This window comes from Oscillibacter sp. 1-3 (genome assembly GCF_000403435.2).
GTDB lineage: Bacteria > Bacillota > Clostridia > Oscillospirales > Oscillospiraceae > Oscillibacter.
Genome location: NZ_KE159707.1, coordinates 229,847 through 276,094, shown reverse-complemented (window position 1 = coordinate 276,094; position 46,248 = coordinate 229,847). Strand labels below are relative to the sequence as shown.

At 54.8% G+C, this 46,248-nt stretch carries 46 protein-coding genes (1 of these 46 running past the window's edge); 32 read left to right on the top strand and 14 right to left on the bottom strand.

The features are described 5' to 3' along the window. The 14 genes from C816_RS21720 to istB all read left to right on the top strand — a co-directional run. Positions 1 to 1,513, top strand: a 1,513-nt coding sequence (locus C816_RS21720) for a ParB/RepB/Spo0J family partition protein (protein WP_016321834.1), incomplete at its 5' end; no start/stop codon positions are given. A 6-nt stretch (positions 1,514 to 1,519) separates the two neighbouring features. Then, the gene (locus C816_RS07710) at positions 1,520 to 1,804 is read left to right on the top strand and encodes a hypothetical protein (RefSeq protein WP_016321833.1); all 285 of its coding nucleotides are present in this window, start codon (positions 1,520 to 1,522) and stop codon (positions 1,802 to 1,804) included. A gap of 57 nt (positions 1,805 to 1,861) precedes the next feature. Further along, positions 1,862 to 2,800: an ArdC-like ssDNA-binding domain-containing protein gene (locus tag C816_RS07705; RefSeq protein ID WP_016321832.1), complete on the top strand. Its 939-nt coding sequence runs from the start codon at positions 1,862 to 1,864 to the stop codon at positions 2,798 to 2,800. Positions 2,801 to 2,973: 173 nt separating this feature from the next. Next, positions 2,974 to 3,870, top strand: coding sequence for an LPD25 domain-containing protein (locus C816_RS07700; protein WP_016321831.1), 897 nt, complete (start codon positions 2,974 to 2,976; stop codon positions 3,868 to 3,870). A 10-nt stretch (positions 3,871 to 3,880) separates the two neighbouring features. Then, positions 3,881 to 4,480 (top strand): hypothetical protein, encoded by a 600-nt coding sequence (locus C816_RS07695; protein WP_016321830.1) that lies wholly within the window; start codon positions 3,881 to 3,883, stop codon positions 4,478 to 4,480. 16 nt (positions 4,481 to 4,496) lie between these two features. Continuing rightward, positions 4,497 to 4,889, top strand: a complete 393-nt coding sequence (locus C816_RS07690; protein ID WP_016321829.1) for an LPD28 domain-containing protein — start codon at positions 4,497 to 4,499, stop codon at positions 4,887 to 4,889. Positions 4,890 to 4,901: 12 nt separating this feature from the next. After that, the gene (locus C816_RS07685; protein ID WP_016321828.1) at positions 4,902 to 5,762 is read left to right on the top strand and encodes a hypothetical protein; all 861 of its coding nucleotides are present in this window, start codon (positions 4,902 to 4,904) and stop codon (positions 5,760 to 5,762) included. A 12-nt stretch (positions 5,763 to 5,774) separates the two neighbouring features. Continuing rightward, complete coding sequence (locus C816_RS07680; RefSeq protein ID WP_016321827.1) at positions 5,775 to 6,590, top strand: hypothetical protein; 816 nt, start codon at positions 5,775 to 5,777, stop codon at positions 6,588 to 6,590. 136 nt (positions 6,591 to 6,726) lie between these two features. Continuing rightward, complete coding sequence (locus C816_RS07675; protein WP_242832157.1) at positions 6,727 to 7,671, top strand: hypothetical protein; 945 nt, start codon at positions 6,727 to 6,729, stop codon at positions 7,669 to 7,671. Between the two features lie 63 nt (positions 7,672 to 7,734). Next, on the top strand, positions 7,735 to 8,133 hold the full coding sequence (locus C816_RS07670; RefSeq protein ID WP_016321825.1) for a DUF7007 domain-containing protein: 399 nt from the start codon (positions 7,735 to 7,737) through the stop codon (positions 8,131 to 8,133). Beyond that, the gene (locus tag C816_RS07665; protein ID WP_016321824.1) at positions 8,130 to 8,435 is read left to right on the top strand and encodes a MobC family plasmid mobilization relaxosome protein; all 306 of its coding nucleotides are present in this window, start codon (positions 8,130 to 8,132) and stop codon (positions 8,433 to 8,435) included. Before C816_RS07670 ends, C816_RS07665 begins: the two co-directional genes overlap by 4 nt. Continuing rightward, complete coding sequence (locus C816_RS07660) at positions 8,436 to 9,779, top strand: relaxase/mobilization nuclease domain-containing protein (protein WP_016321823.1); 1,344 nt, start codon at positions 8,436 to 8,438, stop codon at positions 9,777 to 9,779. Between the two features lie 127 nt (positions 9,780 to 9,906). Beyond that, positions 9,907 to 11,112, top strand: a complete 1,206-nt coding sequence (istA, locus tag C816_RS23570) for an IS21 family transposase (RefSeq protein ID WP_016320838.1) — start codon at positions 9,907 to 9,909, stop codon at positions 11,110 to 11,112. Beyond that, positions 11,105 to 11,902: an IS21-like element helper ATPase IstB gene (gene istB / locus C816_RS07650; protein WP_016320839.1), complete on the top strand. Its 798-nt coding sequence runs from the start codon at positions 11,105 to 11,107 to the stop codon at positions 11,900 to 11,902. Before istA ends, istB begins: the two co-directional genes overlap by 8 nt. Before the next feature lie 493 nt (positions 11,903 to 12,395). On the opposite strand, the gene C816_RS07645 is transcribed toward istB, so the two are convergent. Continuing rightward, entirely contained in the window at positions 12,396 to 13,634 is a 1,239-nt protein-coding gene (locus C816_RS07645; RefSeq protein WP_016321822.1) for a hypothetical protein, read from the bottom strand. Between the two features lie 318 nt (positions 13,635 to 13,952). On the opposite strand from C816_RS07645, the gene C816_RS07640 reads away from it, so the two are divergent. From C816_RS07640 to C816_RS07610, 7 genes are all read left to right on the top strand, one after another. Further along, entirely contained in the window at positions 13,953 to 14,285 is a 333-nt protein-coding gene (locus C816_RS07640) for a helix-turn-helix domain-containing protein (RefSeq protein WP_016321821.1), read from the top strand. Next, positions 14,263 to 14,793, top strand: coding sequence for an RNA polymerase sigma factor (locus tag C816_RS07635; protein ID WP_242832156.1), 531 nt, complete (start codon positions 14,263 to 14,265; stop codon positions 14,791 to 14,793). Before C816_RS07640 ends, C816_RS07635 begins: the two co-directional genes overlap by 23 nt. Positions 14,794 to 14,859: 66 nt before the next feature. Next, a complete protein-coding gene (locus tag C816_RS07630) occupies positions 14,860 to 15,786 on the top strand; it encodes a DUF4367 domain-containing protein (protein WP_016321819.1) in 927 nt (308 codons plus the stop codon). 6 nt (positions 15,787 to 15,792) lie between these two features. Then, a complete protein-coding gene (locus tag C816_RS07625; protein WP_016321818.1) occupies positions 15,793 to 16,212 on the top strand; it encodes a hypothetical protein in 420 nt (139 codons plus the stop codon). Positions 16,213 to 16,295: 83 nt separating this feature from the next. Beyond that, positions 16,296 to 17,324, top strand: coding sequence for a hypothetical protein (locus C816_RS07620; protein ID WP_016321817.1), 1,029 nt, complete (start codon positions 16,296 to 16,298; stop codon positions 17,322 to 17,324). Between the two features lie 61 nt (positions 17,325 to 17,385). Further along, a complete protein-coding gene (locus C816_RS07615; RefSeq protein ID WP_016321816.1) occupies positions 17,386 to 19,050 on the top strand; it encodes a hypothetical protein in 1,665 nt (554 codons plus the stop codon). Between the two features lie 151 nt (positions 19,051 to 19,201). Next, the gene (locus C816_RS07610) at positions 19,202 to 19,468 is read left to right on the top strand and encodes a hypothetical protein (RefSeq protein WP_016321815.1); all 267 of its coding nucleotides are present in this window, start codon (positions 19,202 to 19,204) and stop codon (positions 19,466 to 19,468) included. Positions 19,469 to 20,316: 848 nt separating this feature from the next. On the opposite strand, the gene C816_RS07605 is transcribed toward C816_RS07610, so the two are convergent. Next, positions 20,317 to 21,165 carry a helix-turn-helix domain-containing protein gene (locus C816_RS07605; protein ID WP_016321814.1) on the bottom strand — a complete coding sequence of 283 codons (849 nt, stop codon included), beginning with the start codon at positions 21,163 to 21,165 and terminating at the stop codon, positions 20,317 to 20,319. A gap of 662 nt (positions 21,166 to 21,827) precedes the next feature. On the opposite strand from C816_RS07605, the gene C816_RS07600 reads away from it, so the two are divergent. The 7 genes from C816_RS07600 to C816_RS07570 all read left to right on the top strand — a co-directional run bounded on the left by C816_RS07600 (position 21,828) and on the right by C816_RS07570 (position 32,323). Beyond that, positions 21,828 to 22,052, top strand: a complete 225-nt coding sequence (locus C816_RS07600) for a hypothetical protein (RefSeq protein ID WP_040655116.1) — start codon at positions 21,828 to 21,830, stop codon at positions 22,050 to 22,052. Positions 22,053 to 22,054: 2 nt separating this feature from the next. Next, the gene (locus C816_RS07595) at positions 22,055 to 22,663 is read left to right on the top strand and encodes a recombinase family protein (RefSeq protein WP_040655114.1); all 609 of its coding nucleotides are present in this window, start codon (positions 22,055 to 22,057) and stop codon (positions 22,661 to 22,663) included. 283 nt (positions 22,664 to 22,946) lie between these two features. Next, positions 22,947 to 27,845: a leucine-rich repeat protein gene (locus C816_RS21715; protein ID WP_207636906.1), complete on the top strand. Its 4,899-nt coding sequence runs from the start codon at positions 22,947 to 22,949 to the stop codon at positions 27,843 to 27,845. Positions 27,846 to 28,146: 301 nt separating this feature from the next. Next, positions 28,147 to 28,440, top strand: a complete 294-nt coding sequence (locus tag C816_RS24225) for a DUF3847 domain-containing protein (protein WP_016321810.1) — start codon at positions 28,147 to 28,149, stop codon at positions 28,438 to 28,440. Beyond that, the gene (mobQ, locus tag C816_RS07580; RefSeq protein ID WP_016321809.1) at positions 28,441 to 29,913 is read left to right on the top strand and encodes a MobQ family relaxase; all 1,473 of its coding nucleotides are present in this window, start codon (positions 28,441 to 28,443) and stop codon (positions 29,911 to 29,913) included. Between the two features lie 482 nt (positions 29,914 to 30,395). Further along, positions 30,396 to 30,608: a hypothetical protein gene (locus C816_RS07575; protein WP_016321808.1), complete on the top strand. Its 213-nt coding sequence runs from the start codon at positions 30,396 to 30,398 to the stop codon at positions 30,606 to 30,608. Positions 30,609 to 30,685: 77 nt separating this feature from the next. Then, positions 30,686 to 32,323 carry a recombinase family protein gene (locus C816_RS07570; RefSeq protein WP_040655112.1) on the top strand — a complete coding sequence of 546 codons (1,638 nt, stop codon included), beginning with the start codon at positions 30,686 to 30,688 and terminating at the stop codon, positions 32,321 to 32,323. Between the two features lie 110 nt (positions 32,324 to 32,433). On the opposite strand, the gene C816_RS25435 is transcribed toward C816_RS07570, so the two are convergent. From C816_RS25435 to C816_RS07525, 10 genes are all read right to left on the bottom strand, one after another. Then, positions 32,434 to 33,423 carry an SH3 domain-containing protein gene (locus tag C816_RS25435; protein ID WP_016321806.1) on the bottom strand — a complete coding sequence of 330 codons (990 nt, stop codon included), beginning with the start codon at positions 33,421 to 33,423 and terminating at the stop codon, positions 32,434 to 32,436. 345 nt (positions 33,424 to 33,768) lie between these two features. Beyond that, a complete protein-coding gene (locus tag C816_RS07560) occupies positions 33,769 to 34,392 on the bottom strand; it encodes a chromate transporter (RefSeq protein ID WP_016321805.1) in 624 nt (207 codons plus the stop codon). Then, positions 34,389 to 34,931, bottom strand: a complete 543-nt coding sequence (locus tag C816_RS07555) for a chromate transporter (RefSeq protein WP_016321804.1) — start codon at positions 34,929 to 34,931, stop codon at positions 34,389 to 34,391. Before C816_RS07555 ends, C816_RS07560 begins: the two co-directional genes overlap by 4 nt. Positions 34,932 to 34,947: 16 nt before the next feature. Further along, positions 34,948 to 35,952: a biotin--[acetyl-CoA-carboxylase] ligase gene (locus C816_RS07550; protein ID WP_016321803.1), complete on the bottom strand. Its 1,005-nt coding sequence runs from the start codon at positions 35,950 to 35,952 to the stop codon at positions 34,948 to 34,950. Then, positions 35,949 to 36,242: a hypothetical protein gene (locus C816_RS23560; RefSeq protein ID WP_155978949.1), complete on the bottom strand. Its 294-nt coding sequence runs from the start codon at positions 36,240 to 36,242 to the stop codon at positions 35,949 to 35,951. The genes C816_RS07550 and C816_RS23560 overlap by 4 nt, the downstream gene beginning before the upstream one ends. A 558-nt stretch (positions 36,243 to 36,800) precedes the next feature. Further along, positions 36,801 to 38,171 (bottom strand): uracil-xanthine permease family protein, encoded by a 1,371-nt coding sequence (locus C816_RS07545; protein ID WP_016321801.1) that lies wholly within the window; start codon positions 38,169 to 38,171, stop codon positions 36,801 to 36,803. Positions 38,172 to 38,433: 262 nt separating this feature from the next. Next, positions 38,434 to 38,865, bottom strand: a complete 432-nt coding sequence (locus C816_RS07540) for a 2-thiouracil desulfurase family protein (RefSeq protein WP_016321799.1) — start codon at positions 38,863 to 38,865, stop codon at positions 38,434 to 38,436. A 9-nt stretch (positions 38,866 to 38,874) separates the two neighbouring features. Then, the gene (locus C816_RS07535; protein ID WP_016321798.1) at positions 38,875 to 39,243 is read right to left on the bottom strand and encodes a DUF3783 domain-containing protein; all 369 of its coding nucleotides are present in this window, start codon (positions 39,241 to 39,243) and stop codon (positions 38,875 to 38,877) included. A gap of 13 nt (positions 39,244 to 39,256) precedes the next feature. Further along, positions 39,257 to 39,727: an NUDIX hydrolase gene (locus C816_RS07530; RefSeq protein ID WP_016321797.1), complete on the bottom strand. Its 471-nt coding sequence runs from the start codon at positions 39,725 to 39,727 to the stop codon at positions 39,257 to 39,259. 67 nt (positions 39,728 to 39,794) lie between these two features. After that, a complete protein-coding gene (locus C816_RS07525; RefSeq protein WP_016321796.1) occupies positions 39,795 to 40,559 on the bottom strand; it encodes a hypothetical protein in 765 nt (254 codons plus the stop codon). A gap of 113 nt (positions 40,560 to 40,672) precedes the next feature. Between C816_RS07525 and C816_RS07520 the strand changes: the two genes are divergently transcribed. The 4 genes from C816_RS07520 to C816_RS07505 all read left to right on the top strand — a co-directional run bounded on the left by C816_RS07520 (position 40,673) and on the right by C816_RS07505 (position 44,206). Beyond that, positions 40,673 to 41,539 carry a DegV family protein gene (locus C816_RS07520; RefSeq protein WP_016321795.1) on the top strand — a complete coding sequence of 289 codons (867 nt, stop codon included), beginning with the start codon at positions 40,673 to 40,675 and terminating at the stop codon, positions 41,537 to 41,539. Positions 41,540 to 41,854: 315 nt separating this feature from the next. After that, positions 41,855 to 42,523 carry an L-serine ammonia-lyase, iron-sulfur-dependent subunit beta gene (gene sdaAB, locus C816_RS07515; protein WP_016321794.1) on the top strand — a complete coding sequence of 223 codons (669 nt, stop codon included), beginning with the start codon at positions 41,855 to 41,857 and terminating at the stop codon, positions 42,521 to 42,523. Position 42,524: 1 nt separating this feature from the next. Beyond that, a complete protein-coding gene (sdaAA, locus tag C816_RS07510) occupies positions 42,525 to 43,397 on the top strand; it encodes an L-serine ammonia-lyase, iron-sulfur-dependent, subunit alpha (RefSeq protein WP_016321793.1) in 873 nt (290 codons plus the stop codon). Between the two features lie 185 nt (positions 43,398 to 43,582). Continuing rightward, the gene (locus C816_RS07505; protein WP_016321792.1) at positions 43,583 to 44,206 is read left to right on the top strand and encodes an SMI1/KNR4 family protein; all 624 of its coding nucleotides are present in this window, start codon (positions 43,583 to 43,585) and stop codon (positions 44,204 to 44,206) included. Between the two features lie 420 nt (positions 44,207 to 44,626). Here the strand turns inward: C816_RS07505 and C816_RS07500 are convergent, their stop codons facing one another. Together C816_RS07500 and dapF are read right to left on the bottom strand one after the other, a co-directional pair. Continuing rightward, positions 44,627 to 45,880, bottom strand: a complete 1,254-nt coding sequence (locus C816_RS07500) for a dicarboxylate/amino acid:cation symporter (RefSeq protein ID WP_016321791.1) — start codon at positions 45,878 to 45,880, stop codon at positions 44,627 to 44,629. Between the two features lie 132 nt (positions 45,881 to 46,012). After that, positions 46,013 to 46,248 carry the 3' portion of a diaminopimelate epimerase gene (dapF, locus tag C816_RS07495; RefSeq protein ID WP_016321790.1) on the bottom strand. It continues 604 nt past the right edge of the window, so the window shows 236 of its 840 coding nt (coding positions 605-840); its start codon lies beyond the right edge, outside the window; it ends in the stop codon at positions 46,013 to 46,015.

Sequence of the window (46,248 nt, the reverse complement as noted above, 5' to 3'; positions counted from 1 at the left end):
TGCCGCCGCTCCCGGTAAGGCTGACGAGAAGAAGCCGCCGGAGCAGATCAAGGCGGCAGGTGTTGCCGCTCCCGGTAAGGCTGACGAGAAGAAGCCACCGGAGCAGACCAAGGCGGCAGATGCCGCCGCTCCCGGTAAGGCTGATGAAAAGTCTGCGGAGCCGACGAAAGACCCGAACCTGCGCTATGTCAAGATCTCGGATATTCAACCGCTTCCCGGCACTTATGTCAAGGATGCCCCCAGGGCAGATTACAGTGACCTGATTGACAGCATTAAAAAATCCGGCTTGGAAAAGCCGGTTATTCTCCGGCAGGCGGAGAAAGGCGGCTACCAGCTTGTAGATGGTTTCCACCGTTGTGAGGCTTTGAAACAGGCGGGAGTGTCGGAAATCCGGGCGGATGTGTATGACATGACGATTTTTGACGCCAGCCGCTACCGCAAGGAGCACAGAGCAAATCCTGACCTATCCATTCCTGGAACGCTGGTGCCGCTTTACCCGGATACTCCCAGCGTGGAGGGACGAGGCAGCGAAGCTCCGGAGACAGAAGATCCTCCGCTGGAGGATGTGAAAATCCCGTTGACACCCGTGGGACAGCCAGAGACCGTTACCGAATTAAAAATTACGAATATTCGTTCCTTTGAGGGTCATCCATTCAATGTCAAGGATGACGAGGATATGAAAAGTCTGGTGGACAGTGTGCGACAGTTCGGTGTTCTTGAGCCCGTCATGGTGATTCCCCACAAGGACGGCGGCTATGAGATGGTCTCCGGCCACCGGCGCATGAGAGCCTGTCAGCTGGTCGGAATTGAATCCATTCCGGTTATTATCCGGAATCTGGACCGGGACGAGGCCATCATCTCCATGGTGGATTCCAACCTCAAGCGGGAGAAGATCAGCCCCATGGAAAAGGCCCGGGCCTATCAGATGAAAACAGACGCCATGCGGCGGAAGGTCGGACGCCGTTCCAATGCGGAAATCCTCAACGGGGAAGCAAAACCCTTAAATGCCGATCAGGAGCTGGCCAAACAGGTGGGTGAAAGTGTCGCCACTATTCAGCGGTTCAAGACGTTGAATAAGCTGACGCCGGAATTGCAGGAGATGGTAGATCAGGGGAAAATTCCGGTCAATACAGGGGCGGACATTGCCCAAATGAAACCCGCCGAACAAAACATTTTGGCGGATGCCATCAAGCGGGAGGACAAGGTGCCCACCGGCGCAAAGGCAAAGGAGCTGAAAGAGGCAAGCAAGGCTGGGACGCTGACCGAGGATAAAATCAATCAGACAGTGGCTCCCACAAAGCGGGAGTTGGAACCTGAATTGAAGGTGACATTCTCCAATGAGGAACTGCGCTCCTACTTCCCTGACAAGAGCACTACCGTTGGGGAGGTCAAGCGCGTGGTATTTGAATCGCTGACCATGCGGCAGAAGGCCCTGGAACGGCGGGCAAGGGAAGCTGCGGAGAAGGGAAAGGCACCGCCGCCCGCAAAGACCTCTCCCAGCAAAACGAGGTAAGCGCCAATGAAAAAGCAAACGATAGTTGGGGGCTATACCATTATTGAGCGCAAGCAGGCCGGTGAGGTCATGGTAGTGGTCGGACATAATCCCAAGGCATCCTCTCCTTATGTCACCTGGAAAGCGTATGATTTTACTAATTTCACGTCATTCAACCATGGTCACTACTTTTTGACCCGGCAGGAGGCAATGGTTGACTACTTCCAACGTCTGGCGGAGGTGTGGGAACACTATACGCCCGCCCGTCATACCCCTCCCAAACACCGGGAGAATGATCCTCCCGCCAAATGATTTTGTTTCGAGCTGCCCGAAGAGGGCATTTTTCTTTGCACGAAATGAGGTGATTCTATGGGAAAAACATTGTCACCAGATCAGCTGAAGGTATGGACAGACCGACTGGAGGCCGGTGTCTCGGAACTGCACGACAGCCAGCGGTATGCCGATTATCTCTCCGCTATGTCTAAATTCCACCGATACAGCTATGGGAATATCATTCTGATTCTCCAGCAATGCCCTCACGCCCAACAGGTGGCAGGCTACCATAAATGGAAAAACACATTTGGCCGGCAGGTCAAACGTTATGAGACAGGAATCACAATTTTAGCTCCATGCAAATACAAATGTCAGGTTAAAGCGGAGACGGCTGGCGGGGACGAAGAACCTGTTCAGGACACCGCCGTTGTGGAAAAGTGTCGGTTTCGTACAGAGACCGTATTTGATGTGAGCCAGACTGTCGGGAGGGAGCTTCCTTCTTTGGGTATAGCGCAACTGACTGGCAATGTGGAGGGCTATGATTCCCTGATTGGGGCGTTAAAGGAACTTTCCCCTGTTCCGGTGGATACCGGTGTTCTGCGGGCAGGGGCGTATGGCTGTTACAGCCATGTGGAGGAGCGTATTATCATTCAAAAAGATCTGACGCAGGTCCAAACCGTGAAAACGCTGATCCATGAAATTGCTCACGCCAAGCTGCACACGCTTCCGGTACTGAACGGAGTGATAATGGGAAGTCATCAAAAAGGCAAATCAACCCGTGAGATAGAGGCGGAGAGTGTTGCCTATGTGGTATGCCAGTATCTGGGAATCGACACATCGGAGTATTCTCTGGGGTATGTGGCCGGTTGGGGGCGGGACCGGGAGATGAGAGCGTTCAAATCCTCTTTAACCTGTATCCGCAATACTGCGGCAGAACTGATCGGCGGTATTGAAAGCAGATGCCTCAAGCCGGAGATCGAGAGGCCAGCCGAGGAGGAAACCCGACGCCAAACGGATAGAACCGCGGTACGCTGAGATTTCACCGTGGATGAGAGCTTGATCCCCCGGGCCACGCTGCCTTTTATTCAAATTCATGTCCACGAAAGAATGTCCCTCAAATTGAGGTGAAATTCTTTTGCGGTGTAAGAAAACAAGCAATACCTTACCTGTTTTATGAGGATAAAACCGCATAGATTGGAGTGAATAACATGGAAAACCGTTTGAGAGAGATTGCCGGAAATTTGAAACAGGATGTAAAAGACCTTCTGGAGGAGAGCGTAAACATTGTAACGGGGCTTATCAAGCAGGGAGTTTGTACCGCCAATGGAATGACAAAGCGATGGAACGCTTTTACTAACGGACTATCCCAGGCGGCAAAAGCCCTTTTTGAACCCTTTTCCTATGCCCCCATTGTGACCGAGAATCAGCAGCCGCTCGTCACGGTGCGGGAGAGCACCTGCGAAGAGCTTCCCGTTGGAACCCGTATGACGCTGGCTGAGGCGGAGGAGCGAATTGAGGAACTGAATCTTTCCATGATAGATTCCGGCGGTCTGATTCAGGACGTGAAGGTGACGATTGATTACAGGATGGACGGCGAACAGGACCGCTACTGGCTCCCGCTCCAAATTGGATCAGGGCAGGGCTCTATGCTGGAGCAGATGGAATACATTGTGAGATCCTGCCTGCATTCCCCGGACTCCGTAACTCAGGACTTTTATACCGCCTCTCCCGGTTTGGGAAAACTGCTGCATGAGCATTTCGGCCCCCAACTCCATGAAGATTTGGAGAAGCTGGCAGAACGGGTTCTGGGTTACTTCCAGCAGCATTGCACCATCACCCGTCTGGAACAGCAATTCGCCCTCCAGGCACAGGTATTACCAGAGCGGGACCAACAACGCTTTCAGGAATCAGTAAAGACCGCCATTGCCAAATTCCGGAGGGCCACCAACACGGGGCAGGCCATGGAACCCGTGCGGGAACAGGCTCTGCCTGTTCATGGAGACGCTCAGCCCAGGCAGTCGGTGAAGGTGAAACTGCACAGGATCAAAGACGGGCGGCAGAAACAGCCGATGCTCCATAAAGCTCGGAACAATCCTCAAAGATAGGCGGTTCAGCATGGAGAAGCAGATCGAATTGATTCCTTTTTTGGAACGAGTGGTAGACCAGAATACAACGCATTATAAGGATGATCTTCAATATGACATCATCCGCTTTGGTGAGGCTGTCTACAAATTGGAGGCAGAGGAACGGGCCTTTTACTGGATGGCCCGCCCCTGCGGGACACAGACCGTCCGGGAACGGGACGCCTTTCTGGTGGGAAGTGACGGACATACCATCTGGACGCATTACACGTATGAAGCCCCGAAAATCCAAGCGTACCGCATTTTTGTGACAGGCGGCACCGGCGGGGAACCTGTGGGGACGGTTCGCAGGCTGGATTACCCGAAGCAGGTGAGGCGCGTCATGGCAAACGCCATCCCCGCCGTCCGTATGGAGCTGACCTTCCTGTCCGGAGAGGTTAGGGAAATCGCACTGGAGGACTACCCAAAAGAGCGGGAGTGGCTTTTCCGCGAATACGGCATGGCAAAACGGGTCCGCTATTGTCCAAGAGATGAAGATGATCTGCGGTTCATTTTGACCATAGAACAGCGGAAGCAAAAGCGGGGGAGACCCAGGACAGCAATAAAGCTGAACGGGTCTCCCGTCCGTGAATAATGAGGAGGCAATCATCATGTATTCTATTGACACAGTAAAAGAACGTATGGAGACAGTGGAGATTTTCGAGATTCCCGGCCTGTTTAGCGTAAAACGCATTGACCGCGTTGCAATTCCCAAAGGGATGTACGCCTATGATCTGCAAGCCTCAAAGGAGGACTGGGGCCAGCCCTGCCGGATTGGCTATCAAATCACAGAGAGGTACTTTGGTACTGTACTCACCGCCAGCCCGGTTGCGTTGCCGGAGAGCGGATACTGTGAGGCAGGTCCTCACGATTTTATCCAGGGCGAGAAAACGGAGCGGCTAACTGTGGCGGAATTTGAAGCCAAGTATCTCTCTCCCAACCCAGAAGTACAATGTCGCCATAGGCGGTGGAGACGCTGTTTTTCCAGCGTTTCCGTCAGATAGGAGGCTTACATAATGGCCAGTCAGCAGCCGTTCTACATGGTCAGCAGCTATACCGGCAATCTGCGGGAGGGGCAGCACATTGAGGTGCGGAGACAGATCCTTTATCAGGGAGAAAACGCTGATTTTAAGCCGTTTGCCCAATTTCCTGTGAAAGAACTTGAGAAGCGGCTGAAAAAAAGTCTGAAGGCGGAGAAGAAAATTTTCAATGAAATGCAAAGGGCCATCAAAGCCTGGGATGAGCATGGAGCAGAAACACTTTTGCTTCAAAAGGCAATAGCTTATATTAAGACACCGGTGGTCAAGCATACCGGGAACGAGTGGAAAAAGCGGAAGGACGGTGCCTGGGAGATCAGCAATCTGGTCTACCATATGATGTTCAAAATCGAGAAGCATGGTGACGAATGGCATCTGACCTGGGGGCTTCAATACACCGCCCCAGCTCTGCCGAAAGACTATATTCCTGCCCCCTATAATGGCTGGCCCAAGAGACGGCTTGAATACGAAAGCAACAAAAAATATAGGACACTGGATGGGGCACAGAAGTATATCCAGGCAAAATTCGATCAGTACGCCACCCTTTTTTCAGAGCTTTCTCCGCCTGTTCCTGAAGCGGTGAAACGGCTTTTCTGTGTCAGCGGGCAGCTTCTCCCCGGCTATACTCTCGCAGAACCGGAGCGGACAGAGCCGGACCGGAAGTTGGTGGACGAGCTTTTGAACTATCTGGGAGAAGGGGATCTTGATAAATCCTCCCCCGCCCAGGAAGAGCGGGCACCGCCCGTTCCGGAAGAGCAGGCCACACCCTCCCCCAAACCCGCACACCGAACCGCGAAGCCGCAAAACCGCAAAAAAGCAAAGACAAATCCCGTAAGATAAGGGGGTAGTTCCATGTCATTAAACCCTGGGAAGGAACTGAAGCTCATCTACTATGCAGGTCTTTCTTTAGAGAAGGCGGACCTCTCTGACCTGGCTGCGCTGACACGCGAAGAATTAAAAACAAGGGAGCAGGAGAGCGTAACAAAAGAAGAGGAGGTTTATGGCGAAATAGAGAATCTAATCAGTGAATGGGCGCGACAGGCGGGTGAGACCATCCGGCTGAGAAAGACGCTGGAGTATTTAGGGGTTCCGGCTGTCCGGCATACATCAAATCAGTGGGTCAAAGGAGACTATGACTGGTATGAGATGAGCAATATGGTCTACAAAATGACCTGCCGCGTTTCTGAGTCGACAAACTGGCGCTCACCCCAAAGACCCCGCCCAATTTATTGGGAACTCACATGGTCTCTTGTGTTTAATACGCCGCAGAACCCGGATTACTCTGGGCATGGGCGGCAAATCGCTGGACAGCGCCAGAAACGATTTGATGACAAAGCCGCTTTGGAGAAATATCTGCGGGGCCGGATCAAGGCATACGCGCATTTGTTCACAGAGCTTTCCCCGCCAATCCCAAAAGAACATTGCCGGCGTTTTTGTGTCAATGGCCTTTTGCTGCCCGGATATGCCGTAGACAGTCCGGAGGTAATCGCTCCGGACGAGAGCGCCGTAGAGGAGCTGCTGGGCTTTTTGAATGACGGCGATTTGCCCGGGGACAGTCAGGAAACGCAGATTGCTCAGCAGCCAGAAACTTCCCCGGAGGAAATCTGGAGCAGGCACAGGAAACAGCGGCAGGAGACCGTACAGAACAAACAGGCCCCGACACGATAACAGCGGCGCAAATGCGCCGCTGTCCTAGCCAGCATGGAATTTTGACAGCAAAATTCCGCTGGTTAGGGGCACAGCCCCTAATACCCTAGCCGCAAAATATCCCTCAAATTGAGGGATATTCCAGCCGCATAAGAACATGGAGTTTACATTCTCAAAACTCCTCTGTTTTCTTCGTTTTTTGCATTTTTTGCCGCAAAATAGTACCGTTTCCATAGGCGGTGATAAAATGCTTTCATGGGAACCTCTCAATATTTTGAGCTTTGGAGCGGGGACGCCCAGCACAACCCTTGCGCTCATGTCCTGCGAAAATGCCCTGAGAGGCCGTCCGGTCTGGCCTCACGTACCCATCTATCATGCTGTCATTTTCTGCGATTTGCACGGAGAGCCGAACTGGGTCTATCGGCAGGCGGCGTTTGTCGCCTCCGCTTGTACCGCGGCGGGAATCCCCTACTATACGTTGGACGCAAATTTATATAGAGATTGGACAGAGAACTTTGGCCGTGCCCGTGTCTCAAGTATCCCGTTTTGGACGTTATCCGCTGATGGGAAAAAGGGGCGGATGCCACGTCAATGTACTTATGATTACAAAATCAAACGGATTGAACAGTTTGTGCGGTATGAACTACTGTGTTACAGACCAAAAGAGCGCGCTTTGAAAATAGACATTCATGCCCACACGCTGCATATGGGGATTATGTGGGAAGAGAGGCACCGGGCTAAGGAGAGCAAGCAGACCCTTTTCGTCAATCGCTATCCACTGATCGAGATGAAGTGGACCAGATCCGCTTGCTATACATACAACCGGGATGTCTGGGGCCTGGATACAAAGGCGAGCTGTTGCCTGTTTTGCCCATTCCACACAAATTATTTTTATCGCTATATCCGTCAGAACGAACCGGCCTGTTACAATTGCGCTCTCCAGGTGGACAGGATTGCGGAGATATACCAGGCGCGGCCGCCGGTAAAGAGCGAGCTTTTCCTGTCGAAGTCCAGAAAGAGGTTGCGGGACTTAAACGACGCTGATTGCAATGACGTCAAATATTTTTGGTACAAGAGCTTTCTAGTTTGGGACGGGTTTTGATCCCAATATATTCAAGCAAAATATCCCTCAATTTGATGTGTATTTAATTTAAGGAGGTCGTAAATGAGAGAACCCAGTTTTTCGCCATGGGGTGAAATACAGAGCTGCGATACGTTGTATCCTGGAATCTATCTTGTGACAACGCCGGGACACGGCGGAATCATAGTGGAACCCACAGCTGCTTTGTATCTGTCCTCGAATGCCCGCAAATGCGGGTTTCGGGATGGCGGATACCTCTGCTTTGAAGAGGACTGCTGTGAGCAGGTGGTACTCCGGGAGCTGCTGGATCGTGGGATGTGGAAGCTCCCGGAGCGTATTAAAGACAAAGAGGGGTTTGAAAAAGAAATCAACCGCACCATTGAGAAATACCATCCGAACTACTGGAGGGCAAGAGCGGCGGGGAAAACTGTGCCCAGGCCAGTTACATGCTCCAGGCAGAGAAAGGAGGCTCCCACACGATGAGACCCTACAAAACCATCACCCTGCGGCTGAATGCCGCCGAGTATGCCCATCTGAAAGCTCTGTCGGATACCACGGGGCTGAAAATGGAACCGACGCTGCGAAAGTTGGTAATGGGTGTACAGCTTCGGCCACGTCCGCCCGACACCTATGCCGCACTGCTGCGGGAGCTGTCAGCGATTGGAAATAACGTGAATCAGATTGCCCACAATACCAATGCTGCAAAAACGGTGACGCAAGCCGAGATTGACGAGGCGGTGCAGCTGGTCCGGCAAGCGTGGCGGCTGGTGAAGGAGGCCCTTTGAGTGGCATATACCAAAATTATTGTCATCCATAAGCGGCTTGACAAGGCGGTGGGGTACGCGCAGAATCGGGAGAAAACCACCCTCTCCCTCTCCGATGCCCTCCGCTACACCATGAACCAGGACAAGACGGAACAGACCTGTTTTGAGACCGGAATCAACTGTGAGATCACCAGGGCCTATCAGGATATGCGGGAGACCAAGGAACGCTGGGGAAAGCGTGAGCGAATCCGGCAGGGTTATCACATTATCCAGAGCTTTGCCCCCGGCGAGGTTACGCCGGAGGAAGCCCACGCCGTGGGCACGGAGTTTGTCCGACGCCTGCTGGGAGACCGCTATGAAGCCGTCGTAACCACCCACCTGGATAAAGCGCACTTGCACAATCATGTGATTTTCAACTCTGTCTCCTTTGTGAACGGCAGCATGTACCGGGACCAGCTGAAAGATTATTTCGGAGGGGACGGCGTAGGCATCCGCGGAACGTCGGACGCGATCTGCCTCTCCCATGGTCTCTCGGTAATAGAACCAGAGGAAGCAAGCCGTGGAACAATGCAGCGGGCCGAGTGGGAGGCGGGCAGACACGGAAAGCCCACCAGCCGGGATCTGATCCGGCAGGACATAGACTGTGCCCTGCGGGAGGCCTACACCATGGAGACCTTTTGGAAGGAGCTGCGGCGGCGGGGCTATACCGTAAAGCGCGGCCCCAATGTCAAGCACACCGCCATAAGGCCCGCCTGGGGAGAGCGGAATATTCGTTTGGACAGTCTGGGCGCGGGCTATACGGAGACGGAGATCCAATCCCGCCTTGCGGCCATCCGCTCCGGCGAGGTCCCGCTGCTTGAACTGCCCAGGCTTCCCATTCGCTCCCCGTTCCTGACGCCCGGCTGCCGCTACCGTGTCCGGGGCGGGATACCCCGGTACAAGCCGCGGAAGCTCACGGGCTTCCGCGCCCTCTATTTCAAATACTTGTATCTGCTGGGAGCTGTCCCCAAACGCCGTCCGAAAAACCGGGCGGCTTTTTTGCTGCGAGAGGAGATTTTGAAATTCGACCGTTGCCAGCAGGAATTTCTCTACTTGACAAAAAAGCATATTGAGACTGCGGAACAACTTTCTATGCAGTATGACGCCCTGCAAGCGAAGATCGACGCATTGACCGATTATCGCCGCAGCCTTTATGGGCTCCGCCGGACTGGACACAGCGAAGATGCCATCAAAGAGGAGATTGCCAGTATTACGAACCTGTTGCGGCCTCTGCGCCAGGAGATGAACCTGTGTGCTCGGATTGAAAGCAATCTGTCCAAAATGGAGGAGGCAGTCAAAATTGGGCAGGAGTGTCAGCGCCAGTGATAAAATGTAAGAAAACGCCGAGGAAAAAATGTAGTTTAGTGGCGGAGGTGAAGGGAAAAAGATAGACTCCCAATCAGGGCGAGAAAGAGCCCGGAAAGGGAGTCAGAAAATGAAAGGAGCACAGTGGATGGATATCCGAAGCGACAGACAAAAAGGGCTGAGCTATGTGGAGCTGGGACGGAAGTACCACATGGACCCGCGGACGGCAAAGCGGTACGCGGAATCGCCGCAGAAGCCGGAGTACACATTGAGCGAACCCAAGCCAACAAAGATGGACCCGTACAAGCAGATCGTGGACGAGTGGCTGGAAGAGGCGCCGTATTCAGCGTTGCGGATACTGGAGAAGCTGCGGGAGATGGGGTTTGACGGAGGTTACAGTATTGTCAAGGCGTATGTGAGCAGCCGGAAGATGGACTTGAATGAGAAAGCAACGGTGCGGTTTGAGACGATGCCAGGAAAGCAAGGGCAGATGGACTGGGGATTCTTCGAGGATCACCTGGTATACGAGGACGGAAAGTGGAAGAAGCTGTACTGCTTTCTCATGATTCTGGGGTACTCAAGGATGCGGTACATCGAATTTGTCACAGATATGAGCACAAACACGTTGATACGGTGCCATCAGAACGCGTTTCGGTATTTCGGAGGCTACCCGGAGGAGATTCTGTACGATAACATGAAGCAGGTAGTCATCAAGCGGCTTTTGAAGCAGGAGGACTCCACACTAAACCGGCAGTTTGAGGACTTCGCGGGATTCTATGGATTCAAACCCATCCTGTGCCGGCCATATCGTGGTCAGACGAAAGGAAAAGTGGAGCGGACGGTGCAGTTTGTGCGGGACAACTTCATGGTCGGGATCAAGTACAACAGCCTGGCAGATTTGAATGGACAAGCCTTGGCTTGGTGTAATAAGGTCAATGGCAAAGTCCATGCCACCACCAACGAGATTCCCTTTGAACGGCTGCAAAAAGAGGGGCTGAGTCCTCTTTCCCGTGAGTACATCATCGACAAGATCAACCTTAGGCGGGTACAAAAAGACTGCCTCATCTCATACGCCGGGAATCAGTACTCCGTGCCAGCGGAGTACATCGGCAAAGATGTGGCAGTCGTGGCCCTCGACAGTATGCTGGCCGCCTACTATGAGGGAAAGCAGATCGCTCTGCATCGAATATCGTATCAAAGGAAGGACATGGTTGTCAATCCTCAGCACTATAGAAGGATTACGCTGAAACAGACAATAGATGCGGAAAATGTTCTGCTGGAACAGGGCAAAGTAATAGATTTCCCCTTGAAGCCCTCCGATTTATCCAGATATGACGAGGTGCTGTATGACTGAATTTACTATGGACAGGCTGAGGGAAAACCTGGAAGCCCTTAAAATGAAAAACACCCTGGAGATTCTGGACAACTACCTGGAACGGGCGGTGGCGGACAAGCTCAACATTGTGGAGGTTTTGGATCACATTTTCTCAGAAGAAGCCAAATCCAAGCGGAGACGGGCCTATGAGAAGCAGATCCAGATGTCTGGCTTTCCCATTAAGAAAACCCTGGACGACTTCGATTTCTCTTTCCAGCCCTCCATCGACAAGCGCCAGATCGATGAGTTGGCTACCATGCGCTTCCTGGAAAACGGGGAGAATGTGGTCTTCCTCGGCCCGCCCGGCGTGGGCAAGACCCATCTGGCCTCCGCTTTGGGCCTGGTGGCGGCACAGCACCGTTTCTCCACCTACTACATCAACTGCCACCAGCTCATTGAACAGCTCAAGAAGGCCCATTTTGAGAACCGTCTGCCGGACAAGCTCAAGGTTCTGGCCAAGTACAGGATGCTCATCATCGACGAAATCGGCTACCTCCCCATGGACATCCAGGGTGCAAACCTGTTCTTTCAGCTCATTGCCAGGCGGTACGAGAAAACATCCACCGTCTTCACCTCCAACAAAACCTTCTCCCAGTGGAACGAGGTCTTTGCCGACGTCACCATCGCCTCCGCCATCCTGGATCGTGTACTGCATCACTGCACCGTTATCAACATCAAGGGTGAGTCTTACCGCCTGAAGGAGCGCAAGGAATTTATGCGCCAGAAACAGCAAATCGTAAATACTCTTTTCCTGCAAGGAAATAACTGATTCTGTTACCCCCCCCCGCCGAAAAACTACAAAATTTCTTCGGCGTTTTCTTACAATTTCAAATTGGCGTTGACAGTCGGAATTTGCCTCAATTTGATAGAAATTAAAGCTGGATTATTGTTTTAATAGCTGTATTAAGGAACAAATAGAAGACCGCAATACATAAAGGAGCCAGCCAGTGGTGAAACACCACTGGCTGGACAATACGTTTCGCCCCGTCGGTCAGAGCCAGCCTCGGGCAACCGCCTCCGCATGGGTTATAAAATCCGGGTGTTCTTCACTCCGAAATGTCTCAATTCAAGACAAAATTTCATCCAAACAGCGGATTTTTCCTCATCTATATTTGTCTCACATAATGTGGCATCGAGAAGATTTCCCTCTAACAAAGCGTGGTTGTCCTGCTATTGGTCATTACAGCGAACGCCGCCAGCAGTTTCGTGCCGTCTTTAGAGTTGGTCCATCCCTGAGCGAAGCGTTGTAAGCTCTCGCCTTTTTATGATTTATTGGACTTTGTCTGATAGTCAGAGGAAGACTGAAATACGTCCTGATAGCGGCCAACATCCTGAAGTTTTTGCGTATTGCGCAAGGCCCATTTCCCGTCTGAATCTTTCACAAACTCATACATATAATTTATGGCCTCAGCATCCTGACATACACCAAAGATAGTATTATCCTTCATGAAGAACGCTGGTATAGAGGTGCCCTTAAAAATGTTCATAGATGTCCGAATCAGTGAGTAATCATCAGTCTCTACATAATTGAGCAACTCATAATCGCTCGCACAAACATACTGCCTTGAATCCATACCAAATGATTCAAAAATATAATCGGCCCGAGTTTTATTATAATCGTTTCTCACTTCCTCCGAAGAAGGAACTGCTTCATTATAATCGTTTCTTTCTTCCTTGGAAACAACTGTTTTATTTACAGTTGCCTGATAGTCAGAAAAAGACTGAAATAGGTCCTGATAGCGGCCAACATCCTGAAGTCTTTGCGTATTGCGCAAGATCCATTTCCCGTCTGAATCTTTCATAAACTCATATATATAGTTCATGGCTGTAACATCTTGGCATACGCCAAAAATAGTATTATCTTTAATGAAGAAAGATGGCGTAGTAGTTCCATTTTGAATATTCATATATTCACGAATCGACAGGTATTCATCCACTTCCGTGTATTCAAGCAAGTCAAAATCACACGCATATACATACTGCGTTGGATTCATTCCAAATTTTTCAAAAATATAATTAGCACGAGTTTCGTTATATAGAACACCAATTTCTCTATTATAAGAATTATCCTTTTCTGCTACACCGGAGGTATAATATTCACTCGTGAAAAAGGCATCATCGTCAGTCCAATAGTCCTTTTGCTCTCCATACTTCGTCATATACTTAATGTGACCATACGCTACAATTATAAGTTCTGCAACCTCGGGAGGTATAGACGACTTCCTTGCTGATGCAGTTACTTTCATCCTAGATATAGTGGGATTTTTCACTGTTCTGTTATTGAAACCATACTCGTTTAGGTCACCATCCTGAATGCTCACCTGAGCATACAGTTCTGATAGCCCAGAATCGGTGTTGGGTTCAATAGTAGAAGAACCATAAATCCATAAATCTGTAAACCAGTGTTCTGCATAAACATCTGCAAAATACGCAGATGCCGTAATAGACAATGTGAGAATTGCAACCATAATAATTGCAATTATACATTTTTTTTTCTTCATCTTGACTTTCCTCTGCAGCCTTTCTTGAATTGGGAATCTTTCTCTGACCAAAAATGATGGAAATGATTCTTACCGTTTTGTATGTTCACCTTACTGCATTGGACTGCTCCTTTCGTGCCCCCGGTGGTGTGGGATCGCAGGTTTCCATGGCCTCCTAATATATATAGTGTCTGGAAAACCGAAAAACCGGACAAAACTCGCAGAAAAATTTTTGTATCGCTTGAATTATACCATAGATAATAATAAAATTATAAATAGTCGCTTCAAACACCGTTCTATTGGAAATACAATTGTTACCCATAGAACGGGGGCGTGAGCATGGAAAAACAGGAGTTCCTGAAAACAGTCAGTGAAAACATAAAAAAGTACCGGGCGCAGAACGGTTTGACCCAGGAGAAATTCGCGGAAAAGGCGGGAATCAGCCTGCCCTTCTGCGCCGCCATTGAAACTGAGAGGAAGGCCCCCAGTGCGTTCACACTGCGGAATATGGCGGACAGGCTGGGCGTCACCATGGACTATTTCCTGTATCAGGATTCCGTACAGGCTGAGATCAAAATGATCTCCGAACAGCTGGCGGACAAGCCCGCCGCGTATGTTGAGTTTATCGGGCGCCTAATTGCGGTATGCAATGACTTCAACGACACAAAATAGAGAAAATGCCGGAGGGGGTATTGCTTTGAGCGGTCAAGAGAAACATCTGTTGCTAGAAGCATGGTATCACCAGTATTCAAAAGTTCTCCTTCTCTACGCCTGTCAATTTGTAGATTATCATTCAGCGGAAGAGGTCGTGCAGGAGACATTCCGTGTGGCATGGGAGACGATCCAGGAAAAAGAGATTGAATACCCAAAGACATGGCTGCGGAAAATTACAAAAAATGTGATTAAGAACCGTGTTCGTGAACGAGAGAGATGGAAAGATCTGCTTGCCAATGTGGATGAAGTGCCGGAGGAGGCCTTGGGGAAAAGCGAGGACCCCATTAACGTTGAACTGGAGTACGAGGGGCTGATCGACCGGCAGGACTTGCATTTGCTCAAGCTCCTGGCGGTCGACGGCTATACATACTCGGAGGCGGCGAAAGCATTGGACACGACTGTGGAGGCCTGCCGGAAACGGGCAAAGCGGGCGGAGCAGAAATTGCGGGAACTGCTGGGAAAATAAAATTTTTTCAAAATGTTGTCCGCTTTTGAGGTTTTCCAGACACTATAATAATAAGGAGGTTTCAATATGCCTGACCTTGATCATGATAAGAATAGCCCATATCCTTTTCTGAGCAGGCTCAGCACAGAGACATTGAAACAAATTTTGCGGGTTGACTTTGAATTGGAGGATTCCGATACGCCGAAAAACGATGAGTTTATTACCTGCGTGATGGAGGTGATCGCACAGCGGGAAATAGAGACAGCGGAATGTTCAAAGTTTGATGTTGACGCGGGCTGGAGAGATTTTCAGCAAAACTACCAACCTGGAGAAAAGGGCGCTGCCTCGGTATGCGGTGAGATGGTGCCAGACGGACAGACCAAAAATAATGGGCAAGAAAGACAGGCTGATTTGAGACCCCGGCGGCCCAGGCGGGCCATTCAACGTGTTCTGCGGATTGCGGTCATTGCAGCGATTGTGGCAGGCCTCTGCATGGCAGCTGCAAGCGCCCTTGAGGTGAACATCTTCAAGATGGTCGCGGAGTGGACGCAGGATATTTTCCAATTCCGTTCTGAAACAACCATTTCTCAAAATGCGGCGTATGAATCCGGCGCTTTTCTGGGAGATGATCAGACGCTGAAAGACCTTTTGACAGAGGAGAACATTACCCAGAGTGTCTATCCAAAATGGATTCCGGAAGGATATACATTCTTTGAATCAAAGGCTTTTCCTAACGACGATGATCCTCTGTTTATAGCAAAATATAAAAGCGAGTCATCAGAAAAGCCGATTACCGTATCGGTAACTGTGTACAGCGAACCAGAAGGAAGTTGGATTGAAAAAGACGAGGGAGATGTTGCAATCTATGTTAAAAATGACATAGAGCATTACATCATGAGCAATAACAGTCTTTTAGTATCAGCGTGGTTTATAGACAATATGGAATGTAGCATCTATGGTGAAATTTCAGAAGCGGATATGAGGATGATGATTGATTCCATTTATGAGGAGTAGATTACATTGAAAAAACTATATAAACACAGTTTGACCATCTTTTTCCTGCTTGCCTTCTCCCTCTCTTTGTGTGTTGCTGCAAGCGCCGCCGTCTATTCCAGTGACTATTTGGCCAAATATAGTGCTACGATTTCTGCTCAAGGTGGAGGGGTGATGAAAGTCTCGTATACTGTCATGGCCACTGACACAATAAAAGAATTGGGCGTCAGCAAAATCGTGGTGGAGAAGAAGGTCGGAAACTCCTGGATTGAAGCAGAGACTTATACTAGCAGCGATTATCCGGAACTGTCTACTACGAACGATGATGTTCACAGAGGATACGTTTTGTATGACGGAGTGGCCGGCACCGAATACCGTGCAAAAGTTACCGTGTTTGGAAATACTGATTACCGGACAGTTACCACAACGTCAAAGCGGGCAACCTGATTGCCGCCGACGGGTAAAACAAACCTCAAATTGAGGCAAGTTAACGCTGTATTATATCTTTTTACAAGGAGGACGTAATCTTTATGAAAAAGAGACGCCTTTATGCACGTTTTTTGGGACTGTTAATGTGTGCCGTTATGTGTGTTGGAGCTGTTCCCGCTCATGCGGCTGAATCCACTTATACAGACTCCAGGTATGACTTTAGCTCTGTTGACACCCTTGACGCGTACGACCAATATGAAAAAAAGGTATCGACTGGCGAGGCGGAGCATGTTTCGCCTGAGGGCACAGAGTATGTTGTGGTATACAAACATAACTCAGTGCATACTATGCAAAATCGTCCGATTAGCTTTTATAGGTATGGTGCCTTTTTGCGGGATAACAGCGAAGAACAAAACTTTATGTTGTATAACTTGGAATACTCAAGCGTTGGAACTATCCCGCAGAATGTACTGACTATTTATGCTGATCCGGAAGTCAATTTTACGCTTACAGACCGTAGCGGCAAACAGATTGTCAGCCAAAATGGAGTTAGCATGGCCAGCAAGGTAGACTACTATAACAAGACAATCGATAACGGACATATGGTCTATTATATTGAGATGAATCCAGATCCAACCAATGTTTGCCAGCAAATGCTCAAATTTAGTACGGATTCGACGAACACTCAGCCCCATTATTCATTCTGGTTTGGAACTCCGGTAGTTGAGGAAAGAAGTGCCAACGGCGGTACTTTTTCATTGAGTGTGCGAAACCCCAACAAATCTTCTTTGTCTACGAGCATATCTGTGAGCAGCGGAATCCCTCAAAAAGCATGGGTGCATACAGTAGTTGTGAAGTACCTTTCCTCAAGCAATTCCTCAGCTATCTGGTCGGCTAGACTAAAGGCGACCATGCCCCAGGCTACAAAGCCTCTTGTAGATAGATCGGTGCCCTCAAGCGGAGCAGAAGTAGAATTTATCGATTATACAGAAGCGTCTGGAGCACCAGCAAGAGGAATCTATAAATTCCAGCTTACCAATGTTGATTGGAAGTACAACGCAGCTACTAATGCCACATATACATTCAAGGGGGAAGTGGTAGTTAACTACCTTGCCGCTTTTGGCGCATAATGCTACCCCCCCTCTGTAAATCACAGAGGGGGGCTTTTAATCCTTTACAGGAGGGTAATATATGAGTGGTATCCAAGGTATATCTGGCCAGCCATACATTGGTTTGCAGCCCGGAAAAACGCCCAAGTGCATCAAAACGGAGGCCTCCAAAGCGAAGGTAGACCAATTTTCCTCCAGCGGCGCCATGTATGACCAGGTGGAGGAAAAAAGCCTCCCATTTACGGCGGAGATGGCTGCAAAGCTGGCTCCGGAGTATGACGTACAGAGTATGAGCCGCAATGCATATACAAAATTATTGGCACAACTGCGTAGCAGCGGCATATTGACAGGGCAGGAGTACAGCGCCGCCTATGGCGGTACAATGCCGGCCCATGAGCAGGCTATTTCCTGGCCGCACGGTAATGAGACCACGGACTTTATGCTGTTTCTCCAGAAGTGCGGGCAGCAGTGTGACCACGCGATAGAGTCCGGAAATTATTCCAGCGATGAAGAACGCAGGAATTGTGAGCTGCTAACTTCTGTCTATTCCAAATTGAACGGAATTTTTCAGCAAATTCATTCTGCAAAAACACAGGCGGGGCCTGATACCAAAGCCTCTGCACAGACAAGGGTGTACAGTGATGAATTTAATCGGCTGTATGAACTGCTGAAACAGGATAAGAATTATGCTGAAAGAGTGTTGAAAAAACCCGGAGGGAATTTTGACCGGAGAAACCCGGTTAGGGTGCAATTGATGAAGGAGTACCTCCTATCCAACGATGGATTGCTAGAGGATTATGCTAAGCACACGTGGATCAGCAACGCGGAGCATAATGCGAGACTTGTGAAATGGAACGCAGAACATCCCAACCGTAAACTCAACGGATTTTATGACATGCCGTCGGACTATACCGGATATGTGAACGAGTTCAAACATATACTGCGGTATGGCTCGACAGAGGAAATTTTTAACTTGTGCAACGATTTTGAAAATACTTTTCTCTCAAGAAAGTTCGTCAAAACACAAAGGCTGACAGAGGAGGAGCGCTTTCTATTTCCAGATGCCGCAAATTATGAAAGGGGTCACTGGCAGAACTTTAACGAGGGAATGAGTTCTGTCGAAAACGAGATACGGGAAGAGTTTGATCGGGCGGGGTTCAGCCTGGATATTGATCGGGAATATCAGTTTTATCTCAATACGGAAAACTTCAGTTTCTCTGTGAAGGGTGGGACAGAGGAAGAAAACCGGCTGATCGAGAGTGTTATCAATAGAAATCCTGGGGAGGGCTATGTGTTCAACCCGCTTAAGACCACGATTTACGCGCTTTATTTCCACAGACAGCCGGACCTCAGTTTCACGCCGTGGCGGGCAGATCATCTATCTGCCGGGGATATGGGGAACTATGGAATCGCAAATATCCCGGAGAGCTATACGAAAAAAATGGGACAGTATTTGGCGGCATATCGCAGGAGCGAAATGAACAGAAATTTACAGTACCGTTTTGGTTTTGGTATTGATGATATTTCGTATGTGAATGGACATTGGCAGGGAAGCACTGATGAAATCACACAGATGATAGAGAAAATGAATCAAGATGGAACCTGGGATAAGCAGATCGGGGACGCCTATCGAAATCTTATGAAGGAGTATACGGGGACTCCCGTGTTTCAGGAGCCTGTATTTGTATTTCGGAATGGCGAATTTCATGTGACGTATGAAAAGCCGGTTATCCAGGAGAACCAATAATCCAGTTCTATTTTACTCATGCTTCTGGTGTTGACAGCTTTATTGCAAGAACAATATTTTTCTTAAACAAGGGAGAGAGAACACCGTGCAATTGCACGGTGTTCTCTTTTGCTTATTTTAGTTTGTGAAATTCTTTCAGGAGGATATTCCAATGCCAAGAATTAAGAAAAAGGAGGCGGGCCGTGTACCAAAGAACTGCGGCCCTCGTACACCGGCTAAATACGCAGGCCGCATAATGAAGCGTGCATATCTCAAAAGACGTGCTCAGAGCCGCGGTGAGCAGGAATCGGAAACCGGATACGCCACTGGACAGGTGGAGCGTACGGCGGAGTGGGCCGCGGATGAGATGGCCGCCGCTATTCCGGCTGTCATCAAAGGGCAGTTGGCCCAACCAAAATTGAAAACAAGCGGCAGTTGAATCCGCCGCGGCCAGGACCGGCAGATGTGATTGAATCTAAAGGAGTCCTTCACTCGATCCGCCGGAGATGCCCCAGGTATCCTCCGCGGTTTCCTGTAATCGTACGGTATCGCATGGTCTGAAAAAGCGTTCTGCCGCCAGCCAGCTGAAAAAGCGTATTGCCAATGATCCTGTGGTCACTTCTCCTGTGGAGACCACAGCGAGGAGAAAAAGCGCGGACAGTCCTTTTATAAAATCAGAAACGGTACTGCGCATGGATGGAACACGGCAGTACAAAACCGCGGACATAAAACAATATTCTACTGCGGGTTCTCAGAACGCCGGGACCAATTGTCAGCGACGGCGCCGAAGCCTCCCTTTGCCACGGACAAAGCGCTCAAAGGCACAGGGGGTCCGCCCAACTGGAATACCCAAAACCCGCAGTGCAATTCAGCCTGGACATAGGCAGAGGAAAGCTGCAACACCCATACTTTCGAGGTATTCGAAGTCCGGAGTTTCCCCGGCTACCACAGCGAAACAGGCGGCACAGCAGAATATGAAACGCCAAATACTGGCCAATACAAAGAAGGCGGCAAAGTCAGCGGCCACAATTACAAAACGGGCAGTCCAGGCTGCGGCGAAAGCAGTCACCCATTTGGTCAGCCTGTTAGTAAGTGTTGTGGGCGGCGGGACGCGCGCCGCAGAGAGAACAAAAAAGAGCGGCGGCCCCTTAGGTAGGTGTCCGTAAAACAGTAATCTGAGAAAATTACATTCACGGCATCTGTCAGGCAGGATTGGGCGAACAAAAAGAGGGCAGAGAATGGGAATTCATCCATTCTCCGCCCTCTTTTTACATTTAGGCCGCCTGTTTACCTCTTTTTTCGCTTCCGCCTCTGCGGGGCAGGAACCTTGCCCCGCCTGCTGATATGCTTCTTCATGTGCTCGGACTTGTTCAGAATTCCTATCAAAGTCACAAATTCTTCTTTCGTCAATGAATCATAGTCAATCTCAAGCTGCGACAGGAGTGCTCTTACTATTTTTTCCTCCTTACTCCCTTCACAGTTGAGAGCCGCTTCCAGTTGACGTACTGCTTTCTCTGCCGGTGACTCCGTATCAGCGTCAGCGGTAGTGGCATCGGATTTGTGCGCCTCTCGAATATCCCGAATGATGGGCCGCAGATCCTCAAAAATCACATGAGCGAAGTAATCATCCTCATCTATCTGGACCAACTCCAGCGTGCGCATATTCAAATCATTGTCATCCAGGCCCGCACGTTCCATCAATACTTTGCGCTCGGTTTTGAGAGCGGTGTTGTTATTGCGGATGTGCATGCTGGCAATCCGGTCAACATATATTTCCAGGTCAAGCATAAACCGCCGGAAGTCACCGTGGGCGGCAAGCTCACAAAGCAGCCGGTTGTTAATCCTGCCGCTTTTTAATAGCTCGATCATTTCATCACTCAAACGCAGATCATTCAAATCTGCGTTTGGGTGATTTTTCATAACTGACAAGCCCAGCAGGTAGTCCGTAGTCACACCATAGAACTCCGCCAGTCTGACAACAGCCCAGTGGCTGATGTCTTTTGTGCCTTCTGCTTCATAGCTGCCCAGCGCGGATTTTGAAATGCCGGTCTGCTTCTCAAGCTGTTCCAGCGTCAGCTTCCAATCCTTCCGCAATTCCCAAAAACGCTCGTGCATGCTCTGCTTAGCGTCATCCATATCATTCCCTCCTCTGCAATTATACCGTCTCTTTCGTCATTTTACAACAGTTTCCAGTAATATTCTGTCGAAGAAAGACGGCATTTCCAAGAGTGCGGAAATTTGTCCGTTTCGGGGCCGATTTCCTACCTCTTGGATATACGGGAAAAGGGACATAAAACCGCTATAATTTTAAGTGTCTGGTAGAGACGTGAAAATTGACAAGTGCATGACCGTCCGAATGGGATATGTCCCCCGGCGAAGTGCGCCGCGACTGCCGCAAGGCACGAGCGCACCAGAGGGGACCGCACGCCGCCGCAAATGGGGGCAGGAACGGCTTTCGGGGAGAACGGCAGAAGAATCAGCCTTGAAATCAAGGTTTGCTTTCAATCCATGTGAAAACAGCGAACAAACGAAACTTTTTGTACTGCAATCCATACGAAACAGCGACGCGCCCAACGGCAAACACAGTACGCCGCCCTGTTTGGTTTTTCACGGTTCAGCATGAAGTCACGCCAAACCGTGAAATGCAAAGTGCGTCCCTGTGGACAGGGCTTCATGGGCAGCGGCTCTGTCGGATGGACGCACATCAATCAATCGCACCCGTCTGCGCACCAAATCCGCTGTTGTGGGAATGAGATACGCTGACGGGCGAACACCAAAATATTTCAATTTGAAGGAGGATGAACATGGACACCAGAAACCAAATCAAGTCGTACATTGTCCGGGAGGGCATGACCATGGCCGACCTTGTGGAGAAGCTGGCCGAGCAGTACGGGTGGAGCGCCAGCGTCCCCAACCTGTCCGGCAAGCTGCGCCGGGATTCCCTGCGCTACCGGGAGGCCGTGGAGCTGGCTGACGCGCTGGGATATGATATTGTCTGGCAGCGCCGGAGGGAGGTACGATAACCATTCCTAATACATACGGCTATATCCGGGTGAGTACCCGCGATCAGAACGAGGACCGGCAGTTCATCGCTCTGCGGGAAATGGCTGTTCCGGAGGGGAACATCTTCATGGACAAGCAGTCCGGCAAGGACTTCAACCGGCCTCAGTATAAGAAGCTGATCCGAAAACTGAAGCCGGACGATTTGCTCTACATCAAGAGCATCGACCGACTGGGACGCAACTACGGCGAGATTCTGGAACAGTGGCGGATTCTTACTAAGGAGAAGAAAATCGACATTGTGGTGCTGGATATGCCGCTGTTGGACACCCGCAGGGGCAAGGACCTGATGGGGACCTTCCTCAGCGATATTGTCCTGCAAGTGCTGTCCTTCGTGGCGGAGAACGAGCGCACCAACATCCGCCAGCGGCAGGCGGAGGGCATTGCGGCGGCAAAGGCCAGGGGTGTGAGGTTTGGCAGACCGCCCAGGCCCTTGCCGGAGAACTATCACAGTGCCTACCAGCGGTGGAAAGCCGGAGCGATCACCGGCACAGCGGCAGCAAGGGAGTGTGGGATGCCGCTGTCCACTTTCCGCTACCGGGCAGAGATTTACGAAAAGGCCAAGTTGTTGTAAGGGGGCTTTTTTACAAGAATGTGTACTTTTTTGTAAATCGGCCTTGCTTTTTAGATAAAGTAAGAATACCATATAAATCGCATAGTTTCAATACTTTGACAAGAATTTTTAAGAGTCCAAATCCCTTTACAGGAACGTACACTTTACAGTCAGGAAAGGAATGGTGGCAAATATGAGAAAAAGGGTTCTATCACTAACGTTGTGTCTGTGCATGGTGTTGACGTTGTTGCCGGGGACGGCGTTTGCGGCAGATGAGATAGCGTCCGGGACTTGTGGCGCTAACTTGACCTGGACACTGGATAGCGGTGGTACTCTGCGTATCACGGGAACCGGGAAAATGAGTAATTATAGCGCAGAGCATTATCATAAAAATGATATTCCCAGTGAATATGGCGACGATGAAATTTGGGTTGATGGTATATGGTATTATCACATAACCAGCCCGTGGTTCTCGCACCACAAGGATATTAAGCACCTCGTAATTGAGGACGGTGTAACCAGCATTGGAAAGTACGCATTTTGCGCCTGTGAAAGTATTCAGGATGTAACCATGCCCACCAGTTTAGTCAACATTGGAAATCTGGCGTTTTGGAGTTGTAGTAGTATATCCCGCATAAAAATTCCAGATGGTGTAACTCATATTGGATCGCAGGCCTTTTTGCAGTGTAAAAACTTAATTCGTGCCGATGTTGCGGATAGTGTTACAACAATCGGAGACGGCGCATTCAGTGACTGTTCTCAGTTATATGTGGTAAATATCCCCCAAAATTTGATAACTCTTGCATCCGGTATCTTTTCAGATTGTACAGCTTTGGAACACATTGCGATTCCAAATGGAATAACCACCATTAGCCAACTCGCATTTGCTGGGTGTTCAAATTTGAAAAGTGTAAACATACCAGACAGTGTAACTGCTATCGGTGAACGCGCATTTTCGGATTGCACAAGTCTGCCTAGTATCAGTATTCCAGACAGTGTTACGACTTTTTTTATCAATAATGATGGATGGATAGCGGATGACATCAGCCATTCTCCGTTCAGCAATTGTACAAGTATGACCGAAATTCGTGTAGATGCCAATAATCCAGCCTATATGGCGGTTGACGGCATCTTGTATAACAAAGAAAGAACCATCCTAATCAGCTATCCCGCCGGAAAGTCCGAGAGTACGTTTACTGTACCAGGCAGTGTTTCTGACATTTCCTGGCGCGCATTTTCTGGTGCTTCAAATCTGACTCAAGTTGTACTCCCGGAAGGAATAACGGAAGTCGGGTTTAGCACCTTTCAGGATTGCACAAGCCTAAAAAGTATTAACATCCCTGATAGCGTCACCCTAATTTCCCAGAACGCATTTTCTAATTGTTCCAATCTGCAAAGCATTATCATTCCAGAGGGTGTCACTACATTAAGCGTTTATGCGTTCAGAAATTGCACCAGATTAGAACGTATCACAATCCCCAAAAGTGTAACAGACATGGATGCAAGTACATTTGAGAACTGCAAAAAACTGACGATACATTGTTACAAAGATTCCTATGCGCACCAATTTGCGGAGAACGAAAACATTCCGTACGTCCTTTTGGACGATCCAGATGAGCCGCCTCCTGAGCAAAAGGTTTCTATTCGGTCTGTTTCCCTGATTCGAGATGGCATAACCTCTGATTTGTTGGGCCAACCCCAAAAATTTGAGTATGGCTCCACAGAAACAGCTGATGTGTCTATTGAAACAGACTGGGGAGACGGAGAGCCTGGACGGGTGTTTTTAATTCAGAGCAGAGATAGGTACACCGAGTTACCGGCAACAGATATTATCCCTGGCATGGCATTCGAGCCCAATAGTTCTATTTACGTTATTGCTATCAATAGGGATGCCAGCGAACTACTGGACTGGAAGGAAACAAAGCTCCAAATTGTAGATGCGCCTCCACCCGATACACCGCAGATTTTTATTTCTCCCGAAACCCTTGACCTTTCTATTGGCGAGACAGAAGCGGTTACAGTAACCACCATCCCGGCCGGAGCGCGGTACACCCTCACCAGCAGCGACCCAGAGGTCGTTTCCGTCTCCGACAATACACTGACCGCGCACAAGCTGGGCCGGGTGGAAATCACGGCGGCTCTGGTTGATTATCCCAATGTACAGGCGGTATGCAGTGTTGCCGTAAAAGAGGGCTATGATGATTTGATGTGCGCCATTGCGGCCTGCCAGCTTTCCTATGAGGATGAGCTGATCCGCTACGGCTTCGGGGCCACCGTCGAAACCTTTGCCGATGCCGCAATTGGACCGGATCGAACCCTTTGGAATTGGGCGGTTTGGGATGCGCCACTGTCCGATTTCTATAAAGATGTGCTGGGTGCTTGGAAGATTGTCAACGTTGTTTCCGAACCGTCCGGGCTTTTCGCCGTCGCGCTGGACAACGCGGAGCGGAATCAGAGAATCATTGCGTTCCGGGGAACGGAATCACCCAAGGATATTTGGGCGGATATTGAATTTGCGGTGCTGAACAAGCTGCCGGAACAATTTTCGGACGCGGTGGATTTTTACAAGAGAAGCATCGGGGACGGACGGCAGATTCTGCTGACGGGGCACTCCCTGGGCGGCGCGATAGCCTGCTATATCTCGCTGCTGACCGGAGAGCGGGCGGAGCTGTTCAACGGGGCCAACGGCCTCATTATGGAGGACGCCTATTTCGCCGGTGGAGAGGAGATTTACAAGCATTTCCATAGTGCAGGCGACTGGAATTTTACTAATCATGTGACGGAAAGTAAAAACAACGCTTTTCAGTTCTCTTTGGGGACAGCCACATTTAATGAAGCGGTTGCTTACCCCAACGCGGACAGGCTTCCGGTTCAAATCCACGCGCCTGCTCTCACCGCAACCACCGGGGCGGTAGGCAAAAACAGCTGTCACGACCTCTGTTCCATGCTGGAATATGATCGCTCCTCTGGGAGGTTTTGGCTGACGCAGAGTACGCCATATCGTCAAACACTGCCTGAAGTCCGTCAGTTTGAAATGACAAGGGTAGATGGGTTAGCTTTTATAGAAAACGCATTGAATTTTGTCAAAACTCCGCTATGGCTGGATGCCCTCTCACTGGCTCTGAAGCAGTGTGAGATTATCAGCAATCAGGATCATTTGCAAATACGTTTCAGCTTCGGTTCTTCCGGCGATGATGAAATTATAGACAAAAATCTCATAGAGCAGGTGGTTTTGCTTGGCGGCGACGGAAATGACTATCTCGTTGGCAGCAGTATCAATGACATTTTGGTGGGCGGACTCGGCAGAAACGCGATGGACGGCGGGCCGATGAATGATCTGTACGTGATCACGGGGACAAGCGACCAGTATATCAATGACTGCTCAGGGGTGGATGATATTTATATCCCAAGCAGGGTGCGCGTTCGCTCCTACGAAAATCCCACGGACAAGGTGGATGAGTATTATGTCCTGACCCTGACTAATGGCCAGCGTATCATGATAAACAAAAACAGGAAGCAGGATTTTGACAACCGGTTCCGCGTCTATTCTATGGACGGGACTTCCTGCGGTTCCTATCGGACGGTTCCGCAGGAAACCGAAACCCGCATGATAGCTTTGGCTGCGGAGGATGAACTTGCAGAAGCCGCAAACGGCCTTCCAATTACAACATTGGAAATATCCGGGCGGGATTTGATTCTGGAGGTTCAAGGCGATGCCGGAAATTCTGTTGGGACAGTCAACACCACCGCAGATTCATTTCCCTTGTATAAGCCCTATGGATATTTCTACTATGACCGTCAGGAAGAAACGCTGCGGGCGCATTTGTTCGGCGGCAGCGGGGAGGTCAGAATTTCCTCCGCTGACCCGGTGGCACAAACGGTTGCCTGTACGTCCATTTTCCATAACGCAGAGGACGATCTGCCGCTAAAGCGCTTTACTGCGGAAATTGATTTGCAAGCCTCCGAAACTATCCTCACTCCATCCTGCGTCGTGGAAGAACCTGCGGTGCCGTTTAGGGTCATGGACAACAGTGGAAACACAGAAGATATTCCTGCTAAAACAGAGGACCTAACTGCTCCCCCAAAACCTGATACCCCCGAACAACCTACCCATCACACATTGACCGTTACTAGCGGTTCTGGCAGCGGCTCTTACTCTGCTGGAACACGAATTTCAATCAGCGCAACAATTCCCTCTGGAAAGCGATTTGTTAGATGGGAGGCCAGCGGCGGAACGATTGAGGATTACTTGAGCGCCAGCACCTATTTTGTCATGCCCAACGGAGACGTTACATTAACTGCCATCCTGACGGACGAATCCACAGGTGGCACGTCAGGCGGTTCGTCCGGCTCTAACGGCTGGAGCACCAGCACCACCTATGCTGTCACCGTGGAGAAGCCAGAGCATGGTAAAGTGACCTCCAATCGCACCAACGCCGCCAGTGGCAGCACCATCGCTCTAACCGCAACCCCGGACATCGGCTATGTGCTGGACACCCTGACTGTCACCGACAGCCGGGGGAATGAGGTCAAGCTGACAGCTCAGAGCGGCGGGAAGTACACCTTCACCATGCCCAGCAGGGCCGTGACCGTAAAAGCCACCTTCACGCTCCTGCTGGACGATACGCAAAAGCCATGTGATGGCGGCGCGGACTGCCCCTCTCGCAGCTTCACCGACCTGCGGAGCGTGGGGACATGGTATCACGAGGCCGTGGACTATGTTCTGCGGAATGGTCTGATGGGCGGCTATGGCAACGGCCTGTTCGGGCCGGACAATCACCTGTCCCGCGCCCAGCTTGCACAGATTCTCTACAACAGGGAGGGCAAACCCGCTGTGACGGGTGGCAGCGCCTTTACCGATGTGGCCCCCAGCGCGTGGTATGCCACGGCGATCACCTGGGCTGCGGAGTGCGGCATCGTGGGCGGCTACGGCAACGGTATGTTCGGCCCCAATGACAATATCACCCGTGAGCAGTTGGCGGTCATGCTCTGGCGGTATTCCGGCAGTCCCGTAGCTACCAACAAGGAGCTGCATTTCAACGACGAGAGCGAAATCAGCGGCTACGCTCTGGAAGCCCTGCGCTGGGCCGTGGAGAACGGCATTTTGAATGGCTACGGAGACGGGCGGTTAGGCCCCCAGAGGCAGGCTACCCGCGCACAGGTGGCGCAGATGTTGAAGAATTATCTGGAAAGCTATCAGTAGGGGGACCGGAACGGCGCACTTCTATACATGGTCTGCGACCATGTATCGTGCGCTCTGCGAGGCTGCGGCCCGGACTTCTGAAAGTCCGGGCCGTTTGCGTCGCTGCGCTCCGTACAAGGGGCTGCACCCCTTGCGCCGCTTTGCGGCTATCCCTGCACCCCCGCTGAAACATGACACCCGCTTCGCGTCTGTCACGTTTCAACGGGGCAAAAGCGAACACTGTACCCCTGACCGTTTACCGGACACCCCCGGTAAGCGGTCTTTTTATGTTCAAAATTCTGAATCGAAGGAGACAAACAGCATGAAAAAATCACGAGAGCAGTTGGAGAAAGAGCGGGACGAGGCCATTGCCAAACGGGAGCAGTACCAGCACCGACAGCGCCGATTGGAGAACCGTGTCCACTACTACACCGAGGGCGAGCGGAAGAAGCGAAACCACAGGCTTATCGTCCGTGGGGCCGACGTGGAAAGCGTTGCCCCGGAGGTGCGCGGCCTGAGCCAAGCAGCTTTCCGAAAGCTGGCGGAGCAAATCTTTTCCCTGCCGGAAGTTTCCGCTCTGGTCAGACGCATGATTGACCAGCAGGAGGGCGGATAATTGGCCCTGTTCCATCTCCACGTCACCCAGGTCCGGCGGAGCGAGGGACAGTCCGTTGTTGCTTCTGCGGCCTACCGAGCTGGAGAGAAATTGTATAGCGAGTATTACGGCGAGGTCAGCGACTACACCCACAAGGGCGGCGTGGTCTGTACCGGCATTCTCCTGCCGCCCCAGGTCCTCGCCGAGTACCAGGACCGCGCTACCCTCTGGAACGCCGTGGAGAAGGCCGAGCGCGGCAAGAAAGCCCAGCTTGCATACAGCTTTGACATTGCCTTGCAGAACGAATTTTCTTTGGAGGAAAACATCGCTCTCGCAAGGCAATTTGTGTCCGAGCAGCTTGTGGGCCGGGGCATGATTGCCGACTTTGCCATCCACCAGCCGGACAAGGAGGACGGCGGTATTCCCAATCCCCACTTTCATGTCCTCTGCCCTATCCGGCCTATCGAGGAAAGCGGCAAATGGGGCTTTAAGCAGAGGCGCGTCTACCGTCTGGACGGGAACGGAAACCGCATCATGGGCGAGGACGGCAAGGCCCTCTTTGACGCTGTTCCCACCACCGACTGGGGAAGCCCGGAAACGCTGGAACATTGGCGGGAGGTGTGGGCCGCTATGGTCAACGCCAAGTTCGAGGAAAAGGGTCTGGAGTGCCGCATTGACCACCGCTCCTATGAGCTGCAGGGTCTCGACATATTGCCCACTGTTCATGAGGGCGTGGCCGTCCGCCAGATGGAGGCCAGAGGCATTTCCACCGATAAGGGCGATTGGAACCGCTGGGTGAAAGCGGCCCGAAAAATGCTGAGCAATCTTCGGAAGAAAATCGCTGACCTGACGGATTGGATAAAAGCCATAAAAGAAGAATTGAGACAGCCCCAGGCCCCAACCCTTGCCGACTTCCTGAACGCCTACTATGCCGCCAGGAATGCCGGAGCGTGGAGCCGCAATGCCCGGATTGGAAATCTCAAAAGTTTTGCCGAGGTGGTCAATTATCTGACGGAGAATGATCTGCTTACCCTGGAAGATTTGGAGGCCCGCCTCGCTCTCCGTAACGAGCAGACGGAGGCCGTCAACGATTCTCTGAAAGCTATGTTGGCCCGGAAGAAGGAGGTAGCGGATTTGCTTCATTTGGTTGACCTCTACCGGGAAACCAAACCCATCTACGACAAGTGGAAAGCCATCAAGTGGAAGGGCCAGCGGGAGAAATTCGAGTTGGAGCATGAGGGCGAGCTGCGGACATTCCACATGGCCCGCCGGAAGCTGGACAAGCACCGTTCCCCAGAGGATAAAATTCCCGTCCAGGCGTGGCGGCAGGAGTTGTCGGAGGTACAGCGGAACTATCCCGCTGAGTATGAGCGGTACAAGCACCTACGTGACGATCTGAAAAAGCTACGGCAGGTGAAAAGCTGTGTGGACACCGCTCTGCGCCAGCAGGAGCAGACCCAGCAGAAACGGCGGGAGACAGAGCATGACCGCTGACATCATCCTTTTTAACGTGGCGGAAAAATTTTCCGCCACGTTAGCACAGTAGGTAAACCGCATTTTGCGGCTCACCAAATCAAACTGCGCTGGGCGCAGTCTGGTCTGCGACATTTTGCCGTTGACCAGAATCAGAACGTCAAAATGTCGTTCTGATTGGCGGTCAAAATGTCCGCCACCTCCCTGAGAAATCAAAGGCGAAATGCGCCTGTGATTTTGCGTATGCTGATACAGTCAATTTCAAGATTGCATTTTGCAATCTTGAAATCAGAACGAAAACTTTTCGTTCTGGTCTGCGTCAGAATGCCGCCGACCACCGGGCCACATCAACGTCACCGCCAAAATTTCAATCAGACTTGCACTTTGCAATTCTGATTTTAACGCCAAGTGCATTTTGCACTCCACGTTTGTATCCATGAAATCAAAAGTGCAAAATGCACTTTTGATTTCACAACAATTTTGAAGATTTGAAAGGAGAGCCTATGAGCAATGACGCTTTGAAAATCAATAAAAACGGACATATCCATGTGAAAAACCTTTCAGCCTATTGGATTCCTGAACTAACCGCCGCAGAGGTCATCGCCGGAACGCTCTATACGGTCACGGGTAGCTATGAGGGGACCGAGAGCTTTCTGCACAAGTTGGAGCGCATTACCACCAAAAATTTTGCCGAAAAGCTGGAGGGTTCTGAATGACAAACGCCCCTGCCTCTGCTATAATGAAGTCAACCAATCCTGTACTGACAGTTGCTCCCTTGAAGGAGGATACAGAAATGTTAGGAGCAACGAATAAAATCACCGCCCTCTACTGCCGGTTGTCTCAGGAGGATGAGCGGTCAGGGGAATCCTTGTCGATTGAGAATCAAAAGGCCATCTTACTCCAATATGTTAAAGACCACCATTTTCCAAACCCGGTGTTTTTCGTGGATGACGGTGTAAGTGGTGTGACCTATGACCGCCCCGGATTTCAGGCAATGCTGGCGGAAATTGAAGCGGGCAACGTGGCTGTCGCCATTACGAAAGACCTCTCCCGGCTGGGACGGAACTCCGCATTGACCGGGCTCTACACCAACTTTACCTTCCCGCAGAACGGCGTCCGGTTTATCGCCATCAACGACAACTATGACACCATCGACCCTAACAGCGTGAACAACGATTTTGCCGGAATCAAGAACTGGTTCAACGAATTTTACGCCAGAGATACCAGCCGCAAAATCCGGGCCGTTCAGAAAGCGAAAGGTGAGCGAGGTGTGCCGCTGACGGTCAATGTCCCCTATGGCTATGTGAAGGACCCGGAGAATCCAAGACGCTGGCTGATTGACCCGGAGGCTGCCCAGGTAGTACGGCGCATTTTCCGGATGTGCATGGAGGGGCGAGGCCCCCAGCAAATTGCCAATCAGCTTCGGACCGACAAGGTATTGACTCCGACCGCCTACAAGAAGCAGCAGGGCCGCAGCACTCCGAATCCGGACCCGGAAAATCCTTATGGCTGGGGCGACAGCTCTGTTGTCAAAATCTTGGAACGCCGGGAATACACGGGCTGTACTGTCAACTTCAAGACCTACTCCAACTCAATTTGGGACAAGAAGCAGAGGGAGAACCCGATTGAAAAGCAGGCGATCTTCCCCGGCACCCACGAGCGCATCATTGAGGACGATGTGTTTGAGAAGGTCCAGGTGATCCGTCAGCAAAGGCACCGCATGACCCGCACTGGCAGGAGCAGTATCTTTTCCGGGCTGGTCTACTGTGCCGACTGCGGCTCTAAGATGCAGTATGGCTCATCCAACAATGGTGACTTCTCCCAGGATTTCTTCGACTGTTCCCTTCACAAGAAGAACCGAGAGAAATGCGGCGGGCACTTCATCCGTGTCAAGGTTCTGGAACGCATGGTTTTGAAGCATATCCAACTGGTGACGGGTTACATTCTGCGGTACGAGGCCCACTTCCGTATGGTCATGGAACAGCAGATGAAGCTGGAAAGTTCCGAGAAAATTTTGACCAGCAGGAAGAAACTCAACCGGGATGAGAAGCGCATTGCCGAGTTGAAGCGACTGTTCATCAAGATTTACGAGGACAACGCCAGCGGGCGACTGAGTGATGAACGGTTTGATATGTTGAGCCAAAGCTATGAGGCGGAGCAGAAGCAGCTTGAGGCCGAGGTTGTCAGTCTGCGGCAGGAGATTGAGGTACAGGCGAGACAGAGCGAGAATATTGAAAAGTTCATTCAGACGGCGCAGAAGTATGTGTCTATTGAGACGCTCGACCCTTACGCCCTCCGGGAGCTGGTCCAAGCAATCTATGTGGAGGCTCCGGACAAGTCCAGCGGTAAGCGGCGGCAGAATATTCACATCAAGTATGACGGCCTGGGATTTATCCCTCTGGATAAACTGATGAAAGAGGAAACGGCGTGACCGAAGCCACGCCGTCCCTTGAAAACACTACGTTTTCAGCTTTTTTCAAAAATACTGTTTTACGGCCCCCGTTCCTTCCGGGACCGCCGCTCTTTTCATATTCCGCGTATTCAGTTGGACAGGAACTCACCCTTCATGTAGCCGGTGGTGGTCACGCCGCCCACGTTGGAGAAGGTGATCTCGTACCAGTCGTTGCCCATGCTCTGCACCACTTGGACAGAGCCGCCGTTGGGCACGGTGGCCAGAATATCGTAGTTGGTGCCGGGGCCGGAGCGGACCCGCACGCCGTTGCCGCCGTTGATGACCGTTGCAGCGCCGGTTTTCAGGGTACCGCCGCTGCTGGGCGTGGTGGTGGGCGTGGAGGGCTGCGGCGCGGGCTGGGTGCTGCTGCCCGCAGTCACCCGGACGGTGCAGATGACCTTCTTGCTGCCGTCAGTAACCAGAATGTGGGTGATGCCCGCGGAGATAGGAGTCACATTGCCGCTGCTGTCCACGGAGGCGATGCCCGGGTCCTCGCTGATCCAGGTATAGGTGCCGCTGCCGCCGGAGACCTTCAGCTGATAGACTCCCTCGGAGATCTTGCGGGTGAAGTCGTTATCCCTGATATTGGTGTAAGTCAGGCCGCCGGGCAGGGCGCTGGCGCTCTCATAGCTGGCGGTGGGGCTGGAGGGCGTGGTGGTATTGGTGTCGCCGGGCGTGGTGATGACTGGCTCGTCAGGCATATCGCCGTTGGGCTCGTCCGGGTCCGTGACGGCGGGGTCCTGCGCCACGGGGTCCTTCTGCACCGGCTGAGCGGGCGTGACGGGGTCCTCCACGCCGGGCTTGTCGTCCGGCTCCTTGTCTTTGCCGAATTTGTCGGCGATCTTGTCTCCCCACAGCAGGTATACCAGCAGGGCGGCCATAAAGAGAATCAGCACCACCAGGGTGGGCGTCACCAGATTGGGCTGGCGGCCGCTGCCGACACCCACGCGGCGTCCGCTCCGTGGCGGAGCGCGGCGGACCTCCTCCTCCCGGTCCAGGTCCTCCTCCTCGCAGAAGGGACAGTAGCGGTATGTATCGGAATATCTCTCCCCGCAGACGGGGCAGCGTTTCATTGCCATGGTAGTCCTCCTGTAATTGACGGTTTCACATTCTACATAATATCGGTTTTTGCGCCTCCCGTCAAGTACGGCTGTCGAATTTTTGAGAAACCCGCCGCTTCCAGCCTCCGCCGGGCAAGAAAAAAGGACCGCCGTAGGGGCGGTCCTCATACGGTAACTATTATTAAGCCCTGTTTGAAAAAAGCCAAAACGCCCAAACGGTGGATCTTGATCCGCCACTCTGCGTTAAATGTTCTTGCCGGGCGTCAGCCCGCCTGCAAAAATTTGCCTTGATTGGCGAAAAAATCTCTCGCCGCTGGGCATTCCGCCGTTTTTCAAACAAGGCCTAATTAAGATAAACGCCTCTCACGTACCCGCGAAGCCGAACGCCACGCCCACAACGGCGGACAGGGCAATGAACACAATTGGGTGCAGCTTTTTGGTGGGCTTGACCCAGTTGGTCAGCGCCAGCAGCAGCGCCGCCAGCAGCAGTCCCCGCCAGTTCAGCAGGGCCGTCAGGCCGCCGTCGCCCAGGCGGAAGGTCTTCACCAGGCTCCCCTCTCCGCCGGCGGTCTCCACGTTTGTCAGCACCTCCAGCACAACGGAGGCGCAGGCGGCGCCGATGAGGCCGGTGGAGGCGGGCCGCAGGCCGTAAAAGGCCCAGTCCACGTACACGTTGTCCCGGAAGCTGCGGAGGATGGCCGCCACAATCAGGATCACGATGATGGAGGGCGTCACCTCGCCCAGCGTGGCGATGACTGCCCCGGGGACGCCCCCCACGGAGAAGCCTACGTAGGTGGCCATGTTGATGCCGATAGGGCCGGGGGTGGACTCCGACACCGCCAGCATATTCATCAGGTCGCCGTAGGTGTACCAGCCGGTGGTCTCGCCGATGTTCTGGAGGAAGGGCAGCGTGGCCATGCCCCCGCCCACGGCGAAGAGGCCGGTTTTGAAAAACTCCCAGTAGAGCCGCAGATAGACGCCGATCATGATTTCCTCACCTCCAGATTTTTCAGGAGGATGCCCGCCAGGGCCGCCGCGACGACGAACCACACCGGGGACAGGTTCAGGAACAGTCCCCCCGCCAGCACCAGCAGGAAAATGGCCGCTGTGCGCTTATCCACCACGGACTTTTTCAGCAGCTTAATCACCGCGTTGAAGATCAGCACGCACACGCACACTTGAATGCCGGCAAAGGCGTTTTTGACCCAAGCCAGGTGGGCAAAGTTGGTAATCAGGCCTGCCAGGATGGAGATGATGACAAGGGACGGAAATACCACCCCCAGAGTGGCCAGGATGCCCCCCGCCGTGCCGCCGCACTTCTGGCCGATAAACGTGGCGGTGTTCACCGCGATGATGCCGGGGGTGCACTGGCCGATGGCATAGTAGTCCGTCAGCTCCTCCTCGGTGGCCCAGCGCTTGTTCTCCACCACCTCACGCTGTAGGATAGGCAGCATGGCCATGCCGCCGCCGAAGGTGATGGCGCCCATTTTGGCAAAGGTCCAAAACAGTTCCCAAAGAAGTTTCAAAATATTGCCTCCATTCTCACTCGGTGTATCCGTACATACCCCGGACGGACACCTCGCCGGAGCGGACGGTCTTCGTCTCGCCCGCCTCAGTCCGCACCACCAGGCTGAATTCACGGTTGATGTCCAGGGCCTGGGCGGTCTCCCGGGCGCCGTCCGGCGAGATCAGCTGCACGGTTCTGCCCAGGTTCACGCAGTCTCGCCGGTAGGCCTCCAGATACGCCGACAGGTCCCCCGCCAGCAGGCTGGCGTACAGCTTATCCAGCGCCCGGATCTCCGCCGCCGCCAGGGCCGGACGGGACACGCTCCGCCCCAGGGCCATGGAGAGGGAGGTCGCCACCTCCGCCACCTCCGGGGAGAAGTCCTCCGCCGTCTGCCCCACGTTGACGCCGATGCCCAGCACCAGGTACTGCACCCGGCCCGTCTCCCCCTCCAGGGAGAGCTCCGTCAAAATGCCGCAGAGCTTCCTGCCCCCCAGCACCGGGTCGTTGGGCCACTTCAGCCCCGGGCGGACGCCGCAGAGCTCCTCCACCGCGTCGCACACCGCAACGCCTGCCATAGCCGTCACCGGCAGCAGCCGCTCCGGCGGGAGATGGGGCCGCAGCAGCGCCGTCAGGTACACGCCCTTGCCCCTGGGGGACTGGAAGGAGCGGTCCATCCGCCCCCGTCCGGCGGTCTGAAGGTCCGCCGTCACCACGGCGCCGTCCGGCGCGCCCTCCTGGGCCAGCTGCTTGGCCCGGATGTTGGTGGAGTCCAGCGTATCGAAGCACCGCAGCTCCCGGCCCACCACCGCAGTTTTGCCCAGGAAGCTGCGGATTTCCGCCTCGGTCATGGCGTCCGGCACGGCAGCCAGGCGGTACCCCAGGCCCGTGCGGGCCTCGATGACATAGCCCTCCCTGCGCAGGGCGTCCACCGCTTTCCATACCGCGGCGCGGCTGAGGCCCAGCCGGCGGCTCAGCTCCTCGCCGGAGAGAAACGCGCCCTCCCCGTCCCGCAGCAATTCCAGCACCGTTGCACGGCTCATGGTTCCGCCTCCTTCAAAAGAGCCGCCGCGCCCGGCGGCCTCCCGATCTTGTTCGCGGCTATGATGATACCACATTTTTCTTCCTCTGTAAACAGGCAAGAGGTCGGGAAATCTCCCCCTTGCGGCGGCTGGGGACGTGTATTATAATCAAATGATAACAGGGGCGATTGGTACAGCTTCTGAAAATCGGCAGAATGGCGATTTGGCGCAGGAATCCTGAAGGATTTCAAAAAAGCGGCGCCGTCTTGGCGGAAAGAGATCCGCCAAGACGGCGTTTTTCCATTGTTCAAAGAGCCTCCGCCAGAGGGAAAGACCGGGGACTTTTCGGATGTCTGAACATCGGAATACCCGCAAAGCCATGGAGTTTATCATGGCGCCGCGGCGGACGGAGCGGCTTGATCCTATTTATACGCTGGAGGTAACTGTTTATGGCAGACATTCGGCTCAGCCCGGGGGAAGCGCTGATCGGCCGGGGACTTTTTCCTGCCGGGAGCCTGTGGGAGTGCTGAACTCCTGCCAATGTTGGCATGCCACAGTCTATGTGACCGACCGGAGAGTCCGGAGCTATCGGGAATTTGAGCTGAAACGCTCAGAGATAAGAGGCTTTACCGTGGGGAAACTCCTTTTGTGCATTGCCACTGTGACAATTTGGCGCCGGGGGGAGAATCGTATACCTTCACCGGCTTTCCCATCAAAAAGCTGCAGGGCTGGCTGCAGCAGGCGGGAATCCAGAGGCTGCAGGAGCGGCAGGGCGTCACGGAATGGCCCTGCCGGCCCGACTGTTGGCCGCCCCGGAGAGACACGCTCTCCGGGGCGGCTTTGTCTGTATCGGAAATCGGCGCGGGAGATCAATACCGCCCCAGGGAGGCGGCGGTGTCCGCGCCCTCGCTCTGGCCGAACTGGAAGTCGTTGCCGGGGAGAACGGCGTTGAGCGCGATGCCGGCGATGGCCGCGATGGCCAAACTGGTGAGGGTGATGGACACGCCCCCCACGGTGAAGGTCAGCCCGCCGGTGAAGCCCAGACCGCACACCAGAATCACGGCGGCGATGATGAGGTTCCGGGAGTTGGTGAAGTCCACCCGGTTCTCCACCACGTTCCGCACGCCGATGGCGGAGATCATGCCGTAGAGGATGAAGCTGACGCCGCCCACGATGGCCGCGGGCATGGTGTTCACCAGCACCGCGAAGGCGGGGGAGAAGGACAGCACCAAGGCATAGACGGCCGCCAGGCGGATCACCCGGGGGTCATACACCCGGGAGAGGACCAGCACGCCGGTGTTCTCGCCGTAGGTGGTGTTGGCGGGGCCGCCGAAGATGGCGGAGAGGGAGGTGGCGATGCCGTCGCCGATGAGGGTGCGGTGCAGGCCCGGGTCCTCGATGAAGTTCTCCCCCACGGTGGCGGAGATGGCGGACATATCGCCGATGTGCTCCATCATGGCGGCCAGGGCGATGGGGGCCATCACCAGGATGGAGGAGATGTCAAACTTGGCGATGGAGCCGCCGAAGTCGGTGAAGAAGGGCTGAAGGCCCAGAATGGGGGTCAGGCCGCCGGTGAGGCCGCTGATGTCCAGGGCGGAGAAATCCACCTTCCCGGCCGCCAGGGCCACCACGTAGGACCCCACCACGCCCAGCAGGATGGGGATGATCTTGATCATGCCCTTTCCCCAGATGTTGGCCGCCACTATGATGACCATGGCTACCAGGGCCAGCCACCAGCAGGTGGAGGCGTTGTTCACGGCGGAGGGCGCCAGATTCAGTCCGATGAGGATGATGATGGGCCCGGTGACCACTGGGGGCAGGTAGTGCATCACCTTGTGGACGCCCACGGCCTTGATAATCAGGGCCAGCGCCACGTACAAAAGGCCCGCCACCACGATGCCGCCGCAGGCGTACTGCAGCTTCCCGGCGGGGTCCATCCCCGCGTAGATGCCGCTGTCCAGCCCCGCCACGGCGGCAAAGCCGCCCAGGAAGGCGAAGGAGGACCCCAGGAAGGCGGGGACCTTCATCCGGGTGCAGACGTGGAAGAACAGCGTGCCGATACCGGCGAAAAACAGGGTGGTCTGGATGGACAGGGGCAGGCCGTAGGAGTTCACCAGGATGGGCACCAGAACCGTGGCGCCGAACATGGCGAACATGTGCTGGAGGCCCAGGATCAGCATCCTGGGCACGCCCAGCGTGCGGGCGTCCCGGATGGGGGCGGTGCTGTTGGTCTCTTTCATAGATTCTCTCCTCTCATTTGTTCCGCTGATTTTGGTGCAAAAAAATACCGGCTCCAAAGCCGGTCAGAAAAGGGAAACGCCAAAAATGGAAAGGAGAGAAACCACCGCCGCACTTTTCACCGCTTTCAGCATGGTATCCCCTCCTCTTCATTATTTTTATCAATTATACAGAAAACCATTCCCCGGCACAAGCCCGTTTTCAAACGAACCGGGCAGAAAATATCCCCTGAAAATTGTAAAAAATGACAGAGGCCGCCCTCTTTCATTTCAGCAGCTCCTCAATGCGGGATTCTCCGTACACCGGAACGCCGTGGGACGCCAGCAGTGCCGCCGTCACGCCGTCCCCGGCGGCGAGAGTCCCGGAAAAGGTTCCGTCATAGATTTCCCCGCGGCCGCAGGAGGGGCTGCGCTCTTTCAGCACCGCGGCCCCGCACCCCAGCATGCGGCACAGGCGGAGGGCCTCCTCCGCGCCCCGGCGGTACTGCTCCGTCACGTCGGCCCCATCTCCGGTCACCACCCGGTCCCCCCTCCGCTCCGCCGGGGGGCGGGGCGTGGGCAGTCCCCCCAGCTGCTCCGGGCAGACGGGCACCAGCGTATGCCGCTCCGCCAGCCGTTCTGCCAGGGGATGCGCCTTGGACGCGCCGTCGTACCGGCAGCAGGTCCCCAGGAGGCATGCGGACACCAGCAGCTTCATGGCCCCGCCTCACTTTCCCGAGAGGGCCCGCCGCTCCCGGCTGAGCTCCTCGAACAGGCGCAGGGCGTTCCAGCCCCGGTTGTGGTCCGTCAGCACCGCCTTGAGGCAGTCTGGCCCCGCCCCGGCCTGGGCCAGAACCGGCAGCAGCGCCGCAAGGCGGTCCTCCAGGCCGCAGAGCACCATCATCCGTCCCCCCAGAGGCCCGCCGGCATAGGGGACCCCGGCGCCGCCCTCCAGCCCCGCCAGGGCGGCGATGGGCCGGCCGTAGTCCCCCCGGGCCACGGGCACCGCCTCCGCCCCGAAGGGCTCCGCCGCAGCGCTCACCGCCAGGATGGCGGGCAGGTCCTCAAATCCGAACAGCAGTATCTTTCCGGCCATGCAAATTGCCTCCTCACGTTTTCAACGGCTGTCCGTTCAGCCATGCTCCGGACAGCTTCTCCCCCTGGTATTGCAGTTTCAGCGAGAAAAAGGGCCCGCCCGCCTCCAGCAGGTCCAAAAAAATCTGATCCCCCGCCCACATGGGCAGGGACCGGAGCGCCGCCTTTTTGATCCAGGCCAGCTCCCCCTCGCCGCAGGGGATGGGCGCGCCTGTCCACGCCGAGGCGGTGAAGAGGTGCATATACTCCGTTGGCGCCTGGTCGGAGACAAAGGTCACAAGCCCGCGGTAGCGAAAGTCCGTCAGCGTCAGCCCCGTCTCCTCCCGGGTCTCCCGGAGGACGCAGTCCTCGGGGCTCTCCCCCTCCTCGCACTTGCCGCCCACGCCGATCCACTTGTCGCGGTTCAGGTCGTTCTTTTTTTTGACCCGGTGGAGCATCAGGTACTCGTCCCCCCGCTCCAGGTAGCACAGCGTCGAGTTCAGCACGGGGCATCCCCTCCTTTGTTTTTCCATTATACCCCTTTTCGCCGAAAAAGAAAAGGGATTTCCATTTTCAGAAATAGCGCGCCATCTCCGGAAACCAGGTCCCCAGGTTGTCGTCCAGAGAGAGACCATAGGCCGGAGCAGCGTTCTCTCCCTCGTAGATGTAGTAGCAGTCCAGACTGCCGTGGGTGATATAGGCCCGCTCATAGCACAGCCGGCCCGCTTCGTCACAGAAGAACTCCCGGGAGGACCCGGTGGTCCCAAACAGCATGGGATTTTGTCCGAAGCTCCCGCGCCGGAGCACGCCGCCCTCATCATAGGTCCACGCAAGGCAATAGATCCAGACCCGCTCCTCCTCATGTCCCGGCTCGTCCAGCCGCCCGGAGGAGGAAAACGCCGTCAGGCGGCCCGCTTCGTCATATGTCCGCTCCTCCTCCACATCCTCCACCCCCTGGAGCACCGCCTCCGGCGGCGCGGTGAGGTCCTCTTTCCACCGGCAGTCTCCCTCCGCCAAAGAGAGTCCCTGAAAGCCGAAGCCGTACAAAACCGGGTCCCCGTCCTCCGAATACCGGTAGCGGATGCCCACCCCGGTCTCCGCCGCCGCGTTGTACCACAGCGTCAGCTGAGGGCTGCCGTCCGGGCCGCCGTACTCGTAAAAGGGGACCTCCGCCTCAAAGCCGCAGGCCCGGAAAACCGCCTCCAGGTCGGCGCCTGTCTCAAAGCCGCCGCCGTGTACCAGAACGGAGGAGGACAGGGCCCGCCCCGCCAGCGTCAAAGCCGGCTCTTCCAGGCTCTCCGCCGGCCGGAGCTCCGCCCGCGCCTGCGCACCTGCCAAAACCGTCGGAAGCGTTTTTTATAGAAGGACCACGCTTTTCCCTCTTGCAGTTTCCATTCGTTTGTGCGATAATCGTTGCAATACCATTTTTTGCTTGAAACTGGAGATGACTTATGATTCCACAAAAGATCGCCCTGCTGACGGACTCCTGCGCCGACCTGTCCCCCCGTCTGGCGGAGGAGAACCATATCTACCGGGTGCCGCTGCGGATTTTGTGCGCCGACGGGGAGTACTCCGACGGCGTGGACATCTTCGGGGGGGACATTTACACCCGCCTGCGCGCCGGCGAGCTGCCGCAAACCTCGCTGCCCTCCGGGGAGGACATCGAAAAGACCCTGCGCCAGATCGTCATGGACGGGTATGACGGCGTGATCGCCGTGATGCTCTCCAGCGGTCTCTCCGGCACCTACAACCTGGTGCGCCTGATCGGCGAGGAGTGCCGGGGAATGCTGCCGGTGAAGGTGTACGACTCCCTCAGCGGGTCCCTTGGCATGGGGATGACCCTCCTCCAGCTGGCGGAGGACATCCGCGGCGGCATGGAGTGGGAGGAGCTGACGGAGCGGCGGGTGCCTCAGCTGATTGCCGGGTCCCATCCCTTCTTCTCGGTGGACACCCTGGAGTACCTGATGAAGGGCGGGCGCATCGGCAAGGTCACCGCCACGGCGGGGACGCTGCTGCAGATCAAGCCCATCATCACCTTCGCCCCCGACGGGCAGCTGCAGTCCGTGGCCAAGGTGCGGGGCCGCAGCCAGGTGATGGACAAGCTGGTGGCCATGGCGGTGAAGGCCTGCGGCGAACATAAGCGGTACAATCTGGCGGTGGCCAACGGCGGCGCTCCTGCGGAGATGGAGACCGTGCGCCAGCGGCTGATGACCGCCCTGCCGGACTACGACCACATCTGGGAGGGCGAGATCGACGGCACGCTCAGCGTCTACATCGGCGACGGCGTGCTGGGAGCCGCCGTGCAGGTGCTGGACTGAGAATATCGAGCGGGATGCCGGAAGGCGTCCCGTTTTTTTCGGCCGGAGAGCGCAGAGAACAGGCTTTGTCTGAAAAAGGTCAAAAGGCCCAGACGGCGGATCTTTTCGCCGTGCCGCGTAAAAATTCTTGAAATACAAAGAGTATTCCCACGAGTCTTTTGCTCTGTCCGGCGAGAAAACTCTCGCCGCCGCGCATTTGCCAAACAAGGCCCAAAATGCGCGGCCGGACGCTTTCCAATACGGTCTGGACTTGTGAAAACAAAGCCGGTGTGGTACGCTGAAAAAACGGCGCCGGCAAGGAAAGGAAGATGTGCGATGTTGGATATTTTTGATATTCTGGGCCCGGTGATGGTGGGGCCCTCCAGTTCTCACACGGCGGGGGCGGTGCGCATCGGGCGGATGGCCCGGACGCTGCTGGACGGTACGCCTGTCCGGGCGGAGATCGGCCTGTACGGCTCCTTCGCCGAGACGGGCCGGGGCCACGGCACGGACAGGGCCCTGGTGGCGGGGCTCCTGGGCATGACGCCGGACGACCTGGACGTGCCCCGGAGCTTTGCCGTCGCGGCGGAGCGGGGGCTGGAGTTCACGTTCCGCACCGTCCAGCTGCGCAGCGCCCACCCTAACACGGCGGTGCTGGACATCACGGCGGAGGACGGACACCGGCTGGCGCTGCGTGCGGCCTCCACCGGCGGCGGGCGCATCCGGGTGGAGCAGGTCAACGGCGTGAATGTGAACTTCACCGGCGACTTCAACACCCTGATCGTCCGCCACCACGACATCCCCGGCACCCTGGCCTCCATCGCCCGGGAGCTCAGCAAGTTCCGGGTGAACGTGGCCAACATGAGCCTGTGCCGGGACCGCCGGGGCGGCGCTGCCCTGATGGTGCTGGAGACGGACCAGCGGGTTTCCACCGTGACGCGGGAGATGGTGGCGGAGATCCCCGGTGTGGAACGGGTGACTTATTACGAGAGGGAGGCGGACTGAGATGGATTCCATACGTGAGATTCTGGATGCGGTAAAGGCGGAGAACAAGCCCTTCTGGCAGGTGGTGCTGGAGACGGACCTGGAGGAGCGGGAGGTGACGGCGGAGGCCTCCTTTGAGAAGATGCGGATGACCTGGCGGGCCATGCTGGAGTCTGTGGAGAGCTACCAGGGGGAGCGGCGGTCCCTCAGCGGCCTTGTGGGGGGCGACGGAGCGCGGATGCGGGACTACGCCGCCGCCGGGGACACCCTGTGCGGTCCCTACCTGCGGGAGGTCATCGCGGCGGCGCTGTGCGTGGGGGAGTCCAACGCCTGTATGCGCAGGATTGTGGCGGCCCCCACGGCGGGGGCCTGCGGCGTGCTGCCGGCGGTGCTGGCGCCCCTCTATCGGGCGGGCCGGGCGGAGGAGGACGAGCTGGTGCGGGCGCTGTACGTCTCCGCCGGCATCGGCGCAGTAATCGGCTGCCGGGCGTCCATCGCCGGGGCCTCCGGCGGGTGCCAGGCGGAGATCGGCTCCGCCTCCGCCATGGCGGCAGGGGCCCTGACGGCTCTGCGGGGAGGGGACGGGGAGCAGATCGGCCACGCCGCAGCCATGGCGCTGAAAAACCTCATGGGTCTGGTCTGCGACCCCATCGCAGGGCTGGTGGAGGTGCCCTGCGTGAAGCGGAACGTCATTGGGGCGGTGAACGCCGTCAGCTGCGCGGACATGGCCCTGGCGGGCATCACCAGCCGGGTGCCGGTGGACGAGGTCATCGACTGCATGGGCGACGTGGGGCGGCGGCTCCCCACGGAGCTGCGGGAGACGGCCCTGGGAGGTCTGGCCGCCACGCCCTTTGGAAAGAGCGTGAAGGAGCGGATGGAGCGGGGAGAGATCTGAGGAGCCGCATCAATGACGGCAGTGCGCAGATTGGCGGGAGAATTTTTTGTCCGGCAGGGAGGAACAACGCGGGAATCCTGGCGGATTTCAAGCTTTCCTGACGCGGCTCGGGCGGAAGATGCTCCGTCAAACTGCGTGCCGCCGATGGGAACAGGTGAAAATCATATGAGACAGGAGGCAGGAACGTGTTATTCAGAAAACTCTTTGAACGCAGGGCGCCCCAAGAGCCCAAGACGCCGGAGCGGGGGCCGATGCTGATCTCCGGGTTTGACACCGCGGACATCGAGGCGCTGACGGCGGCCTTTGAGAAAAAGCACAAGCTCCGGCTGCCGGACCAGTACCGCCGGTTTCTGCTGAAATACAACGGCGGAGAGACGCCCAACACCGAGTTTGCCGTCGGGGAAGTCTCTTCGGACCTGCGGGCGCTGTATGGCCTGGGCGGCGCGGACCCGCGCTGTCACTTTGACAAGCTGGGCCGGCGTCTGTCCGGTTTCTTGAAGGAGGGAATGCTGCCCATCGGGGAGAATGTGTGGGGCGACACGGTGGCGCTGAAAATCTCCGGTGAGGACGCGGGCGGCGTTTACTTCCTCTACCACGACCGGCCCAGGGAATATCTCCCCCTGACGGCGGATTTTGCGGCCTTTACGGCCCAATGCGCCAGCAGGCCCCTGGGGCCCATCCGCTCCGTGGAGGAGCGGGCGGAGGCCCTGCGGAGCCGGGGAAAGGCGGTCACACCGGAGCTGACGGAGCTGTGGGAGCGGGAGATCGCCCATCTCCGGTCTCTCCGCCAGGAGCCTGTGGAGTTTTGAGGGAGAGGGGAGCGGCTATGGAGAAGAGCGGGCGAAATTTTCGCCTCACCGCCGCCCGGCTGCGTTGGAGCGCCCTGGAGCGCTGATCCCCATCTGGCTCTATGGCGGGAAGAGGGGCCGGGGCGGCCGGGTTCTCCGGTACGGGTCCTATGCTTCTACCCCTTCATATGCTGGCGCTGTACCTGATTAAATTCATGGCGCGGCGGACGGAAAGGACCCCTGGAGCATCTGCTCCAGGGGTCCTGCAGACTGTCAAAAAACGCTGGAGTTTCGTCAGCGGAAAGGAAGGGTGTGTGCGGGAAACCCAAGAGGGGTTTCCTGCGCCATTGAGATCTACAGCAGCTTGTCGAAAAAGTATTTTCGACAAGCTGAAAGGGCCCCTGGAGCATCTGCTCCAGGGGCCCTGTTTGCCGGAGAACGTCACTTTTTCAAAGCCTTTTGCAGCCAGTCCTTCCCGTCTACGAAGCGGGAGACGATGTAGCAGACCACATAGTCCCCGGCGGCGTTAATCATGGTGGCCGGGGGGTCCACCAGATTGCCGATGACCACCAGAATGGGGAAGGCCACTTCCATCTGGGTGGGGAAGAAGATGGAGCAGATGATGTACTCGCCGATGTAGCCGCCGCCGGGCACGCCGCTCATGCCCACGGAGCTGAGCACCGCCACCAGAATCACCGGCACCAGCATTCCCAGGGTCAGCCGCTGGCCGAATACGCCCAGGACAAAGGCGATCTTCAAAACACAGGAGAAGCAGGAGCCGTCCATGTGCATGGTGGCGCCCAGGGGCAGCACCATGTCGGCCACGTCCTTGCTGATGCCGGTGCTTGACGCTTCCTCCATATTGGTGGGGATGGTGGCGACGGAGGAGCAGGTGCCAAGGGATACCACCGCGGGTTTGGTGATGTGGCGGAACATGGTCCTGACGCCGCCCTTTCCGCCGCCGAACCAGGCGAAGAGGGGCCAGGCCGTAAAGATGTAGACGAAGCACAGGGGGTAATACACCACCATGGCCCGGGCGTAGCTCTCCGTGATCTGCGAGCCGTAGGTGGCCACCAGGTCGGCGAAGAAGCCGAAGAAGGCCACAGGGGCGTAGTAGGTGACGATCTTGACGAATTTCAGCATGACGGCCGTCAGGTCCTCCAGGAATTTCGCCACCAGGGAGTCCTTTCCGCCGCTGAGGTTCACGGAAAAGCCGAAGAGCAGGGAGAACACGATCAAAGGCAGCATGGCCCGGCGGGACAGAAGGCCCACAAAGTCGCTGGCAGTGAAGAAATTGACGACCATATCGGCAAGGGAGGCATACTCTCCCAGCTCCTCGGCGGGCAGCTCCGTCCAGGCGGTGAGCACCGGGGGATAGACCATCATCAGCAGGTACATGATGACGGCGGCGACGGCGCCTGTGACCACGAAGGTCCCCACGGTGACGCCCATGATCCGTCCCGCCCGTCTGCGGCTCTCCATGCCAGCCACAGCGCTGGAGATGGATGCGAACACCATGGGTACCACAATGCAGAACATCATGTTGATGAACACGGTACCCAGGGGCTTGAGGACGGTGGCGCCGGCGCTTGTCTCCGTTGCGGGCCAGATCCAGCCCGCAATGGCGCCCAGGACCATGGCCCCCAGCATGACGGCCAGGAACAGGTAGTTCTTCGCAATGGTCTTCTTCTCCATAATGGTTCCTCCTGATGTTTGAATTGAGGGCATAAAGGGACAGGGGCAGCTGAATGAGGGGGAGACGGCCCGTGCAGGGGGCGCGGGCCGGACCACTGATGGAGAGTGTTTCCGTGGAGAATGCGGCCGGGGTTACAAGGACAACTCCTCGTCAGTGATCTCGCCCTTGCAGACGATGTTGGTGGGGCCTGTGAGGTAGAGGTCCGTGATGCGGTCCCCGTCCCGCTCCACGTCGATGACCAGCTCGCCGCCGGGCATCTGCGCCCGGACATTGTGTCCGGAGACCCTGCCCTGGAGGGTCAGCACTGTGACCACGGACCCGGTGCCGGTGCCGCAGGCATAGGTGAAGTCCTCCACGCCCCGCTCGA

Coding starts and splice junctions, on each gene's coding strand:
- istB (WP_016320839.1), top strand. CDS start 11,105: ATGACTGAATTTACTATGGACAGGCTGAGGGAAAACCTGGAAGCCCTT.
- C816_RS07615 (WP_016321816.1), top strand. CDS start 17,386: ATGAGTGGTATCCAAGGTATATCTGGCCAGCCATACATTGGTTTGCAG.
- C816_RS07560 (WP_016321805.1), bottom strand. CDS start 34,392: ATGATCGGCGTCTATCTGCGGCTCTACTGGGAGTTTTTCAAAACCGGC.
- C816_RS07620 (WP_016321817.1), top strand. CDS start 16,296: ATGAAAAAGAGACGCCTTTATGCACGTTTTTTGGGACTGTTAATGTGT.
- C816_RS07540 (WP_016321799.1), bottom strand. CDS start 38,865: ATGAAGCTGCTGGTGTCCGCATGCCTCCTGGGGACCTGCTGCCGGTAC.
- C816_RS07710 (WP_016321833.1), top strand. CDS start 1,520: ATGAAAAAGCAAACGATAGTTGGGGGCTATACCATTATTGAGCGCAAG.
- C816_RS07665 (WP_016321824.1), top strand. CDS start 8,130: ATGAGACCCTACAAAACCATCACCCTGCGGCTGAATGCCGCCGAGTAT.
- C816_RS25435 (WP_016321806.1), bottom strand. CDS start 33,423: ATGGCAATGAAACGCTGCCCCGTCTGCGGGGAGAGATATTCCGATACA.
- sdaAA (WP_016321793.1), top strand. CDS start 42,525: ATGGATTCCATACGTGAGATTCTGGATGCGGTAAAGGCGGAGAACAAG.
- C816_RS24225 (WP_016321810.1), top strand. CDS start 28,147: ATGAAAAAATCACGAGAGCAGTTGGAGAAAGAGCGGGACGAGGCCATT.
- C816_RS07675 (WP_242832157.1), top strand. CDS start 6,727: ATGGAGTTTACATTCTCAAAACTCCTCTGTTTTCTTCGTTTTTTGCAT.
- C816_RS07670 (WP_016321825.1), top strand. CDS start 7,735: ATGAGAGAACCCAGTTTTTCGCCATGGGGTGAAATACAGAGCTGCGAT.
- C816_RS07535 (WP_016321798.1), bottom strand. CDS start 39,243: ATGGCCGGAAAGATACTGCTGTTCGGATTTGAGGACCTGCCCGCCATC.
- C816_RS07570 (WP_040655112.1), top strand. CDS start 30,686: ATGTTAGGAGCAACGAATAAAATCACCGCCCTCTACTGCCGGTTGTCT.
- C816_RS07630 (WP_016321819.1), top strand. CDS start 14,860: ATGCCTGACCTTGATCATGATAAGAATAGCCCATATCCTTTTCTGAGC.
- C816_RS07685 (WP_016321828.1), top strand. CDS start 4,902: ATGGCCAGTCAGCAGCCGTTCTACATGGTCAGCAGCTATACCGGCAAT.
- sdaAB (WP_016321794.1), top strand. CDS start 41,855: ATGTTGGATATTTTTGATATTCTGGGCCCGGTGATGGTGGGGCCCTCC.
- C816_RS07700 (WP_016321831.1), top strand. CDS start 2,974: ATGGAAAACCGTTTGAGAGAGATTGCCGGAAATTTGAAACAGGATGTA.
- istA (WP_016320838.1), top strand. CDS start 9,907: ATGGATATCCGAAGCGACAGACAAAAAGGGCTGAGCTATGTGGAGCTG.
- C816_RS07550 (WP_016321803.1), bottom strand. CDS start 35,952: ATGAGCCGTGCAACGGTGCTGGAATTGCTGCGGGACGGGGAGGGCGCG.
- C816_RS07610 (WP_016321815.1), top strand. CDS start 19,202: ATGCCAAGAATTAAGAAAAAGGAGGCGGGCCGTGTACCAAAGAACTGC.
- C816_RS07605 (WP_016321814.1), bottom strand. CDS start 21,165: ATGGATGACGCTAAGCAGAGCATGCACGAGCGTTTTTGGGAATTGCGG.
- C816_RS07635 (WP_242832156.1), top strand. CDS start 14,263: ATGACTTCAACGACACAAAATAGAGAAAATGCCGGAGGGGGTATTGCT.
- C816_RS07680 (WP_016321827.1), top strand. CDS start 5,775: ATGTCATTAAACCCTGGGAAGGAACTGAAGCTCATCTACTATGCAGGT.
- C816_RS07695 (WP_016321830.1), top strand. CDS start 3,881: ATGGAGAAGCAGATCGAATTGATTCCTTTTTTGGAACGAGTGGTAGAC.
- C816_RS07690 (WP_016321829.1), top strand. CDS start 4,497: ATGTATTCTATTGACACAGTAAAAGAACGTATGGAGACAGTGGAGATT.
- C816_RS07645 (WP_016321822.1), bottom strand. CDS start 13,634: ATGAAGAAAAAAAAATGTATAATTGCAATTATTATGGTTGCAATTCTC.
- C816_RS07520 (WP_016321795.1), top strand. CDS start 40,673: ATGATTCCACAAAAGATCGCCCTGCTGACGGACTCCTGCGCCGACCTG.
- C816_RS07500 (WP_016321791.1), bottom strand. CDS start 45,880: ATGGAGAAGAAGACCATTGCGAAGAACTACCTGTTCCTGGCCGTCATG.
- C816_RS07640 (WP_016321821.1), top strand. CDS start 13,953: ATGGAAAAACAGGAGTTCCTGAAAACAGTCAGTGAAAACATAAAAAAG.
- C816_RS07705 (WP_016321832.1), top strand. CDS start 1,862: ATGGGAAAAACATTGTCACCAGATCAGCTGAAGGTATGGACAGACCGA.
- C816_RS07600 (WP_040655116.1), top strand. CDS start 21,828: ATGAACATGGACACCAGAAACCAAATCAAGTCGTACATTGTCCGGGAG.
- C816_RS07545 (WP_016321801.1), bottom strand. CDS start 38,171: ATGAAAGAGACCAACAGCACCGCCCCCATCCGGGACGCCCGCACGCTG.
- C816_RS07575 (WP_016321808.1), top strand. CDS start 30,396: ATGAGCAATGACGCTTTGAAAATCAATAAAAACGGACATATCCATGTG.